48 protein-coding genes and 3 tRNA genes are annotated in these 48,056 nt (G+C 71.5%); 11 read left to right on the top strand and 40 right to left on the bottom strand.

The window, feature by feature from the left end; translation table 11 throughout:
- Positions 1-459: 459 nt before the first annotated feature.
- The 8 genes from QZX64_RS03720 to QZX64_RS03685 all read right to left on the bottom strand — a co-directional run bounded on the left by QZX64_RS03720 (position 460) and on the right by QZX64_RS03685 (position 3,671).
- Positions 460-1,506: a UDP-N-acetylmuramate dehydrogenase gene (locus QZX64_RS03720; protein WP_295657064.1), complete on the bottom strand. Its 1,047-nt coding sequence runs from the start codon at positions 1,504-1,506 to the stop codon at positions 460-462.
- Complete coding sequence (locus QZX64_RS03715; RefSeq protein WP_295657062.1) at positions 1,499-1,879, bottom strand: MaoC/PaaZ C-terminal domain-containing protein; 381 nt, start codon at positions 1,877-1,879, stop codon at positions 1,499-1,501. The genes QZX64_RS03720 and QZX64_RS03715 overlap by 8 nt, the downstream gene beginning before the upstream one ends.
- Positions 1,876-2,277: a MaoC family dehydratase N-terminal domain-containing protein gene (locus tag QZX64_RS03710; protein ID WP_295657060.1), complete on the bottom strand. Its 402-nt coding sequence runs from the start codon at positions 2,275-2,277 to the stop codon at positions 1,876-1,878. The genes QZX64_RS03715 and QZX64_RS03710 overlap by 4 nt, the downstream gene beginning before the upstream one ends.
- A gap of 32 nt (positions 2,278-2,309) precedes the next feature.
- A complete protein-coding gene (locus QZX64_RS03705; protein ID WP_295657058.1) occupies positions 2,310-2,780 on the bottom strand; it encodes a group II truncated hemoglobin in 471 nt (156 codons plus the stop codon).
- 76 nt (positions 2,781-2,856) lie between these two features.
- Positions 2,857-3,027 (bottom strand): 50S ribosomal protein L33, encoded by a 171-nt coding sequence (rpmG, locus tag QZX64_RS03700; protein ID WP_216938500.1) that lies wholly within the window; start codon positions 3,025-3,027, stop codon positions 2,857-2,859.
- Between the two features lie 70 nt (positions 3,028-3,097).
- Positions 3,098-3,171, bottom strand: a tRNA-Met gene (locus QZX64_RS03695).
- 46 nt (positions 3,172-3,217) lie between these two features.
- A tRNA-Thr gene (locus QZX64_RS03690) sits at positions 3,218-3,290 on the bottom strand.
- Between the two features lie 57 nt (positions 3,291-3,347).
- Positions 3,348-3,671, bottom strand: a complete 324-nt coding sequence (locus QZX64_RS03685; protein WP_295657054.1) for an amidase family protein — start codon at positions 3,669-3,671, stop codon at positions 3,348-3,350.
- 93 nt (positions 3,672-3,764) lie between these two features.
- Between QZX64_RS03685 and zwf the strand changes: the two genes are divergently transcribed.
- Complete coding sequence (gene zwf, locus QZX64_RS03680) at positions 3,765-5,210, top strand: glucose-6-phosphate dehydrogenase (protein WP_295657052.1); 1,446 nt, start codon at positions 3,765-3,767, stop codon at positions 5,208-5,210.
- A 9-nt stretch (positions 5,211-5,219) separates the two neighbouring features.
- Here the strand turns inward: zwf and QZX64_RS03675 are convergent, their stop codons facing one another.
- Both QZX64_RS03675 and QZX64_RS03670 read right to left on the bottom strand, forming a co-directional pair.
- Positions 5,220-5,804 carry a DNA-3-methyladenine glycosylase I gene (locus tag QZX64_RS03675; protein ID WP_295657050.1) on the bottom strand — a complete coding sequence of 195 codons (585 nt, stop codon included), beginning with the start codon at positions 5,802-5,804 and terminating at the stop codon, positions 5,220-5,222.
- Positions 5,805-5,813: 9 nt separating this feature from the next.
- Complete coding sequence (locus tag QZX64_RS03670) at positions 5,814-6,782, bottom strand: pirin family protein (protein ID WP_295657049.1); 969 nt, start codon at positions 6,780-6,782, stop codon at positions 5,814-5,816.
- 163 nt (positions 6,783-6,945) lie between these two features.
- Here QZX64_RS03670 and QZX64_RS03665 point away from each other — a divergent pair, with 163 nt between their 5' ends.
- Both QZX64_RS03665 and QZX64_RS03660 read left to right on the top strand, forming a co-directional pair.
- Entirely contained in the window at positions 6,946-8,835 is a 1,890-nt protein-coding gene (locus QZX64_RS03665; protein WP_295657048.1) for an ABC transporter ATP-binding protein, read from the top strand.
- Entirely contained in the window at positions 8,832-10,751 is a 1,920-nt protein-coding gene (locus QZX64_RS03660) for an ABC transporter ATP-binding protein (protein ID WP_295657047.1), read from the top strand. Before QZX64_RS03665 ends, QZX64_RS03660 begins: the two co-directional genes overlap by 4 nt.
- A gap of 67 nt (positions 10,752-10,818) precedes the next feature.
- Here the strand turns inward: QZX64_RS03660 and QZX64_RS03655 are convergent, their stop codons facing one another.
- Positions 10,819-12,000 carry a homogentisate 1,2-dioxygenase gene (locus QZX64_RS03655; RefSeq protein WP_295657045.1) on the bottom strand — a complete coding sequence of 394 codons (1,182 nt, stop codon included), beginning with the start codon at positions 11,998-12,000 and terminating at the stop codon, positions 10,819-10,821.
- Between the two features lie 67 nt (positions 12,001-12,067).
- Here QZX64_RS03655 and QZX64_RS03650 point away from each other — a divergent pair, with 67 nt between their 5' ends.
- The 4 genes from QZX64_RS03650 (at position 12,068) to QZX64_RS03635 (ending at position 15,120) form a co-directional block, all read left to right on the top strand.
- Positions 12,068-12,952 carry a hypothetical protein gene (locus QZX64_RS03650; RefSeq protein WP_295657043.1) on the top strand — a complete coding sequence of 295 codons (885 nt, stop codon included), beginning with the start codon at positions 12,068-12,070 and terminating at the stop codon, positions 12,950-12,952.
- Positions 12,949-14,157: a fumarylacetoacetase gene (gene fahA / locus QZX64_RS03645; protein ID WP_295657042.1), complete on the top strand. Its 1,209-nt coding sequence runs from the start codon at positions 12,949-12,951 to the stop codon at positions 14,155-14,157. The genes QZX64_RS03650 and fahA overlap by 4 nt, the downstream gene beginning before the upstream one ends.
- A gap of 212 nt (positions 14,158-14,369) precedes the next feature.
- A complete protein-coding gene (locus tag QZX64_RS03640; protein ID WP_295657040.1) occupies positions 14,370-14,681 on the top strand; it encodes a hypothetical protein in 312 nt (103 codons plus the stop codon).
- 109 nt (positions 14,682-14,790) lie between these two features.
- Complete coding sequence (locus QZX64_RS03635; protein ID WP_295657039.1) at positions 14,791-15,120, top strand: YciI family protein; 330 nt, start codon at positions 14,791-14,793, stop codon at positions 15,118-15,120.
- 72 nt (positions 15,121-15,192) lie between these two features.
- Here the strand turns inward: QZX64_RS03635 and QZX64_RS03630 are convergent, their stop codons facing one another.
- The 5 genes from QZX64_RS03630 to QZX64_RS03610 form a co-directional block, all read right to left on the bottom strand.
- The gene (locus QZX64_RS03630; RefSeq protein WP_295657037.1) at positions 15,193-15,561 is read right to left on the bottom strand and encodes a PaaI family thioesterase; all 369 of its coding nucleotides are present in this window, start codon (positions 15,559-15,561) and stop codon (positions 15,193-15,195) included.
- Positions 15,562-15,635: 74 nt separating this feature from the next.
- Positions 15,636-15,794 carry a hypothetical protein gene (locus tag QZX64_RS03625; protein WP_295657036.1) on the bottom strand — a complete coding sequence of 53 codons (159 nt, stop codon included), beginning with the start codon at positions 15,792-15,794 and terminating at the stop codon, positions 15,636-15,638.
- A gap of 40 nt (positions 15,795-15,834) precedes the next feature.
- Positions 15,835-17,190 (bottom strand): nitrate/nitrite transporter, encoded by a 1,356-nt coding sequence (locus QZX64_RS03620; protein WP_295657034.1) that lies wholly within the window; start codon positions 17,188-17,190, stop codon positions 15,835-15,837.
- A gap of 23 nt (positions 17,191-17,213) precedes the next feature.
- Complete coding sequence (locus QZX64_RS03615) at positions 17,214-17,780, bottom strand: manganese efflux pump MntP family protein (RefSeq protein ID WP_295657033.1); 567 nt, start codon at positions 17,778-17,780, stop codon at positions 17,214-17,216.
- Positions 17,781-18,097: 317 nt separating this feature from the next.
- Positions 18,098-18,180: transfer RNA gene (locus QZX64_RS03610), tRNA-Tyr, on the bottom strand.
- A gap of 111 nt (positions 18,181-18,291) precedes the next feature.
- On the opposite strand from QZX64_RS03610, the gene QZX64_RS03605 reads away from it, so the two are divergent.
- On the top strand, positions 18,292-18,783 hold the full coding sequence (locus tag QZX64_RS03605; protein WP_295657032.1) for a YajQ family cyclic di-GMP-binding protein: 492 nt from the start codon (positions 18,292-18,294) through the stop codon (positions 18,781-18,783).
- 37 nt (positions 18,784-18,820) lie between these two features.
- On the opposite strand, the gene QZX64_RS03600 is transcribed toward QZX64_RS03605, so the two are convergent.
- Genes QZX64_RS03600 through QZX64_RS03585 form a run of 4 tightly spaced genes read right to left on the bottom strand, consistent with a single transcriptional unit; the run spans position 18,821 to position 22,553 of the window.
- Positions 18,821-19,798, bottom strand: coding sequence for a sulfate/molybdate ABC transporter ATP-binding protein (locus QZX64_RS03600; RefSeq protein ID WP_295657031.1), 978 nt, complete (start codon positions 19,796-19,798; stop codon positions 18,821-18,823).
- Between the two features lie 10 nt (positions 19,799-19,808).
- Positions 19,809-20,618, bottom strand: coding sequence for a sulfate ABC transporter permease (locus QZX64_RS03595; RefSeq protein WP_295657029.1), 810 nt, complete (start codon positions 20,616-20,618; stop codon positions 19,809-19,811).
- The gene (cysT, locus tag QZX64_RS03590; RefSeq protein ID WP_295657027.1) at positions 20,611-21,489 is read right to left on the bottom strand and encodes a sulfate ABC transporter permease subunit CysT; all 879 of its coding nucleotides are present in this window, start codon (positions 21,487-21,489) and stop codon (positions 20,611-20,613) included. Before cysT ends, QZX64_RS03595 begins: the two co-directional genes overlap by 8 nt.
- A gap of 2 nt (positions 21,490-21,491) precedes the next feature.
- The gene (locus tag QZX64_RS03585; protein ID WP_295657025.1) at positions 21,492-22,553 is read right to left on the bottom strand and encodes a sulfate ABC transporter substrate-binding protein; all 1,062 of its coding nucleotides are present in this window, start codon (positions 22,551-22,553) and stop codon (positions 21,492-21,494) included.
- Positions 22,554-22,794: 241 nt separating this feature from the next.
- On the opposite strand from QZX64_RS03585, the gene QZX64_RS03580 reads away from it, so the two are divergent.
- The 3 genes from QZX64_RS03580 (at position 22,795) to rarD (ending at position 26,863) form a co-directional block, all read left to right on the top strand.
- Entirely contained in the window at positions 22,795-24,705 is a 1,911-nt protein-coding gene (locus tag QZX64_RS03580; RefSeq protein WP_295657022.1) for a 2-oxoacid:acceptor oxidoreductase subunit alpha, read from the top strand.
- Positions 24,706-24,752: 47 nt separating this feature from the next.
- On the top strand, positions 24,753-25,823 hold the full coding sequence (locus tag QZX64_RS03575; protein ID WP_295657070.1) for a 2-oxoacid:ferredoxin oxidoreductase subunit beta: 1,071 nt from the start codon (positions 24,753-24,755) through the stop codon (positions 25,821-25,823).
- Between the two features lie 131 nt (positions 25,824-25,954).
- Positions 25,955-26,863 (top strand): EamA family transporter RarD, encoded by a 909-nt coding sequence (gene rarD / locus QZX64_RS03570; RefSeq protein WP_295657021.1) that lies wholly within the window; start codon positions 25,955-25,957, stop codon positions 26,861-26,863.
- Positions 26,864-26,921: 58 nt separating this feature from the next.
- Here rarD and QZX64_RS03565 read toward each other — a convergent pair whose 3' ends face one another.
- The 20 genes from QZX64_RS03565 to QZX64_RS03470 all read right to left on the bottom strand — a co-directional run bounded on the left by QZX64_RS03565 (position 26,922) and on the right by QZX64_RS03470 (position 48,022).
- Entirely contained in the window at positions 26,922-27,575 is a 654-nt protein-coding gene (locus tag QZX64_RS03565) for a hypothetical protein (protein WP_295657020.1), read from the bottom strand.
- Positions 27,568-28,419 (bottom strand): PRC and DUF2382 domain-containing protein, encoded by an 852-nt coding sequence (locus QZX64_RS03560; protein ID WP_295657018.1) that lies wholly within the window; start codon positions 28,417-28,419, stop codon positions 27,568-27,570. Before QZX64_RS03560 ends, QZX64_RS03565 begins: the two co-directional genes overlap by 8 nt.
- Before the next feature lie 73 nt (positions 28,420-28,492).
- Positions 28,493-29,311, bottom strand: coding sequence for a mechanosensitive ion channel family protein (locus QZX64_RS03555; RefSeq protein ID WP_295657016.1), 819 nt, complete (start codon positions 29,309-29,311; stop codon positions 28,493-28,495).
- A 251-nt stretch (positions 29,312-29,562) separates the two neighbouring features.
- Positions 29,563-30,306, bottom strand: a complete 744-nt coding sequence (locus tag QZX64_RS03550; RefSeq protein ID WP_295657014.1) for a TetR/AcrR family transcriptional regulator C-terminal domain-containing protein — start codon at positions 30,304-30,306, stop codon at positions 29,563-29,565.
- Between the two features lie 34 nt (positions 30,307-30,340).
- Entirely contained in the window at positions 30,341-31,360 is a 1,020-nt protein-coding gene (locus tag QZX64_RS03545; RefSeq protein WP_295657012.1) for a polyprenyl synthetase family protein, read from the bottom strand.
- Positions 31,357-32,949, bottom strand: coding sequence for an NADH-quinone oxidoreductase subunit NuoN (gene nuoN, locus QZX64_RS03540; protein ID WP_295657010.1), 1,593 nt, complete (start codon positions 32,947-32,949; stop codon positions 31,357-31,359). The genes QZX64_RS03545 and nuoN overlap by 4 nt, the downstream gene beginning before the upstream one ends.
- Entirely contained in the window at positions 32,946-34,487 is a 1,542-nt protein-coding gene (locus QZX64_RS03535; RefSeq protein WP_295657008.1) for an NADH-quinone oxidoreductase subunit M, read from the bottom strand. The genes nuoN and QZX64_RS03535 overlap by 4 nt, the downstream gene beginning before the upstream one ends.
- Complete coding sequence (gene nuoL, locus QZX64_RS03530; protein ID WP_295657068.1) at positions 34,484-36,433, bottom strand: NADH-quinone oxidoreductase subunit L; 1,950 nt, start codon at positions 36,431-36,433, stop codon at positions 34,484-34,486. The genes QZX64_RS03535 and nuoL overlap by 4 nt, the downstream gene beginning before the upstream one ends.
- Before the next feature lie 13 nt (positions 36,434-36,446).
- Positions 36,447-36,740, bottom strand: a complete 294-nt coding sequence (gene nuoK, locus QZX64_RS03525; protein WP_295657007.1) for an NADH-quinone oxidoreductase subunit NuoK — start codon at positions 36,738-36,740, stop codon at positions 36,447-36,449.
- Entirely contained in the window at positions 36,737-37,552 is an 816-nt protein-coding gene (locus tag QZX64_RS03520) for an NADH-quinone oxidoreductase subunit J (RefSeq protein WP_295657006.1), read from the bottom strand. The genes nuoK and QZX64_RS03520 overlap by 4 nt, the downstream gene beginning before the upstream one ends.
- Positions 37,552-38,133: an NADH-quinone oxidoreductase subunit NuoI gene (gene nuoI, locus QZX64_RS03515; protein ID WP_295657005.1), complete on the bottom strand. Its 582-nt coding sequence runs from the start codon at positions 38,131-38,133 to the stop codon at positions 37,552-37,554. Before nuoI ends, QZX64_RS03520 begins: the two co-directional genes overlap by 1 nt.
- The gene (gene nuoH / locus QZX64_RS03510) at positions 38,133-39,512 is read right to left on the bottom strand and encodes an NADH-quinone oxidoreductase subunit NuoH (RefSeq protein WP_295657004.1); all 1,380 of its coding nucleotides are present in this window, start codon (positions 39,510-39,512) and stop codon (positions 38,133-38,135) included. The genes nuoI and nuoH overlap by 1 nt, the downstream gene beginning before the upstream one ends.
- Positions 39,509-41,935, bottom strand: a complete 2,427-nt coding sequence (locus QZX64_RS03505) for an NADH-quinone oxidoreductase subunit G (protein WP_295657003.1) — start codon at positions 41,933-41,935, stop codon at positions 39,509-39,511. The genes nuoH and QZX64_RS03505 overlap by 4 nt, the downstream gene beginning before the upstream one ends.
- Positions 41,932-43,254, bottom strand: coding sequence for an NADH-quinone oxidoreductase subunit NuoF (gene nuoF, locus QZX64_RS03500; protein WP_295657002.1), 1,323 nt, complete (start codon positions 43,252-43,254; stop codon positions 41,932-41,934). Before nuoF ends, QZX64_RS03505 begins: the two co-directional genes overlap by 4 nt.
- Entirely contained in the window at positions 43,251-43,982 is a 732-nt protein-coding gene (gene nuoE, locus QZX64_RS03495; RefSeq protein WP_295657001.1) for an NADH-quinone oxidoreductase subunit NuoE, read from the bottom strand. Before nuoE ends, nuoF begins: the two co-directional genes overlap by 4 nt.
- An 8-nt stretch (positions 43,983-43,990) precedes the next feature.
- On the bottom strand, positions 43,991-45,331 hold the full coding sequence (locus QZX64_RS03490; RefSeq protein WP_295657000.1) for an NADH-quinone oxidoreductase subunit D: 1,341 nt from the start codon (positions 45,329-45,331) through the stop codon (positions 43,991-43,993).
- A complete protein-coding gene (locus tag QZX64_RS03485; RefSeq protein ID WP_366558504.1) occupies positions 45,331-46,185 on the bottom strand; it encodes an NADH-quinone oxidoreductase subunit C in 855 nt (284 codons plus the stop codon). Before QZX64_RS03485 ends, QZX64_RS03490 begins: the two co-directional genes overlap by 1 nt.
- Positions 46,182-46,736 (bottom strand): NADH-quinone oxidoreductase subunit B family protein, encoded by a 555-nt coding sequence (locus QZX64_RS03480; protein ID WP_295656998.1) that lies wholly within the window; start codon positions 46,734-46,736, stop codon positions 46,182-46,184. Before QZX64_RS03480 ends, QZX64_RS03485 begins: the two co-directional genes overlap by 4 nt.
- A gap of 7 nt (positions 46,737-46,743) precedes the next feature.
- Complete coding sequence (locus QZX64_RS03475) at positions 46,744-47,103, bottom strand: NADH-quinone oxidoreductase subunit A (protein WP_295656997.1); 360 nt, start codon at positions 47,101-47,103, stop codon at positions 46,744-46,746.
- Positions 47,104-47,332: 229 nt separating this feature from the next.
- Positions 47,333-48,022 (bottom strand): demethylmenaquinone methyltransferase, encoded by a 690-nt coding sequence (locus QZX64_RS03470; RefSeq protein ID WP_295656996.1) that lies wholly within the window; start codon positions 48,020-48,022, stop codon positions 47,333-47,335.
- Positions 48,023-48,056: the final 34 nt, after the last annotated feature.

Genomic DNA, 48,056 nt, shown 5'->3' with positions numbered 1-48,056 from the left:
ACCGGCGCACCGACCCCGCGGCGTACACCTGGACCAGCCCGGAGGGCCACACGTACACCCGCGACGCCACCGGCACCGGGCCCGGTTGACCACCACGCCCCGCACCCCGCCGTCGGCGGGGCCCTCGGCGTGCCCCCGGCGTGCCCCGAGACAGTCCCCGGCGGCGACAGCAGCCACCATCGCCTCAAGGCCCACGGCCGGTGGCGCTCCCGGCGCACCGGCCCCGCGGCGTACACCTGGACTGAACCGGCACCGGGCCCGGTTGACCACCGCGCCCCGACACCCCGCCATCCCATGGCGGGGCCATCGGCGCGCCTGTGCGCACGACCATCGAGGACCCGGGGCGCTCTACTGGCGGTGGCGACTGTGGTCCGCCGCTCCCGGCGTGACGATGGAACCGGTGCTGTCGACGACGGCTCAGGAACGAGAGAATCAAAGAACCGGAGGACCGGGGGTCAGTTACAGCTCCAGCCCCACCAGCACCGGCTCGTTGACGAGCCGGACCCCGAACCGCGCCGCCACGCCGTCGCGCACCTCGCGGGCCAGGCCGAGCAGCTCCTCGGCGGACGCGCCGCCCCGGTTGGTCAGTGCCAGGGTGTGCTTGGTGGAGAGGCTCACCCGCCCCTGGCCGTGTCCCCGGCTGAACCCGGCGTGCTCGATCAGCCACGCCGCACTCGTCTTCAGGGTGCCGTCGGGCTGCGGCCACCGGGGGGCGTCGTCGGGCAGCCCCGCCGCCTCCTCGGGCGTGAGGAACGGGTTGGTGAAGAAGGAGCCCGCGCTCCAGGTGTCGGGGTCCTCGTCGTCGAGCACCATGCCCTTGCCGGCCCGCAGCGAGAGCACGGCGGCGCGGACGTCGGCCAGCGGGGCGCGCTGCCCCTGCTCGACGCCGAGGGTCCGTGCCAGCTCGGCGTACCGCACAGGCGTGGACAGGTCGCCCTGCGCGAGCTGGAAGGTCACGTCGAGCACCACGTGCCGGCCCGGGTCGGCCTTGAAGCGGCTGTGCCGGTAGCCGAAGTGGCAGTCCGCGGCCGCAAAGGTCCGCACGCCGCGGAGGGTGCGGTCCCACACCCGGACGCTGGCGATGGTCTGGGAGACGTCCTGCCCGTAGGCGCCGACGTTCTGGATCGGGGTCGCGCCGACGGCTCCGGGGATGCCGGAGAGCGCCTCGATGCCGACCCACCCGCGCTCGACGGCTCGGGCGACGAGGGCGTCCCAGTCCTCGCCGGCAGCGACCGTCACCAGCACGCCGCCGCACGAGACGCCGTCCTCGACGTCGGGGCGCACCCCGGTGGTGGCCACCTCGACCACGGTGCCGGGGAACCCCTCGTCGGAGACGACGAGGTTGGAGCCGCCGCCCAGCACGAGCACCGGCTCCCCGCGGTCGTCGGCGGCGGAGACGGCCTCGACGACCTCGGCCTCCGTCGTGGCGCGCTCCCACCGGGCGGCCGGACCGCCGAGGCGCAACGTCGTGTGGTCCCGCAGCAGGGTCGGGCTCTGCTCAGGCACGCACGACCGCCCGCGGCATGCCGAGCACCTTCTGGCCGCCGCTCGTGACCGTGAGCGCGACGGTGGTGAGCCCGTCCTGGACCGTGGAGACGACGCCGGCCACCTCGAGGTCCACGCCGTGCTCGGCGGGCACCACGACCGGCTGGGTGAACTTGCACCCGAGGCTGACGACCTCGGCGCCGGGGAACCACGAGTCGACCGCGCGGGCGGCCAGGGCCATGGTGTACATGCCGTGCGCGATGACCCCGGGGAGGCCGACGCTGGTCGCCACCGCCTCGTCCTGGTGGATCGGGTTGTGGTCACCGCTGGCCGCGGCGTACCGCACGAGGTCGTCGCGGGTGATGGTGAACGTCTGGGTGGCGAGCTCGCTCATGCGTCGGCCCCCTTGTGGACGAGCGTGGCGCTCGTGGTGCACACGAGCGTGCCGTCGGCGTCGGTGATCGCCGAGGTGGTGCCGATGATGTCGGCGCCGCCGATCTGGCGCAGGCTGCTGACGGTGAGCGTCGCGGTGAGCACGTCGCCGGGCACCACCGGCCGCTCGTAGCCGAAGCGCTGCTCGCCGTGGACGATGCGGTGCAGCTCCACCTGCTCGCTCTGGAGGAACGCGTTCATCGCGTCGAAGGCCAGCACGATCGGGTACGTCGCGGGCGCGGGACCGCCGGCGTACTCGCCACCGGTGGTGGCAACGAACGCCGCAACGCCCTCCTCGGTGACCGCGAAGGCGGGGGTCGGCGGGAAGCTGCGCCCCACGAGGGACTGGTCGACGGGCATGCTCCGAGGTTAGTACGCCGCCCCGCGCCGGCTCATGGCTGCCAGGGCGGTGCGACCCCCCAGCCCCACCGCGGGACCGGAGCCTGCTCGACGACCTGTGCGTCGTCCTGGGAGTTCGCCAGCGCCAGGCGGGTGCCCCACTCGACGTAGCCGACGAAGGCGGCCCGGAACTCCGGGTCGTCGGGCAGGCCGGCGTCGTCGGCGGCCAGGCTCATGGTGGTCGCGAAGCGGAGCCGCTGCTCGGGGGCGATGCCCAGGCGGCGGTGGTGAGCCACCATCCGCCCGTATCCGCCGAGCTCGTCGGTGTAGCGGGCCGCGCCGCCGAAGACCTCGACCCACCAGGTCGTCACGTGCGACCGGTGCTCCTCGGAGACACCGCCGGGGAAGAGCGGGGACAGCAGGTCGTCGTGCTCGACCCGGTCGTAGAAGGCGTCGATGAGCCGGCGGAAGGCGGCGTCGCCTCCGGCCCACTCGTGGAGGCTGGGGCTCTCACTCGTGCTCACCCGCTCAGCGTAGACGCGGCAGGGCGGCCATCCCATCGGGATGGCCGCCCTGCGACGACGTGTGGTGTGACCGGTGTCAGCGGGTCTCGCGGTGCACGGTGTGCCGGCGGTCGCGCGGGCAGAACTTCTTCATCTCCATGCGGTCGGGGTCGTTCCGACGGTTCTTCTTGGTGATGTAGTTGCGCTCCTTGCACTCCACGCATGCGAGCGTGATCTTGGGGCGAACGTCAGAGCTCTTGCTGGCCACGGGGAAGTCCTTCGTCGAATCGGGTGGTGCTGTGCGCCGGGGATCCGGCTGTGTGCTGCGTCAGTTCGAGTAGCGGGGGCGGGACTCGAACCCGCGACACCACGATTATGAGCCGTGTGCTCTAACCACCTGAGCTACCCCGCCACCAGGACAGGCTGATCCGCCAACTGTAGACGGAGTCCCGACCCAGAGCCCCTTTACGGAATCGAACCGTAGACCTTCTCCTTACCATGGAGACGCTCTGCCGACTGAGCTAAAGGGGCAACGACCGAGAAGAATACACAGCCTCCCGGGAGAGGAGAAATCGTCCTGCGGGGTGCTCAGCCCACCCCTGGATGCGGGCGAACGGGCGTGCTTCCTCCACGTCGTAGGCGAGCTCCAGCAGGAGCGCCTCGCGGCCCCAGCCGGCGGTGAGACACCATCCCCTGCGTGGCGCCGGGCCATCCGGCGCCGATCGCGGCGATGGCCGCGGGGAGCCGGTGCAGCCGGCGGCGGATGGGCCTGAGCCCGACGAGGCCGTTGACCGAGGCCGGGATCCGGATGGAGCCGCCCGTCGTGGTCGAGGTGCCAGGGCCCGCGACGAAGGCGTCGGTGCCGTGCTGGGTGGGCGTCCCGGCCACGTCGACGTTGTCCTCGAGGTACATCGGGACGCCGGCGAAGAAGCCGCCCCCACGCTCGCGGGCGTCTCATCGGCCCCGGGGCTTCTCAGCGGGCGGGCGGCGAGGCAGGGTGGAGCCATGTCGACCAAGCCCACGACCGTCGTCCTCTTCGGCGCCAGCGGCGACCTCGCCCGCCGCAAGCTGCTGCCCGGCCTGCTCCACCTCGTGCAGAGCTGCCTGATGCCCGACCTGCGCGTCGTCGGGACCTCCCTCGACGACCACGACCGTGACTCCTTCGTCGAGCTGGCCCACCAGGCGATCGTGGAGTTCGCCGGCACCGACGGCGACATCGAGGGATGGCCGGAGTTCGCCAAGATGCTGCACTGGGCGCCGGCGTCCGAGGGGGCCGCAGGCCTGCGCCGCGTGGTCGAGGAGGCGGAGGCCGAGGCCGGGTGGGACGAGCGGCCGACACGACTGCACTACCTCAGCGTGCCGCCCAAGGCGGCGCTGGCCGTGGTGGCCCAGCTCGACGAGGCCGGCCTGGCCGAGGGCAGCCGGATCGTGATGGAGAAGCCGTTCGGCGTCGACCTGGCCTCGGCGAAGGCGCTCAACCACGAGATCCACCAGGTCTTCGACGAGTCGCAGGTCTTCCGCATCGACCACTTCCTGGGCAAGGAGGCGGCCCAGAACATCCTGGCCTTCCGGTTCGCCAACGGCCTCTTCGAGCCGATCTGGCACCGCAACCACATCGACCACGTGCAGATCGACGTCCCGGAGTCGCTGGGCCTGGAGCAGCGCGCGTCGTTCTACGAGGGCACCGGCGCCTACCGCGACATGGTGGTGACCCACCTGTTCCAGGTGATGGCATTCACCGCCATGGAGCCGCCCACCGCGCTGGAGCCGGCCGCCATCAGCGAGGAGAAGAACAAGGTCTTCCGCTCGATGACGCCGATCGAGCCGCATGACGTCGTGCGCGGCCAGTACGTCGGCTACCGCGACATCGACGGCGTGGCCGCCGACTCCCAGACCGAGACGTTCATCGCGCTCAAGTGCTTCATCGACAACTGGCGGTGGGCCGGCGTGCCGTTCTACCTGCGCACCGGCAAGCGGATGGCGCAGGGGGCGCGGATCATCTCCATCGCCTTCAAGGAGCCGCCCCGGTCCATGTTCCCGCCGGGCTCGGGCGTCGGCGACCACGGTCCCGACCACCTGACCTTCGACCTCGCCGACCAGGCCAAGATGTCGCTGTCGTTCTACGGCAAGCGGCCCGGCCCCGGCATGCGCCTGGACAAGCTGTCGATGCAGTTCGCGATGCACGACACCGGCTGGGCCGGCGCGGTGCTCGAGGCCTACGAGCGGCTCATCTACGACGCCGCCCGCGGCGACCGCACCCTCTTCACCTCCGCCGACGGCATCGAGCGGCTGTGGGAGGTCTCGGCACCGCTGCTCGATAACCCGCCCATCGTGCGGCCCTACGCCACCGGCACCTGGGGGCCGAACCAGATCCACCAGCTCATCGCACCGTTCGCGTGGCGGCTGCCGTTCGAGCGGCAGTGGCGCGACCCCAACGCCGTGGGGGTCTGAGGCGCCGTCTCAGCGCCGCGAGCCGCCCCGGCGGTGGCAGCCGACGAGGTGGTCGTCCACGAGGCCCACCGCCTCCATCAGCGCGTACATCGTGGTCGGCCCGACGAAGACGAACCCCTCCTTCTTCAGCGCCTTCGAGAGCGCCACCGACTCGGGGGACGTCGTCTGCAGCTCCTCGGTGGTCTCGGGTGCGGGCGGGACCTCGGGCGCGAAGGACTCGATGAACGCCGCCAGCCCGCCTCGTTCGCGCAGCGCCACCGTGGCGCGCGCGTTGGTGACGGCCGCCGCGACCTTGAGGCGGTTGCGCACGATGCGGGGGTCGGCCATCAGGCGGGCCTCGTCGTGCTCGTCGTACGCCGCGACGGCGTCGGCGTGGAAGCCGGCGAAGACCTCCCGGAAGGCCTCGCGCTTGCGCAGGATCGTCAGCCAGGACAGGCCCGACTGGAACGCCTCGAGCGTCAGCCGCTCGAGGTAGGCGGCCTCACCGGAGACGGGCAGGCCCCACTCGGTGTCGTGGTAGGCGCGGCTCAGGTCGTCACCGGCCGCCCACGGGCAGCGCGCCAGGCCGTCCTCGCCCACGACCGGTCCGCCCATGGCCGCCACCTAGCGGGACGCGAGCCGCGCGTTGGGCAGGGCCGGTGCCGGGATCGGCGGCAGGTCGCTCACGACGCCGAAGCGGCCGTCGACGACGCCCGACCCGTCGGGGGTGATCTGCGCCTGCCACGCCTCGCGGAACCCGACGATCTCCTCGTGGGTGCGCCCCACGAAGTTCCACCACATGACGATCGACTCGTCGAACGGAGGGCCGCCGAGCAGCACCACGCGGGTGTCCCCGCGCGCGGTCACGCGCAGGACCTCACGTCCGGGTGGGACGTAGGCGAGCTCGGCCGGCTCCACCTCGCGGTCGTCCACCACGACGCCGCCGCTGTCGACCAGGACCCCGTGCTCGAACGTCGCGTCGACGTCGAGCGCGAGGGTGGTGCCGGCGGCCAGCGCGATCTCCGCCCCCAGCAGCGGGGTGTACGTCGGCACCGGCGAGGCGTGACCGAGCAGCGAGCCGAGGAACACCCGGGCGGTCCAGCCGGCGCCGGCGAGCTCGGGCGGCACGTGGTGGGAGAAGCCGGGGGCCACGTCGCGGGACTGCTCGGGCAGCGCGACCCACAGCTGCACCCCGTGCAGCTCGGTGATCCCGGCCGTGGAGATCTCGGAGTGGCTGATGCCGTGGCCGCCGGTCATCAGGTTGACCTCGCCCGGTCGCACCATGGCCCGGTTTCCGGCGCTGTCGCGGTGCTCGATCTCGCCGGTGAACAGCCAGCTCACCGTCTGCAGCCCGGTGTGCGGGTGCGGTGCGACGCTCATCCCGCCGGTCGCGGCGACCGGGTCGGGGCCGTAGTGGTCGGCGAAGCACCAGGCGCCGATCAGGGTGCGCCCCCGCGCGGGCAGGGTGCGGCGTACGTGCATGGCGCGGGGGCCGCCCAGCGGCACCTCGCGGGGCGCGATCACCTCGACGCCGCGGTCGCTGCCACCGGGGCCCATCTCCATCTCGGCCGGGTGGCGCTCGGGGTTGGTCATGGTCGGCGCCTCATGGCTGCATCCTTCCGCGGAACCGGTGAGCGCGCCACGCCCCCCGTCGGGCGTCGCCTCGTCGCTCGCGACGTACCACACGCAGCGGCCCGCTCCCGAGGGGGATATTGCGTCGCAGCCCGTCGGTCCCCCCGCCTAGGCTGAGCGGGACATGCAGGACTTCCCACCTCGGATCGCGACGTTCTTCACCGGCACGGACGACGCCCCCGGCTCCGACCCCGACACCCGGTCGCCTGCGGCGTTCCTGAGGTGGATGCTGCGCCAGCAGTGGAAGGTCGTGGCGCTCTCGTCGCTGGCGTGCCTCCTGTGGCTGCTCCCGCTGACCTTCGGGCCCTACATCTTCGGGCGCGCGGTCGACGAGGGCATCCTCGGCGGCTCGACCCGTGACCTGCTGACCTGGTCGGGCATCATGCTCGCGGTCGTCTCGGTGGGCGGCGTGTTCGGCGTCGTCTTCCACACCCTCATCGTCCGCACCTGGCTGATCAGCCTCTACGGGACCACGAAGATGGTGACCCGCAAGATCGCCCAGATGGGCCACGTCCTGCCCCGGCGCTCGCCCACCGGCGAGGTGCTCAGCGTCGCCTCCAGCGACTCCGACGAGTTCGGTGCGCTCACCGAGATCCTGGCCCGCTCCATCGCGCAGCTGGTCTCCTACCTCGCCGTCGCCGTGATCGTGCTCTCCACGTCCTGGGAGCTCGGGGTGCTGGTGCTGTCTGCGGCCCCGGTGCTGCTCGCGGCCGCCCTGCCGCTGCTGCGCCCGCTGCACCGCCGCCAGCAGGTCGAGCGCAGCCGCAACTCCGAGCTGACCTCGATGGCCACCGACATCGTGGCCGGGCTGCGGATCCTCCGCGGCATCGGTGGCGAGCAGACCTTCGGCCGCAACTACGCCCAGCAGTCCCAGCTCTCCCGCCGCGCCGGCGTCTCCTCGGGCATCTGGCAGGCCGCGGTGGAGGCCGTCGGTGTGCTGTTCTCCGGCGTCTTCCTGGTGAGCCTGGTGTGGCTGGGCACCCGCCAGGTGCAGTCCGGCGACCTCACCGTCGGACAGCTCGTGAGCTTCCTGGGCTACGGCCTGTTCATGATCGGGCCGATCCGCACCTTCTTCGAGCTTGCCCAGAAGGCGACGCGGGCCCTGGTCAGCGCCCGCCGCGCCATCACGATCTTCGAGCAGCGCCCGCCGTGGCGCGAGCCCGCCCGGCCCGTGCCCCTCGACGGCGGCGCCGAGCTCGTCGACGAGATGAGCGGCTTCACCGTCCGCCCCGGCCTGCTGACCGTGGTCGTCGGTGCGGTGCCGGAGCAGACCGCCGCCCTGGCCGACCGGCTCGGCCGCTACCTGCCCCCCGACGTCGACCCCGTCGGCGAGGACGACGGCGCCGGGCTCAAGGGCCGCGCCGCGCGGCAGGCCAGGGCCGAGCGGGAGGCCCGGCGCGCCCGCATCGCCGCCCGCGACGAGGAGGCGGCGACCCGCGAGTGGGGCGTGCGCCTGGGCGGCGTCGACCTGTCGGCGGCCCGCCTCGACGACGTACGCCGCACGGTGCTGGTCAGCGACACCGGCAGCGGCCTGTTCGCCGGCACGCTCCAGGACGCCATCGACCCCCACGGCCGGCTGACCCGCGAGCAGGCGGAGGCAGCGCTGCGGGTGGCCAGCGCCGAGGACGTCTACGACGCCCTGCCCGAGGGCTGGCAGGGCCAGCTCGACGAGCGCGGCCGCGGGCTCTCCGGCGGACAGCGGCAGCGCGTGGTGCTCGCCCGGGCCCTGGCGGCCGACGCACCGATCCTGGTGCTGGTGGACCCGACCTCCGCCGTCGACGCCCACACCGAGGCCCGGATCGCCGAGCGCGTGACCGAGCTGCGCCGGGGCCGCACCACCGTGGTCTGCACGGTGTCGCCGCTATGGCTCCACCACGCCGACCGCGTGGTGCTGGTGCACGACGGCACGGTGGTGGCCGAGGGGGAGCACGCCGACCTGCTCGACCACGACCCGGCCTACCGCCACGTGGTCGCCCGGGCCACCGACGACCTCGACGAGGGGGTGCCGCGATGACCGACCTGCTCGCCACCTCCGCCGACACCTGGCGCGACCGGGCCCTCGACCCCCCGGTCGTCCCCGCGGAGCTGGTGCCGCCGAGCGACGCGTCGGTCCCCGAGCGCAACGCCGCCCTGTGGCGGCGCCACGCGCTGCGCCGTCAGCGCGCCGACGACGTCTACGCCGCCTCCCGCAACCCCGAGCGCGGCTGGCCGGTGTCGGGCAACCGCGCGGTCCTGACGTTCTTCCGCGACCTGGTCCGCACCCGGCGCGGCATCTTCACGGCGCTGGTCGTCCTCAACGCCCTGGCCGCGGCCACCGCCCTGGTCGTCCCGCGCCTGCTCGGCGAGCTCGTCAACACCACGGTCGACGGCGGCGGCGGGCTCCCGCTCGACCAGCTCGCCCTGGTCATCATCGGCGTGGTGGTGGCCCAGGCGGGCCTGACCTTCGTGGCCCAGCGCACCTCCGCGATCTTCGGCCAGGACCTCCTCTCCACCGCACGCGAGTCGGTGGTGCGCACGATCCTGCGGCTGCCGTTGGGCGCCGTCGAGAGCGCCAGCACCGGCGACCTGGTCACCCGCGTGACGCGCGACGTCGGCACCATGAGCCGCTCGGTCCAGTACGGCCTGCCCATGGCGATCATCTCGCTGCTGACCGTGGTGCTTTCGGTCGTCGCGATGCTGCTCAACTCCGTGGTGCTCGCCGTCCCGGCGCTGGTGGTCTTCGCCACGTGCGGGCCGGCCGTGCGCAGCTACCTGCGGCGGGCGCCCAAGGCCTACATCGCCGAGGGGGCGACGTACTCCCGCATCAACACCACGCTCACCGAGACCGTCGAGGGTGCCCGCACCCTCGAGGCACTCGGGCTCTCGGGGCTGCGGGTCGGTGCCGGCGACGACGACATCGAGGTGTCCGCGCAGGCAGAGCGCTACGGCATGACGCTGCGCAACATCCTGTTCATCTGCCTGAACTTCGCCTTCCAGCTGCCCCGGGTCGTCACGCTCCTGGTGGGCGCCTACGCCTACCACCGCGGCTGGGCCGACCTCGGCCAGATCACCACCGCCGTGCTGTACGTCGAGGCGCTGGCCGACCCGCTCGACCGGCTCATCGGCGAGATCGACCGGCTCCAGGTCGGAGCGGCGTCCACCAGCCGCCTCCTCGGCATCGCCGAGGTGCCGCCCGACCGCGAGCCCGGCGACCGCCTGCCCGACGGGGTCGACCTCGTCGCCAGGGACCTCCGCTTCGCCTACCGCCCCGGCCACGACGTGCTCCACGGCGTCGACCTCGAGCTCGCGGTCGGCGAGCGGCTGGCGATCGTGGGCCCCAGCGGCTCGGGCAAGTCCACCCTGGGCCGGCTGCTGTCGGGCATCAACCGGCCACGCACCGGCAGCGCCACGGTGGGCGGGGTGCAGCTGGTCGACCTGCCGCTGGAGGTGCTGCGCACCGAGGTCGCGCTGGTCACCCAGGAGCACCACGTCTTCATCGGCTCGGTGCGCGACAACATCGTGCTGGCCCGCGAGGACTCCGACGACGACGCGGTCCGCCAGGCGCTGGGAGCGGTGGGCTCACTGGCGTGGGTCGAGCGGCTGCCGCAGGGCCTCGACACCGTCATCGGCTCGGGCCGCTACTCGCTCACCCCCGCCCAGGCACAGCAGGTCGCCCTCGCCCGGCTGATCGTCGCCGACCCCCACACGCTGGTGCTCGACGAGGCGACGTCCCTCATCGACCCCCGCACCGCCCGCACGCTCGAGGGGTCGATGAACTCCCTGCTCGAGGGGCGCACGGTCGTGGCCATCGCGCACCGCCTGCACACCGCCCACGACGCCGACCGCATCGCGGTGGTGATGGACGGCCGGATCGTCGAGCTCGGCAGCCACCACGAGCTGGTCGACCTCGACGGGCAGTACGCCGCGCTCTGGCGCGCCTGGACCTCCTGAGCGACGCACGCGGCAAGGCACTCACCTCTCCTGGCCTGCGGAGTGGGTGCGCGACCGGGCCGTGCCCTCAGGTGGTGCCGCCGGCCCAGGTCCAGGCGTAGGCGGGGTCCTCGACGGCGAGGCCGCCCTCGCCGAGCTCGAGCGGGGCGAAGGTGTCGACCATGACGGCCGACTCGTCGAAGCGGTCGGCGCCCAGCGACGCCTCGATCGCCGCGGGCTGCGGCCCGTGCGCGTAGCCGCCCGGGTGCAGCGAGATCGAGCCGAGGTCGATGCCCGAGCCCTTGCGAGCCTCGTAGTCGCCGCCGACGTAGAACATCACCTCGTCGGAGTCGACGTTGGAGTGGTAGTAGGGCACCGGGATCGCCAGCTCGTGGTAGTCGACCTTGCGGGGCAGGAAGTTGCAGATCACGAAGTTCCAGCCCTCGAAGACCTGGTGCACCGTCGGCGGCTGGTGGATCTTGCCGGTGATCGGCATGTAGTCGTCGACGTTGAAGGTGTAGGGGTAGAGGCAGCCGTCCCAGCCGACGACGTCGAACGGGTGCGTCGCATAGGTCATCGTGGTGCCGACGACGGCGCCGCCCGCGCGGTGCTTGACCAGCACCTCGACGTCGGTGCCCTCGACCAGCAGCGGCTCGCCGGGCCCGTGCAGGTCGCGCTCGGAGTACGGCGCGTGCTCGAGGAGCTGGCCGAAGCGGGAGCGGTAGCGCTTGGGCGGGTGGATGTGGCTGTTGGCCTCGATGGGGTAGAGCCGCGACGGCTCGCTGGGCACCCACCGGTGCGTGGTGGCCCGGGGCACGAGGACGTAGTCGCCGGTGCGGTAGGGCACGACGCCGAAGACGGTCTCGACGGTGCCGGCGCCGGACTCGACGTAGACGCACTCGTCCCCGATGGCGTTGCGGTAGAGCGGCGAGGCGTCGGTGCCGGTCACGACGTAGGCGATCCGCACGTCGTTGTTGCCCAGCACCAGCCGGCGACCGGTCACCGCGTCGGCCCCCGCGCCGAAGTCGAGGTCGTGCAGCCTGAGGTGGCGCGCCTTGAGCGGGTGGTTGGGCGTGCGCGACTGGTCGGACAGCTCCCACACGACGCTGTTCGTCAGCGCCGACGGCACGCCCTGGTGGTAGAGCAGCGCGGAGTCGGAGGAGAAGCCCTCCTCCCCCATCAGCTCCTCGCGGTAGAGGCCGCCCTCGGGGTCGCGGTGCTGGATGTGGCGCTTGGGCGGCACGTCGCCGACGGAGCGGTAGTAGACCATGGTGGATCCTTCGGTCGATTATCGGACGTTTGCGTCCGCTATTCGCGTTCCCGCTAGGATATCCGTCGTGTCAACCGAGCCCGCGTCCCTCCCGTCGACGGCAGCGTCGGCCCTCCCCTCGGCATGGTCGGGACTGCTCGACGACGCCGCGACCTTCCCACCCGGCGACGTCCCGCTGGCCGAGGCCGTCGAGACGTACGACGCCCGGCGCTCGCAGTGGTACGCCGGCCTGGTCGGCTCACTGGTGTGCAAGGACACCGATCTCGGCTCGGTCGACCGGCGGCTGCCGCTCTCGGTCGTGGTGTCCGGCGGGGCGGGCGGGGTCGCGGGCGCGCTGCGCCTCGCCGTCCGGCACGACCACCACGTCGCCGGCCTGGAGGTCGCCCTGCGCGACCTCGACGACCTGCCGGGCAACGCCCGGCGCGTGGTGGCCGCGGTGGAGGCCGCCCGGGCCGAGGGCGTGCTCGCCGACGACACCGCGGTGTACGTCGAGCTGCCGCAGGCCGACCCGGGCACGGGATGGCTGGCCGCCGCCGACGAGGTCGCGGCCGCCGAGCTCCGGCTGAAGCTGCGCACCGGCGGCCTCGACGCCGACCTCTTCCCCTCCGCCGCCCGGCTCGCCGCGTGCATCGACGCGGCCCTCGACCGTGAGACGCCGTTCAAGTGCACCGCCGGGCTGCACCACGCGGTCCGCCACCGGGACGAGGCGACCGGGTTCGCCCATCACGGCTTCCTCAACGTGCTGCTGGCCACCCGGGCGCTCTTCGACGGCGCGACCGCCGCCGACGCCGTCGCGCTGCTGGAGTCCACCGACGGCGCCTCCCTCGCGGGCCGCGCCGACGAGTCCGCCGTCACGGGTGCGCGACGGTGGTTCACCTCCTTCGGCTCCTGCTCGGTGCGCGAGCCGCTCGACGACCTGCTCGCCCTCGGACTGCTCCAGGAGACGCCATGACCACCAGCTGGGTCGAGGGGTCCGCCGGCTCCGGGTTCGACGTCGACCACCTGCCGTACGCCGTGTTCCAGCGCGCCGGCGAGGAGCCGCGGGTGGGCGTGCGGATCGGCGACCTCGTCGTCGACCTCGCGCCGGTGGCGGCGGCCGACATGATGGAGGTCGGGCACCTCTTCGAGGCCCGGTCGCTGAACCCGCTGATGGCCGCCGGCCGCCCGGTCGGGGAGTCGGTGCGCCGCTGGCTGACCGGCCTGCTCACCGACGAGGCCGAGCGCGACGTCGTGGAGCCCAACCTCGTGCCGGTCGAGGACGTCACCCTGCGGATGCCGTTCGAGGTCGGCGACTACGTCGACTTCTACGCCTCCCTCGAGCACGCCTCCAACGTCGGGCGCATCTTCCGCCCCGACCAGGAGCCGCTGCTGCCCAACTGGCGCCACCTGCCGGTCGGCTACCACGGCCGCGGCGGCACCGTCGTGCCGTCGGGCACCGAGGTGGTGCGCCCGCACGGGCAGCGGAAGGCGCCGGCGGAGACCGCTCCCTCGTTCGGGCCGTCCACCCGCCTCGACGTCGAGGCCGAGCTCGGCTTCGTCGTCGGCACCGGGTCGGCCCTCGGCAGCCGCATCACCACCGGCGCGTTCGCCGACCACTGCTTCGGCGTGGTCGGGCTCAACGACTGGAGCGCACGCGACATCCAGGCCTGGGAGTACGTCCCGCTCGGTCCGTTCCTCGGCAAGAGCTTCGCCACCTCGATCTCGGCGTGGGTGACGCCGCTGGCCGCCCTGGACGCCGCGTGGGTCGACCTGCCCGGTCAGGACCCCGAGCCGCTGCCCTACCTCGCGGAGGGCTCGCCCCGCGGCCTCGACATCGAGGTGGAGGTGGAGCTGAACGGCGAGGTCGTCTCGCGGCCGCCGTACTCCTCGATGTACTGGGCGCCGGCGCAGATGCTGGCCCACCTCACCGCCAACGGCGCGTCGACCCGGACGGGCGACCTGTGGGGGTCGGGCACGATCAGCGGCACGGCGCCCCACCAGCGCGGCTCGTTCCTGGAGCTGTCGTGGGGCGGCCAGGAGCCGTTCACGGCCGGCGGCCGCGAGCGCGCGTTCCTGGAGGACGGTGACACCGTGGTGCTGCGCTACTCCGCGCCCGGCTCGGGCGGCGGCCGGCTCACCCTCGGTGAGGTCGCCGGGACGGTCACCCCCGCCGCCTGACTGACGAGGCTCGCCGGGTGATCGGGTGCGCCCGAGGTCGGCGGCTTCCCCGCGGACGTCGTCGAGGAGCCGGCGGAGCTGTCCGCCGAGGAGCGCCGCGACCTGCTGAGCCGCCAGGGCTCCGGCTGCTACGCCTCCGCGCATGGAGGATCATCGAGTCGTGCGGCCCGGGTGGTGGTCCCCGGCTTCGTCACCGGCGCACAATGGGCAGGGTGATCCTCCTCGAGCTGGCCCTGATCGCGGGCCTCGTGTGGGCCTTCGTGCACGGCACGCTGTGGTTGCTGGACCGACCTGCGAGGCCGGCCCTGCCCGCACCCGTGCGCTGGCGCGTCACGCACTACGACACTGGCGGGGAGACCCGCGTCGTGCTGCAGAAGTACGGCGATCGCGGTGACCGGGTCCTGGGCCAGCACGTGGTGGGCACGATCCGCCTGGACGACCCCGACTACGAGGTCACCTTCCTGGCCGTCATGGACACCGCCCGCCAGCGCCGGGCGCTGTTCGAGGCGGAGGAGGACCGGTAGGTGCGGGCGGCCCGCGCTGGCGGTGGTGTCGTATCCGCCCGGCACCGTTCGTGGGAGGGGTGAGCGGCCGCCCGCCAGGGGCGCCGTCCGAGCGCAGAGGATGGCCGAGATGCAGTACCTGATCACCGTGATCGACGACACCACCGGTTCCGCCACCACGACGGAGATGGCGGCCATCGACGCCTTCAACGATCGGCTCCAGGCCCACGGTCAGTGGGTCTTCGCGGGCGGCCTCGCCTCGCCCCTCTCAGCCACGGTCATCGACAATCGGGGGAAGGAGCCGTTGCTCACCGACGGGCCGTTCGTGGAGTCCAAGGAGTACGCAGCCGGCTTCTGGATCATCGAGGCGCCCGGCCTCGACGTGGCGCTGGCGCTCGCCGCCGAGGGGTCGAAGCACTGCAACCGGAAGGTCGAGCTGCGCCCGCTCCTGGGTGAGTGAGCGCGTCGATGCCCCCACCGCCCGGCGATCGAGTCCCCGAGCACGGCCGGTCGCGCCGTCATGCGCCCGGGCTCACACCAGCGCGAAGGTGGCCAGCGCGTGCACGAGCGACTTCCCGTCCTGCTCGACGTCGGCCTCGCAGATGGTGAGCCGCTCCCCGCGCTTGCTCACCGTGGCCGTCACCACGAGCCGGCCGGGCTTGCCCGGGTGGAGGTAGGTGAGGCTGAGCTGGCTGGTCGCCGGCGTCTCGTCGTCCACCGTGCTGCGGATCGCGGCGCCCATCGTCGTGTCGACCAGGGTCGCGAGCATGCCGCCGTGGACGGTGCCGGCGGCGTTGAGGTGCCGGTCGTCCAGGTCCACGGTGAGGGTCGCTCGACCGTCGGCGGCGTCCGGGTCCTGGGCGCCGACCAGCGAGATGAAGCCGTGCGGGCTGTCTGTCATGGGGCGCCGGTACCCACTCCCGGGCGAGGCGCACGCGCCGTCGTCGACCGCGTCATGCCTGGACCACGTCTCCCTCAGCGGGTGGAGAACCGCCAGACGGTCTGGGTCCGGTAGACCTCACCCGGTTGCAGCACCGTCGAGGGGAACGTCGGCTGGTTCGGCGAGTCCGGGAAGTGCTGGGTCTCCAGCGCGAGGCCGTCACCGAGCCGGTAGCGGCGTCCGGTCTTGCCCACGCGGCTGCCGGCACCCGGTCGCCCGGCAGCGGGAGGCGGGTCAGACCCCCTCCTGGCCCAGCCCGGGGTGCACCCACGGCCGCCCGGCGCGCATCTGGTCGACCGCCCCGGGGTGGACCCGCTGGAGGTGGGCGATCCCACGGCGGCGGAAGCGGAGGACCTGCGTGATGCCGAGGCCCCAGAACAGGAACTGCACCGCCATCGCGGCCCGGAAGTCGCCCAGGTCGTAGGCGGCCATGCCGCCGCCCTCGCGCAGGTCGAGCACGACGCCGATCAGGGCCATGCACAGCAGCGAGGCCATGAACCCGCCGACGTTGACGATGCCGTTCGCGCGCCCGAGCGCGTGCACGGGGGTGAAGGAGCGGGCGAGGTCGAAGCCGACCATGGACGCCGGCCCACCGGTCGCGGTGGCGAACGCCATCACGACCACGAGCCAGTCGGGCGCCGGGGTCGTGCGCAGGAGGACGGCGGCCCAGGCGGCCATCATGAGCGCCACCACGGTGATGACGATCCACGAGCGGTAGAACGGGTAGCGCGCCACCAGCGCCCCGAGCACGAAGCCGCTGAGGATCACCCAGCCGGTCATCGCCATCAGCAGCGTGCCGGCCGAGGCCTCCGACCAGCCCTGCCCGCGCACCAGGAACGGGAAGCCCCACAGCAGCGCGAAGACGGTCACGCTGAACTGCGAGGTGAAGTGCGACCACATGCCCAGGCGGGTGCCGGGGTTGCCCCACACCGTCCGCACCGACTGCGCGAGCGCGCGGAGCTTGACGCTCACCACGTCGGCCCGGCGGTACGGCGAGTCCTTGGCGACGAGCACGACGACCACCATGAGCACGACCCCGACGCTCGAGGCCACGGCGAAGGCGCGCGTCCAGCCGAGCTCGCGCAGCAGGAACGACAGCGGCGCGGCCGCGATGATGGCGCCGGTCTGCCCGACGACACCGGTGAGCTGGGTGACCATCGGCGCCTGGCGCACCAGGAACCACACGGTGACGAGCCTGATGACGCTGACGAAGACCATCGCGTCGCCGGCCCCGAGCACCGCCCGCGCGACCACGGCGGCCGGGAAGGAGGTGGCGAACGCGAACGCCAGCTGGCCCGCCGTCATCAGCACCAGGCCGCCGAGCAGCAGGCGTCGTGAGCCGTAGCGGTCGAGCAGCACGCCCACGGGCACCTGCAGGCCGGCGTACACCAGGAGCTGGAGGACGGTGAAGAACGAGAGCTGCGTGGCGGTGACGTCGAAGCGCTCGGCGGCGAGCAGCCCGGCCACCCCGAGCGAGCTGCGGTGGAAGACGGCCAGGACGTAGACCGCCAGCGCGACCAGCCAGATCGCCCAGGCCCGGCGGCGGCCGATGTCGTGGACCTGCTCGCGCGCCCCGATCAGCTCCGACACGCTGTCAGTGTCCCACCGAGGACTCACCAGACGCCGAGGTGGTCCAGGAGGATCCGGACACCGATGGCGATGAGCACGAGCCCGCCCACCACCTCGGCCGGACCCCGGAAGCGGACGCCGGCCCGATGCCCCAGGAGGACCCCGGCGAGCGACACCACGAAGGTGACGGCACCGATGGCGACCGCCGCCAGCACGATGTCCACGTCGAGGAACGCCAGGCTGATGCCGACCGCGAGGGCGTCGATGCTGGTGGCCACCCCCAGCACCAGGAGCTCGGCGAGCGGGACGGGACCGTCGCCGGCGGGGTCCTCGTCGTCGGAGTGCCACGCCTCCCACACCATCTTCCCGCCGATGAGGGAGAGCAGGCCGAAGGCGACCCAGTGGTCGACCTCGACGACGTACTCCCGCAACCCGGTGCCGAGCAGCCAGCCCACGACCGGCATGAGGCCCTGGAAGAGGCCGAACGTCGCGGCGACCGCGAGCGCGTCGCGGGCGCGGAGGCGCCGCATCTGCAGCCCCTTGCCCAGTGCCACGGCGAAGGCGTCGGCGGAGACGCCGAGCGAGACGAGCAGGAGGGTCAGGAACGACATGGGGTCCTTCGGTAGCCGGGGCTGCCGAAGCCTGGGGGACGAGACGACTCCGGCACGTGGTGCCGAAGGTCTCGCTCACCCGGTCTCGTCGACCGGGCGGTACGCCGGGTGGTGTGGCCCACCGGTGTGTCGACGTACCTCCGCGCCCCGACGAGCGGGGCGGGTGACGGGAGCTACTCCCCTTCGATGGGTCCCATCATGCCAGAGCGGCGGGGTGCGGCCGCATCGGTCGGCGACCCACGAGCCGACGGCGGGAGACTGCTCGACCATGACGAAGGGCCCCCGGTCCGCAGACCGGGGGCCCTCGTCACCATCAGTGGCAGGTGAAGGATTCGAACCTTCGAAGGCGTGAGCCGACGGATTTACAGTCCGCTCCCATTGGCCGCTCGGGCAACCTGCCATCGTGGTGCCGCGGGGACCTGAGTGGCGCCGCCGCGAGCAGGACGAAACAATAGCGCAGGCAGCATCCCGGAAGTAAAACGCCGTACGAAACCCAGCTGGAGGACACCCCATGGCCGACTCGTCGTTCGACATCGTCAGCAAGCTCGACCGCCAGGAGGTCGACAACGCCCTCGGGCAGGCCGCCCGTGAGGTCGCGACGCGGTTCGACTTCAAGGGCACCGGCGCGAGCATCGAGTGGCAGGGCGAGCAGGCGATCGAGATCACCGCCTCCGCCGACGACCGGGCCACCGCCGTCCTCGACGTCTTCAAGGACAAGCTCGTCAAGCGCCAGCAGAGCCTGAAGATCCTGGACGCCTCCGACCCCCGTGCCTCGGGCCAGCAGTCGAAGATCTCCATCACCCTCAAGGAGGGCATCACCTCCGAGGACGCCAAGAAGATCTCCAAGCTCATCCGCGACGAGGGCCCCAAGGGCGTCAAGGCGCAGGTCCAGGGCGACGAGCTCCGGGTGTCGTCGAAGAAGCGCGACGACCTCCAGGCGGTCCAGGCGCTGGTGAAGGCACAGGACTACGACTTCGCGGTGCAGTTCACCAACTACCGCTGAGCCCCGGCCGGCAGGAGCACGGACCGGCGTGCCGCGATCAGACGACCGCCTTCATGCGGGGCACGACGGCGGCGCCGACGGCCGGCGTCAGCCACACCGTGGATCCCTCCTCGACGCCGATGGCGCGCGCGTGCGCGCGAGTCAGCACGACGGTGACCTCCTCGCCGTCGATGGTGAGCACGTTGGCCCGCACCTCGAAGCCGATGCGCAGCAGCCGGGAGACCTCCCCCTCGACACCGCCGGCGAGCACCGGGGACGTGGAGATCTCGATGTCGTGGGGACGCAGCGAGCTGCCGCCCAGCGAGGTGACGTCACCGAGGAACGACATCACGAAGTCGTTGGCCGGCTCGTCGTAGAGCTGGTCGGGGGTGCCGACCTGCTCGACGCGGCCCTCGTTGATGACCACGATCTCGTCGGCGACCTCCAGGGCCTCCTCCTGGTCGTGGGTCACGAACACGGTGGTCACGTTCACCTCGTCGTGCAGCCGCCGCAGCCACTCGCGCAGCTCCTTGCGGACCTTGGCGTCCAGGGCGCCGAAGGGCTCGTCGAGCAGCAGCACGGACGGCTCGACGGCGAGCGCCCGGGCCAGGGCCATGCGCTGGCGCTGACCGCCCGAGAGCTGGGAGGGCAGCCGGTGCGCGAACTGCGAGAGGTGCACGAGCTTGAGCAGCTCGTCGACCCGGGCCACGACCTCGGCCTTGGGGCGTCGGCGGATCTCGAGGCCGAAGGCGACGTTCTTGGCCACCGTCATGTGCTTGAACACGGCGTAGTGCTGGAACACGAAGCCGACGTTGCGCTTCTGCGCGGGCAGCCGGGTGGCGTCGGTGCCCTCGATCGAGATGGTGCCGCTGTCGGCGGTGTCCAGGCCCGCGATGATCCGCAGCAGCGTCGACTTGCCGCCGCCCGAGGGACCGAGGAGGGCCGTCAGCTGGCCGGTGGGCAGGGACACGGTGACGTCGTCGAGGGCGACGAAGTCACCGAACCTCTTGGTCACGTGGTGGACATCGATGCTCATGGGAGAGACCTCAGGATTCGTGCGAGGGACGGAGGAAGGCGACGACGATCAGGCAGGCGATGCTGATGAACGCGAGGAGGAAGGCCACGGCGTACGCCGTGCCCTGCTCGAAGTTCTGGTACCTCGCCTCGACGATCAGGGTGGCGGTCTGGGTGCGCCCGGTGACGTTGCCGGAGACGATCTTGACCGCCCCGAACTCACCGAGCGAGCGGGCCAGGGAGAGGACGACGCCGTAGATGACCGCCCACTTGATCGAGGGCAGCGTGATGCGCAGGAACGTCTGGCGCGCGCTCGCCCCGAGGCTGCGGGCCGCCTGCTCCTGGTCGTCGCCGATCTCGGTGAGGACCGGGACCACCTCGCGGATGACCAGCGGCAGCGCGACGAAGCAGGTCGCCATGATCATGCCGGGCGAGTCGTAGATGACCTGCCACCCCGCCTCCTCGATCGACGGGCCGATCCAGCCGGTGCGGCCGCTGTAGACGAGCAGCAGGGCGAGGCCGACGACCACGGGCGAGACCGACAACGGGAGGTCGATCAGCGCCGAGAGCACCCGCTTGCCGGGGAACTGGTAGCGCACCAGCAGGATCGAGATCGTCACGCCGAAGACCAGGTTGATGATCACGGCCCACAGGGCGACCATGACGGTCAGCTGGAGCGCCGCGACGGTCTGCTCGTCGCTGAAGATGTGGAGGAACGTCGAGGTGCCGTCCTCGAACGTGCGGACGGCCACCAGCGACACGGGCCAGGCGACGAGGAAGAAGACGTAGCCGATGGCGACGGCGCGCAGCAGCCAGCGGACCGGGGTCGAGACCTCAACCACGGTTCGCCACCCGCCTCTGCACGATGTCGAGCCCGACGATCACGACCAGGGCCACGGCGAGCATCACCGAGGCCAGGGCGGCCGCCGACTGGGTGTTGCCGTTCTCGATGAAGCTGAGCACCCGGACCGAGACCACCTCGGTGCGGAACGGCAGGTTGCCCGAGAGCAGCACGAGCGAGCCGTACTCGCTGATGGCCCGCGCGAACGACAGCGCAGCGCCGGCGGCGATGGCCGGCGCCAGGCTGGGCAGGATGATCCGGCGCACGATGGTGGCACGGGTGGCCCCCAGCGAGGCGGCGGCCTCCTCGACGTCGGCGTCGAGCTCCTCGAGCACCGGCTGCACGGTGCGCACGATGAACGGCAGGGTCACGAACGCCAGGGCCAGCATCACGGCGCGCTCGGTGTTGGCCCACTCCAGGCCCAGCGGGCTCTGCGGGCCGTAGAGCGAGAGCAGCACCAGGCCGGCGACGATGGTCGGCAGGGCGAACGGCACGTCGATGATCACGTTCAGCACCGACTTGCCCCAGAACCGGTCGCGGACCAGCACCCAGGCGATGATCGTGCCGACCACGACGTTGACGGCGGTGACGAGGAGGGACTGGGTCACGGTCAGCTGGACCGCGGCCCAGGTCTGGTCGCTGGCGAGCACGTCGAAGTAGCCGCTCCACCCGCCCTCGCCCGCGGTCACGATGATCGCGACCAGGGGGATGAGGACGAGCAGGCTGAACCAGATCATGGCGATGCCCAGACCGAGTCCGGCACCGGGCGTGAGCGTGTTGCGGGGCCCCTGACGGCGACGCCGCCGGGGAGGACGTCCGGTGGACGCCTCCCCGGCGAAGTCGGCAGCCGGGCCCAGGAGGGCCGAGGTCATCGCTACTCGCCGAGCTTCCCGGTCTCCTGCTGCACCTCGGCGACCAGGCCGAGGGGCTCGCCGTCCTCGCCGTCGGCGAAGAACTTCTCGGCCGCCTCGGGCCACCCACCGAAGTCCTCGCCGACGGTGAACAGCGTGGTGGGCGCGGGGAAGGGGTCGGCCGGGTCGTTGGCGCCCTCCACCTCACCGGTCACGCCCTCGACGACGGGGCGGTAGCCGTACTTCAGGAAGCTGGCTTGTGCCTCGTCGGTGTAGAGGTAGTCGAGGAAGGCCTGCGCCTCCGGCTCGGCGCCCTCGGTGACGGCGGCGGGGGTCTCGATCAGCAGCGTCTCGTCCGGGACGATGTAGTCGAGCTCCTCGCCGTTCTGGCGGGCCAGGATGGCCTCGTTCTCGTAGGAGATGAGGACGTCGCCGACGCCGCTGGTGAAGCTGGTGAGCGCGTCGCGCGCCGAGCCGGGCAGGGCGACGGCGTTGGTGAAGAAGTCCACGAGGTACGAGCGGGCGGCCTCCTCGTCGCCGCCGTTGACCTCGAGCGCGTGGCCGTAGGCCGCGAGGAGGTTCCAGCGCGCGCCACCGGAGGAGCCGGGGTTCGGCGACACGATCTCGACGCCGGGCTCGACGATGTCCTCCCAGCCCTCGATGCCGAGCGGGTTGCCCGGACGCGTCACGATGACCACGACCGAGTCGGCGACGATGCCCTGGTGCTCACCGGCGTTCCAGTCGTCGGCCACCAGGCCGGCGTCGACGAGCCGGGTCATGTCGCTCTCGAGGGAGAAGTTGACGTAGTCGGCCGCCTGGCCGCCCTCCACGGCCCGGCTCTGGTCGCCCGAGGGGCCGTACGACGTGCTGAACTCCACGCCCTCGCCGTCGCCGGTGGCCGAGAACCTCTCGGTGATCTCGTTGTAGGCCGTCTCCGGCGTCGAGTAGGCGATGAGGTCCAGCGTGACGCCGCCCCCCGCGGCGTCGCTCGGGTTGGTGGAGCAGGCGGTGGCGCCGAGCATCCCGACGACGGTGGCGGCGAGGACGAGCCGGCGGCGGCGACCGTTCCTGACGTGGTTCGACATGTGTGTTCCTCTGTTCGTGGGGGCCCGCCGAGTCCGGGCCCGATCCGTTCTATGTCGAGTACCTTAGGTCACTTTACCGACTTCGTAGCCATTGGTCCGGCAAAATGTCTGGACGTGTCGCGTCTCACGGCCGCGCGCCTGTCCGAGTCGGGAGACGGCGTGGTTTGCGCGAGACGCGCCATTACTGTGGAACGTGCAGCCACCGCTGCGTCCCTGCCATGAGGAAAGGCGTGACCACGCTGTGACCAAGCAGGTCAAGCAACTGGACCGGGTCATCATCCGGTTCGCCGGTGACTCCGGCGACGGCATGCAGCTGACCGGCGACCGCTTCACCCAGGAGTCCGCCGCGTTCGGCAACGACCTGTCGACGCTGCCGAACTTCCCGGCCGAGATCCGCGCACCCCAGGGCACGCTGCCGGGCGTGTCCAGCTTCCAGGTGCACTTCGCCGACCACGACATCCTCACCCCGGGCGATGCCCCCGACGTGCTGGTGGCGATGAACCCCGCCGCCCTGCGCGCCAACCTCGGCGACCTGCCCAAGGGCGCCACGGTCATCGTCGACACCCACGACTTCAGCGGCCGCAACCTGAGCAAGGCCGGCTACACCACCTCACCCCTCGACGACGGCTCCCTCGACGAGTACGCCCTCCACCAGGTCGACCTGACCGGCATGACGGTCGCTGCGGTCAAGGAGTTCGGCCTCTCGCGCAAGGACGCCGCGCGCGCGAAGAACATGTTCGCCCTCGGCCTGCTCTCGTGGATGTACGGCCGCCCGACCGAGGCCACGGTCGACTTCCTCACCCGGCGCTTCGCCAAGGTGTCCGAGATCCGCGACGCCAACATCACCGCCTTCCAGAGCGGCTGGAACTTCGGCGAGACCACCGAGGCGTTCGCGGTCAGCTACGAGATCAAGCCGGCGCCGATGTCGCCGGGCACCTACCGCAACATCACCGGGAACCTGGCCCTGTCCTACGGCCTGGTCGCCGGCGGCGTGCAGTCGGGCCTGCCGGTGTTCCTGGGGTCCTACCCCATCACCCCGGCCTCGGACATCCTTCACGAGCTGAGCAAGCACAAGGCCTTCGGCGTCACCACGTTCCAGGCCGAGGACGAGATCGCAGGCGTCGGTGCGGCCATCGGCGCCTCCTTCGCCGGCACGCTGGGCGTCACCACCACCTCGGGCCCCGGACTGGCGTTGAAGTCCGAGGCCATCGGTCTCGCGGTGATGACCGAGCTGCCGCTCGTGGTCATCGACGTCCAGCGCGGCGGCCCGTCGACCGGACTGCCGACCAAGACCGAGCAGGCCGACCTGCTGCAGGCGATGTTCGGCCGCAACGGCGAGTCCCCGGTGCCGATCGTGGCGCCGCAGTCGCCGGGCGACTGCTTCGACGCCGCGCTCGAGGCCATCCGCATCGCGGTGACCTACCGGACGCCGGTGCTGCTGCTCTCCGACGGCATGCTGGCCAACGGCTCCGAGCCCTGGCGGGTGCCCGAGCTCTCCGAGCTGCCGAGCATCGACCCCGCCTTCGCCACCGGACCCAACCACGCCGTCGACGACGGCGACGACGACTTCTGGCCCTACCTCCGCAACGAGGAGACCCTGGCCCGCCCGTGGGCGATCCCGGGCACCGCCGGGCTCGAGCACCGCATCGGCGGTCTCGAGAAGGGTGACGGCCACGGCAACATCTCCTACGACCCCGCCAACCACGACTTCATGGTGCGCACCCGCGCCGCCAAGGTGCAGCGCATCGCCGAGTCCCTGCCGCCGCTCGAGGTCGACGACCCCACGGGCGACGCGAAGGTGCTGGTGCTCGGCTGGGGCTCGACGTACGGCCCGATCGGTGCCGGCGTACGCCGGGTCCGCAAGGCCGGCTACCGCGTCGCGCAGACCCACCTGCGTCACCTCAACCCGTTCCCCAAGGACCTCGGCGAGGTCCTCGCGCGCTACGACAAGGTGCTCGTGCCCGAGATGAACCTCGGCCAGCTCTCGCTGCTGCTCCGCGCGGAATACCTGGTCGACGCGGTCGGCTACAACCACGTCCGCGGACTTCCCCTCAAGGCCGCCGAGCTGGCCGAGGCCATCGGCGAGCTGGTCGCCCAGGCCGAGGGCGTCGACGTCGATCTCACCCCCGCCCCCCAGGAGGCACTGTCGTGACCACGACCGAACTGCCGTTCCCCGGCCTCACCTCCGGCACCGACTCGGTGCCGACGCTGCAGCCGGACGAGGCGGCGCAGACCGGCAAGGACTTCACCTCCGACCAGGAGGTGCGCTGGTGCCCGGGCTGCGGCGACTACGCCGTGCTCAAGGCCGTGCAGGGCTTCCTGCCCGGCCTCGGCCTGCGCCGCGAGAACATCGTCTTCGTCTCCGGCATCGGCTGCTCCTCGCGGTTCCCCTACTACCTCGACACCTACGGCATGCACTCGATCCACGGCCGGGCGCCGTCGATCGCCACCGGCATCGCCACCGCGCGCGAGGACCTCTCGGTGTGGGTCGTCACCGGCGACGGTGACGCGCTGTCGATCGGCGGCAACCACCTGATCCACGCGCTGCGCCGCAACGTCAACATGACGATCCTGCTGTTCAACAACCGCATCTACGGCCTGACCAAGGGTCAGTACTCCCCCACGTCCGAGGCCGGCAAGGTCACCAAGTCGACCCCGATGGGGTCGGTGGACCACCCGTTCAACCCCGTGTCGCTGGCGCTGGGCGCCGAGGGCACGTTCGTGGCCCGCACGATCGACTCCGACCGCAAGCACCTGACCTCGGTGCTCGCCGCGGCGGCCGCCCACCGGGGGACGTCGCTGGTGGAGATCTACCAGAACTGCCCGATCTTCAACGACGGCGCCTTCGACGCCATCAAGAACCCCGACACCAAGGCCGACGCGATCATCCCGCTGGTGCATGGCCAGCCGGTGCGGTTCGGGGCCGTGCTGGAGTCGGGTCTGGGCTCCAAGGGCCTGGTCCGCGACGGTGAGACCGGTGGGGTGAGGGTGGCGCAGGTCGCCGACGTCGGCGAGAGCGCCCTGCTCGTGCACGACGCGCACAGCCCGGACCCCACGATGGCGTTCGCGCTCTCGCGGCTCACCGACTCCGGCTACCTCAACCAGTCGCCGATCGGCATCTTCCGCCAGGTGGAGCGCCCGACGTACGACGACCAGGCGCGCGCACAGATCACCACCGCCACCGGCGGCAACGACAGCGACGACGGCGCGGACGCCGGCGACCGGCTGGCCGCCCTCATCGGCGGCGGCGACACCTGGACCGTCGTCTGATCCGGCGCCCCCTCGAGGTGCAGCAGCAGGGCCCCGCCTGACGGCGGACTCTTCTCGCGTGCCGGGGTCACGACCTTGAACGACCTGTAGCGGATTCATCGTGGGGCCCTGACCCCGCCTATGCTCCTGGAGTGCCGGAAACGCGTCGAGGGCTCGCCTACGGCACCGGCGCCTACGTCCTCTGGGGAGCCTTCCCCCTCTACTGGCCGCTGCTGGAGCCGGCCGGCGCACTGGAGATCCTGGCCCACCGCATCCTGTGGTCGGCGCTCACCATGGGCCTGCTCGTCGTCGTGCTGCGCCGGGGCCGCCACGTCGTCGCGCTGGTGCGCGACCGCCGGAGGCTGGCGCTGCTGGCCCTGGGAGCGGTGGTCATCAGCCTCAACTGGGCGACGTACATCTGGAGCGTGAACAACGGCCGGGTGGTGGAGGGCTCGCTCGGCTACTTCGTCAACCCCTTGGTGACGGTGCTGCTGGGGGTGCTCGTGCTGGGCGAGCGCCTGCGGCGGCTGCAGTGGGCCGCCCTCGGCGTCGCCGCGCTGGCGGTGGTCGTGCTGACCCTCGACTACGGCCGTCCGCCGTGGATCGCGCTCGTGCTCGCGTGCAGCTTCGGCACCTACGGGCTGCTCAAGAAGAAGGCCGACGCCGGCGCGGTGGAGTCGCTCGCCGTCGAGACGGCGGTCTCCGGGCCCTTCGCCGCGGCGTACGTCGCGTTCCTCGTGGTCACGGGCGGCTCAGGCTTCGGCAGCCACGGCGTGGGGCACGCGCTGCTCTTCACGACCACGGGGATCATCACCGCTGTGCCGCTGATCCTGTTCGGCGCGGCGACCACGCGGGTGCCGCTGGTGGCGCTCGGGCTGCTGCAGTACCTCGCACCGGTGCTGCAGTTCGCCCTGGGCGTGCTGTGGTTCCACGAGGAGATGCCCCCGGGCCGGTGGGCCGGCTTCGCGCTCGTGTGGCTGGCGCTGGTCCTGCTCACCGCCGAGATGCTGCGCCACCGCCGACAGCTGCGGCTGGCCGCGGTGGACTGCGCGCCGGTCTAAGACTCAGGTCAGGGATGCGGCGGGCGAGCCATGGGGGAAACCCGCCCGCCGCACCCGGTCAGTGACCCAGCCCGGTCTTGTCGACCGAGCGGTGGAACCGCATCCCGGCCAGGCCGCCGAGCAGGGCACCTCCCAGCGTGGCCACCACGGCGGCCACCAGGGCGATGATGCCCCCGGTGCTCAGGGTTCCCTCGTCCACGGGGAGACGGGGGAAGCTGTTCAGCTGCCCGAGCACGTTGTACTCCGCGCCCGCGATGGCGCCCACGGCCGCGACGACCAGGGCGATCACGATCGCCCACAGCCACACGGCCAGGCCCTGCTTCAGGCCGTCGAAGCGCGCCATCCGGCCGGCGACGTACCCGCCGCAGTAGTAGGCGATGAACAGGATGACCAGCAGCACGATGCCACCGACCAGCCCCACCGTCCCGGCCTGCGCGGTGGCGCTGTCGGCCGCCTGGCCGAGGTCGGTGCCGGAGGCGACACCGAACGCGGTGCCGGCGGCGGCGGCGACGGCGGTCAGGATGACCGCCATCCCCATCGCGGTCAGCCAGCCGAAGAAGGCCGAGCCGATCTTGACGCCACCGTGCTCGTCCTTCTGCCGCCCCACCACGGCCTTGCGGTCGTGCCGGGGCTCGTGTGCAGCCGTGCCGGGCGTGGTGTCACCCGGCTCGAGCCGCCGGGCCCCGCTTGAGGTGGCGTCGTGGTCAGCCACGAGTCCGACCGTCGTCGGTCACGCCGGACTGGTCCAGCTCGACCTCCTCCTTGCGGACGGTCTCGTCGACCCGCTGCTCCTCGGTGACGGTGTCCTTGTCGACCCGTACGCGCTCGACGGGGACCGTCTCCTTGTCGACGACCACGCGCTCCTCGTTGAGGACGACGTCGTGCTCCTCGGTGCTGAGGTCGGGTCCGTCGAGGGCGTCACCGCGGTTGGCCTCGGTGATCGGCTCACGCTCGAGCCGCACCTCCTCGCGGCTCACCGGCACCGTCTTGGTGACGTTCTCGGTGACGATGTACTTGCGGAGCCGGGCCCGACCCGTCGCATGCCGCTCGGTGCCCACGTGCAGCTGCTCCTCGGAGCGGGTCATCGCCGAGTCGGTCTCCGGACCGGAGATGTCGCCCTCCACGTTGGAGGTGCCGGTGGTGCCGAGGTCGGCGGAGCGGTCGGCGGTGCCGGTGCCGACCGTGCCGGTGCCGGTCGTGGCGGCGTACCCGGCGTCGCCGGTCGTGCCGGAGTAGCCCGTGACGCCGTAGTAGGTGTAGAGCCTGTCCTCCTCGGCCTCGTCGAGGTGGCCCTCGGGGTCGGAGATGCGCGGAGCGTCCTTGACCTTCTCCTTGTCGTAGGGCACGCGCAGGTCGTTGCCGCTGACCTCGGCGTCACGCAGCGGGACGAACGACTCGCCCGTGCCGAAGAGGCCGGTCTTGGCGGTCACCCACTCCGGCTGGCCCGACTGGTCGTCGAGGAAGATCTGGCCGATGCCGCCGATCTTGTCGCCCTGGCTGTCCACGACGTTGCCGCCGCCGGTGAGCAGGGTCTGTGCCTGGTCGGTGCTGAGCATGTGCACTCCTTGATGGTTGTTGCGATCGGTGGACACCGGGTCGGTACCCACACTGTGCGCAGTCAGACGACGCTCAGTGGGTGCCGCCGGTCGAACGGGTCGGGGAGGCGTCGCCGATGCTTGTCGAGCCGACGCCGCTGCCACCGTCGTACGACGAGGTCTGGGCCTGGCCGGCGGCCTGGCGGGCCTGGTCGGCCGCGCTGGGCGCGGACGCCGCCTGGGCCTTGATGCGGGGAGCCTCCTCCTCGGCCTTGAGGAGGTACTGCTCCCAGCGGTGCTGCATCGGCTTCACGAGGCCACCGCCCACACCCACCACGATCACGCCGGCGACCGTCGCGAGGATCGCGATCAGCACCGGGGTGGTCACGGTCGTGGCGACGCCGACCTGGTTGAGCGCCGCGACGATCCCCAGGAACAAGATGAACACCGAGGCCGCGTTGGCCAGCGCCTTGCCGTAGGACAGCCCACCCAGCGTGCCCTCGACCAGCACCTTCACCGCCGCCGCGATCGCCGAGGCGACCACGAGGATGATGATCGCGACGATCAGGCTGGGCAGGAACGTGATGACCTGCGACAGCAGGTCGCTGATCGGGTTGGGACCGAAGACCCCGAACGCCAGCTGCAGCACGAACAGCATCAACGTGTAGTAGATGAGCTTGGCGACGATGTCGCTGGCGTCCATGCTGGAGCTCGCCAGCGCCTTCTTCACCCCCCCACGCTCGACGGCGCGGTCGAAGCCCACCTTCTCGAGCAGGGCGTTGAGAGCCTTCGCGATCGCCTTGGCGATCAGCAGGCCCACGACGAGGATGATCAGGAACAGCACCAGCTTCGGCAGGAACTGCGCAATGGTGCTGAAGCCGTCACGGAGCCCGTCTTCGAGATTTCGTCGCATCAATGTCCTTCTTTCCGTATGAGGACCACCGGGCGTCCGGGCGGCGCTCGTCGTCGCACACCCGCACCGGCTCCTCGGCGCCGCGATCGCGGCCCCAGTGCCCACCCATGTCCACGTTGCAGTCGTGGCTTTACGTCGTAAACGCAATCACGGCGTGTCCGAAAGATCAACTGTGTGAAATCGCGTGCACGGGGTACAGAGTCCTCGCTCAGGGGGCAGAGGCCCCGGATTTCCCCACAATTGGGGAAGCATCAGGAGGGGGCCTGCTCACTGCGGAGCAAGGCCAAGCGGTCGAGGAGCTCCTCGAGCGCCTCCTCGAACTCGACGGCCGCATGGTCCTCGGACAGTCCGCTCCGCAAGCGCCGCACGGTGGGGTAGGCCGCCAGGCTGTCGGGCTCGTCGGTGTCGTCCGCGAGCACGTCGAGCGGCCCGACGTCGGCGCCGTGGGTCGACACCTCCAGCAGCAGGTGGCCGAGGAGGAAGCTGCTGAAGGCGCGGTAGCTCGCCACGGCGGCCTCGTCGGTGAAGCCCTCGTCGGTCAGGGCGGAGAGAAACTTCTCCACCCAGTCGAGGCTGCGCAGCGGCGGCCGGAGCCACGGCGCCTCCGGGGGGCGCGAGGCCACCAGCGGGAAGGCCTTGGGGTGACGCAGGGCCACGCGACGCACGCCGTGCGCGAGGCGCATCAGGAAGTCGGTCCACCCGTCGACGGGTCTGTCGGGGACCTCGTCGTCGACCTGCATCGTCGCCACCAGCTGCTCCACGACGGCGTCGAGGAGCTCCTCCTTGCCGGCGACGTAGCGGTAGAGCGCCATCGCCTCGACCCCGAGCATCGAGCCGAGCCGGCGCATCGTCAGGCCGGCGAGCCCGTTGTCGTCGATGTGGTCGATGGCCGTCGCGACGATCCGGTCACGGTCGAGCGGCCGAGACCGGGACGGGGGCGCCTTGCCGTCGACGATCGCCGCGTCGACGTCCTTGACGTCGTCGGTAGATGACATCGGCCCTCCTTGCCTGTCCCCGACCATAGCCCCCTTAGCCGGAGCGCGTGGCCACGACGTCGGCGAAGGCCTCGAGGGCCGCGCGGACGGGCCCGTGCGGCAGGACCCCCAGCAGGGCCTTGGCCTCCTCGGCCCGGGCCACGACGTAGGCGCGTGCCGCGTCCATCGCCGGGTGCCGCCGCAGCAGTGCCAGCGCCTCCGCGTGGAGGGCGTCGTCGCCGAGGTCGGAGTCGAGCAGCTCGAGCAGCCGGGCGTCGGCGGGGTCGGTGGACGCCCTGGCCATCAGCACGGGCAGCGTGGGGACGCCCTGGCGCAGGTCGGTGCCGGGGGTCTTGCCGGAGGCGGTGGAGTCCGAGGCCACGTCGAGGATGTCGTCACCGAGCTGGAAGGCGGCGCCGACGATCTCGCCGTACGTCGTCAGCGCCTCCTCCACCTCGCGGCTGGCACCGCCGAAGTGGGCGCCGTAGCGGGCCGAGGTGGCGATGAGGGCGCCGGTCTTGCCGGCGACGACGTCGAGGTAGTGACCGAGGGGGTCCTCGCCCGGACCTGGCTCGACGGTCTCGAGGATCTGGCCCTCGACCAGCCGGGTGAAGGTGTTGGCCTGGACGAGCACGGCGTCGGCGCCCAGGGCCGCGGTCAGCTCCGAGGACTTCGAGAAGAGGAAGTCGCCGGTCAGGATGGCGATGTGGTTGTCCCAGCGGGCGTTGGCCGAGTCGGCGCCGCGACGCAGCGCGGCCTCGTCCATCACGTCGTCGTGATAGAGCGAGGCGAGGTGGGTCAGCTCCACCACGCAGGCAGCCCGGACCACCTCGTCCGAGTCGGGCGTCTCCCCCGCCTCGGCGGCGAGCAGCACCAGCAGCGGGCGGAAGCGCCTGCCGCCGGCCTCCATCAGGTGGCTGGCCGCCTCGGTGATGAACGGCGCCCGGCTGCGGACGTGCTCAGCCAGCTGCTGCTCGACCTTCACCAGCCGGACCGCCAGCCGGTCGGCCAGGACCGGGTCCGTCACGGGCAGGGCGAGCCCGGCATCGGCCGCCAGGCGCGGGTCGGTGGTCACCGGATGAACTCTCCTGCGCGGGCCGCGAGGTCGAGCAGCGGGCCCGGGAGGACGCCGAGCATCAGGGTGGCAGCAGCACCCACCGCGATGGCGGTCGCGGTCAGCACCGAGGGGCGGACGACCGAGGGTCCCTCGCCGATCGGCTCGTCGAAGTACATCAGCACGATGACCCGGACGTAGAGGTAGACCGCGATGATGCTCGACGCGATGGCGGCGACCACGACGGGCCAGGCGCCGGCGGCGAGGGCGACCGAGAAGACGGCCCACTTGCCGACGAAGCCGGAGGTCAGCGGGATGCCGGCCATGGCGAGGAGGAAGAAGGCGAACACGCCCGCCACGACCGGGGCCTCCTTGCCCAGTCCGGCCCACCGGCTGAGCGTCGTCGCCTCGCCGGCGGAGTCGCGCACCAGCCCGACGACCGCGAAGGCGCCGAGGGTCATCAGGCCGTAGGTGGCCAGGTAGAACAGCACGGCCTGCAGCGAGGAGATCTCGCCGTTGCTGAGGTCGCCGGAGGCCTGCACGCCCAGCACGCCGGTGAGGATGAATCCGGTGTGCGCCACCGAGGAGTAGGCCAGCAGTCGCTTGATGTCGGTCTGGGTGAGCGCCAGGACCGCGCCGAGGACCATGGTGAGGATCGCGATGATCCACAGCATCGGCTGCCACGACCAGCGGTCGGCACCGAAGGCGACGTAGAACAGGCGCAGGATGGCCCCGAACGCCGCCACCTTGGTGCCGGCCGACATGAAGGCGGTGACCGGGGTCGGAGCGCCCTGGTAGACGTCGGGGGTCCAGGCCTGGAACGGGACCGCACCCACCTTGAACAGCAGGCCGACCGCCAGCAGGCCCAGGCCCACCAGCAGCATCACCCGGTTGTCGACGTCGTTGCGCACGGCCTCGCTGATCTGGCTGAACTGCATGGAGCCGGAGAACCCGTAGATCAGCGCCGCGCCGTACAGGAAGAAGCCGGAGGAGAAGGCACCGAGGAGGAAGTACTTCAGGGCCGCCTCCTGGCTGAGCAGGCGACGCCGGCGGGCGAGTCCGGTGAGCAGGTAGAGCGGCAGCGAGAGGATCTCCAGCGCCACGAACATCGTCAGCAGGTCGTTGGACGCCGGGAAGAGCAGCATGCCGAAGACCGCGAACAGCAGCAGCGGGTAGACCTCGGTGTGGTCGAGGCCGCGGGTCGAGGCGGTGCGCTCGGCGTCGGTGCCCGGGAGGGCGGCCGCCTGGCCGGCGAAGGCGGACACGCCGCCGTCGAGGTGGCGCTCGGCGAAGAGGAGCGCCCCCAGGATCGCGAGCACCAGGATGAGGCCCCACAGGAACAGCGTCGGGCCGTCGAGGGCGAGCGTGCCGCTCATCGCCAGGATGCCGCGGGCCTGCCCGTCGGCGTACGACGGCACCTCGCGGGCCACGAGGACCAGCATCACCAGCGCGCCCACGAGTGCACCGACGGTGAGCAGCGTCTGGACGAGGTAGCGGTGCGCCCGTGGGACGAACGCCTCGACCACGACGCCGAGGCAGGCGGCGAAGAAGACGATGAGCAGCGGCGACAGCTCGAAGTAGTCGACTACCGGCTTGACGAACTCGTTCACTGGGCCCCCTCGGCCGCGTCGTTGTCAGCGGCGGGCACGGTCGGTGCGTCGTCGGTGACGCCGACCTGTGTCAGCGTCGTCTCGACGTTCGGGTTGATGATGTCGAGCAGCGGCATCGGGTAGAACCCGAACAGCACGAGCGCCAGCAGCAGCGGCGCCAGGGTGCCCACCTCACGGCGGTCGAGGTCGGTGACGGCCTCGACGTCGGGGCGCACCGGGCCGGTGAAGGCGCGCTGGTACATCCACAGGATGTAGACGGCCGAGAGCACGATCGCGGTGACCGCGACGGCGCCCGCCCACCAGGCGTGGTCGAACGCGGCGATGATCACCAGCATCTCGGAGACGAACGGCGACAGGCCGGGCAGCCCGAGCGACGCGAGGCCGGCGATGAGGAAGAACCCGGCGAGCACCGGCGCCTTCGACTCCACGCCGCCCATCCGGCTGATCAGCGAGGTGCCCCGGCGACGGATGAGGTAGCCGGCCACGATGAACAGCGCCGCGGTGGCGATGCCGTGGTTGACCATGTAGAGGATCGCGCCGCTGCCGCCCTGGGCGGAGAACACGAAGATGCCCAGCACGATGAAGCCGAAGTGCGACAGCGAGGTGAGGCCGATCAGGCGCAGGATGTCGTCCTGGCCGATCGCCACCAGCGCGCCGTACACGATCGAGACGAGTGCCAGCACGACCACGACCGGCGTCGCCCACCGCGAGGCCTCGGGCAGCAGCCCCAGGCAGAACCGCAGCATGCCGAAGGTGCCGATCTTGTCCAGGACGCACACCAGCAGCACCGACGTGCCGGGGGTCGCCTTCTCGGTCGTGTCGGCCAGCCAGGTGTGCACGGGGAACATCGGCGCCTTGATCGCGAAGGCGACGAAGAAGCCCACGAAGAGCCACCGCTGGGTGTCCTCGGCGATGTCGAGGGCCGCGAGGTCGGTGAGGAGGTAGGACGGCGTGCCCTGGTTGGCCGAGACGACGTACAGCCCGATGACCGAGCCCAGCAGCACCAGGCCGCCGGCCAGCTGGTAGATCAGGAACTTGGTGGCCGCCCGGCTGCGACCGGCGCGGCCGAAGCCGCCGATGAGGAAGTACGCCGGGATGAGGGTCGCCTCGAAGACGACGTAGAAGAAGAACACGTCGGTGGCGGTGAAGACCGCGAGGCTCATCGCCTCCAGCGCCAGCGTCCAGGCGAAGAAGGTCTTGGTGTTGCCCTCGTCGGCGTCGCGCCAGGAGGCGAGCATCACGATCGGCACGAGCACCACCGTGAGCAGCACCATCAGCAGGCCGAGGCCGTCGAGGCCCACGGCGTAGTAGGCACCGAAGGCACCGATCCACTCGTGCTGCTCCTCGGACTGGAAGCCGCTGCCGCCCGCGGAGAAGTCCAGGGCCACCACGACCGCCGGCACCAGGGCGAGCAGGGCGAAGCCGAGGCCGACCTGCTTCGCCAGGGGCTCGCGCGGGCCGCTGGGCAGGAACGCCGTGACCACCGCACCCACCAGGGGCACGAGGATCAGGGTCGTCAACCAGGGGAAGTCGGTCATGCGAGGTTCACCGCCATCAGGGCGAGGACGACGAGCAGGACGCCGCCGAGCAGGGAGAGTGCGTAGGACCGGACGTAGCCGTTCTGGACCCGGCGCAGGAGTCCGGACAGCCCGCCCATGGTGGCGGCGCCACCCTCGACGACCCCGTCGATGCCGACGCGGTCGGCGGTGGTCAGGCCGCGGACCAGCTCGGCGGCCGGCCGCACCACGAAGGTGTCGTTGAAGGCGTCCCCGTAGACGTCGGCGCGCGCGGCGCGGGTGACGAAGGAGACGTTGCGCGGGGCCTCGCGGGGCACGTCGCGGCGCCCGACCAGCAGGAACGCCGCGGCCACGCCGACGGCGACGACCGCCACGATGATCGCGGTGATCGCGAGGGCCGGCAGCGGGGGCTCGTGGTGCTCGCCCACGCCGGTCACCGGCAGGAGCCACTCGACGATCCAGTCGCCGAGCACCAGCACGCCGCCGACGACCGACAGGGCGGCCAGCGCGACCAGCGGCACCGTCATCACCGCGGGCGACTCGTGCGGGTGCACGTCCCTCTCCCAGCGCTTCTCGCCGAAGAACGTCATCAGCATCAGCCGTGTCATGTAGAACGCGGTGATGCCCGCGCCGGCCAGGGCGCAGAGGCCGGCGACCAGGTTGTCGGCCAGTGCGGTCTCGATGATCCTGTCCTTGGACCAGAAGCCGGAGAACCCCGGGAACCCGATGATCGCGAGGTAGCCCATGGCGAAGGTCGCGAACGTCACCGGCATCGCGGTGCGCAGCGCGCCGTAGTGGCGCATGTCGACGTCGTCGTTCATGCCGTGCATCACCGAGCCGGCGCCGAGGAACATGTTGGCCTTGAAGAAGCCGTGCGTGAGCAGGTGGAAGATCGCGAACGCGTAGCCCACGGGGCCCAGGCCGGCCGCCAGCATCATGTAGCCGATCTGGCTCATCGTCGAGCCGGCCAGCGCCTTCTTGATGTCGTCCTTGGCGCAGCCGATGACCGCACCCCACAGCAGCGTGACCGCCCCCACGACCACGACCGCGGTCTGCGCGACGGGCGCGAGCTCGAAGATGAAGTTGGCGCGGACCACGAGGTAGACGCCGGCGGTGACCATGGTCGCGGCATGGATGAGCGCCGACACCGGGGTCGGGCCCTCCATGGCGTCCAGGAGCCACGCCTGCAGCGGCACCTGGGCCGACTTGCCGCAGGCACCGAGCAGCAGGAGCAGGCCGATGGCGGTCAGCGTGGCCTCGGAGGCCTCGCCCGCGACCTCGCTGATGCCGGCGAAGTCGGTGGTGCCGAAGGTGGCGAACATCAGCGCGATGGCCAGCGAGAGGCCGATGTCGCCGACGCGGTTGATGACGAAGGCCTTCTTCGACGCGGCGGCCGCGGAGTGCTTGTGCTGCCAGAAGCCGATCAGCAGGTAGGACGCCAGGCCGACGCCCTCCCAGCCGAGGAACAGGCCGAGGAAGTTCGCCGACAGGACCAGCACCAGCATGGCGGCGACGAAGAGGTTGAGGTAGCCGAAGAACCGGCGGCGGCGCACGTCGTGCTCCATGTAGCCGACGGAGTAGAGGTGGATCAGCGACCCGACGCCCGTGATCAGCAGCAGGAACAGCGCCGACAGCGGGTCGTAGAGCAGGTCGAGGCCGACGTCGAGGCCGCCCACCTGGAACCAGGTGTAGAGGTGCTGCCCGATCTGGCGCTCCTCCTCACCACGTCCCAGGAGCGAGACGAACAGGGCGACGCTGAGCCCGAAGGACGCGACGGCGGCGAGGACGCCGAGGTAGTGGCCCCACCGGTCGAGCAGGCGGCCGGGCCGGCCGAGGGCGCCACCGACCAGCAGGACGACCGCGCCGGCCAGCGGCAGCGCGATCACCAGCCACAGCAGGGAGAAGACCCCGTCGGCCGCACTCGGGTCGACCACCGGGACGGTGGCCTCTTCAAAGGCGATGGACATGTGCGCAGACACCTCAGTACTTCAGCAGGCTGGCGTCGTCGACCGAGGCCGAGCGGCGGGTGCGGAAGATGGTCATGATGATCGCGAGCCCGATCACGACCTCGGCGGCAGCCACCACCATCACGAAGAAGGCGGCGATCTGGCCGTCGAGGTTGCCGTGCTGGCGGGCGAACGCCACGAACGCCAGGTTGCAGGCGTTCAGCATCAGCTCCACGCACATGAAGACCACGATGGCGTTGCGCCTCGTCAGCACGCCGACGCAGCCGATGGTGAAGAGGATCGAGGACAGGACGACGTACTCGTTCACCGTGCCTCCTCCTCGGTGTGGGCGGTGGCGCCGGCCTTGCCGCTGGTCTCCGGGGTGGAGGCGGCGTCGACGCCGAGCTGGCGCTGCACCTCGGTGATGTCGTCGACCATCGCGGGCGCCGAGCGGACCGTGCCGCGCGCGGCCAGCACCCGGGAGACCGAGGCCTCCGACGCGGTGCCGTCGGGCAGCAGGGCCGGGGTGTCCACGGCGTTGTGGCGCGCGTAGACGCCGGGCGCGGGCAGCGGGCCGGGGTGCTTGCCCGACGTCGCGTAGTCCTGGAAGCGCCGGGCGGCGAGCGCGGCCTGGCCCTCCTTGGGCTCGAGGCGCTCACGGTGCGCGAGCACCATCGCGCCGATGGCCGCGGTGATGAGCAGCGCGCTGGTGGCCTCGAAGGCGAAGACGTAGCGGCTGAAGAGGACGTTGGCGAGCGCCTCGATGTTGCCGCCGTTGTTGGCCTCGTCGAGGCCCACCACGGTGCCGAGCGAGATCTGGGCGAGACCGATCACCAGCACCGAGCCGAGGACCAGGCCGGCGACGGCCGCCATGGCCCGCTGGCCGCGGATCGTCTCCACCACCGAGTCGGAGGCGTCGACGCCGATCAGCATCAGCACGAAGAGGAACAGCATCAGGATCGCGCCGGTGTAGACGATGATCTGCACCGCGAAGAGGAACGGGGCCTCCAGCACGGCGTACAGCACAGCCAGGCTGATCATCACGACAGCCAGCAGCAGGGCGGCATGCACCGCCTTGCGCACGAACAGCAGGCCCAGCGCGGCGACCACCATCAGCGGGGCGAGGATCCAGAAGGCCATCAGTCCGATCCTCCCGGGGACGACTCCTGCTCGGGGGCGCCCTGGGTGGAGAAGTTCCCGCGGTAGTAGTCGCCCTGGTCCGAGCCCAGCCGCATCGGGTGCGGCGGCTGCTCCATTCCGGGCAGGAGCGGGGCCAGCAGGTCGCTCTTCTCGTAGATGAGGTCGGCGCGGCTGCTGTCGGCGAGCTCGTACTCGTTGGTCATCGTCAGCGCGCGGGTGGGGCACGCCTCGATGCACAGGCCGCACAGGATGCAGCGCAGGTAGTTGATCTGGTAGACGCGGCCGTACCGCTCCCCGGGGCTGTAGCGCTCACCGTCGGCGTCGGAGTTGGAGGCACCCTCGACGTAGATCGCGTCGGCGGGGCACGCCCAGGCGCACAGCTCGCACCCGATGCACTTCTCGAGGCCGTCGGGCCAGCGGTTGAGCTGGTGCCGGCCGTGGAAGCGGGGCGCCGTGGGCTGCTTCTCGAAGGGGTACTGCTCGGTGACCACCTTCTTGAACATGGTCCGGAACGTCACCCCGAAGCCCGCGACGGGGTCCCAGAACTGCTCCTTGAGACTCTTGGAATCAGAGTCGGCCATCAGATCTCCTCGCCATCGGTGGTCACGGAGGACCGCCTCGTGGTCGTGTGGAACGTGAGCGGGGCGGCGGCGCCACGGACGGCGCCGCCCTCGGGCATGGGCGGCACCGGGAAGCCGCCGGCGTAGACGTCGGCGGGCTCCTCGGACCCGGCCAGGGCCTCGGGCTCGGGATCGGGCCGGTCACCGAGGAAGAACATCGCCAGGAACAGCGCCAGCGCCACGCCGATGGCGGCCATCACCCAGGTGCGGTCGAGGCTCTCGGAGCTCGCGGCCAGGCGGATGGTGGCCACGGCCACGATCCAGACCAGCGAGACCGGGATGAGCACCTTCCACCCGAACGCCATGAACTGGTCGTAGCGCAGCCGGGGCAGCGAGCCGCGCAGCCAGATGAAGAAGAAGATGAACACCAGCACCTTGCCGAAGAACCACAGCACCGGCAGGTAGCCCTCGTTGGCGCCGTCCCACATCGAGAGCGGCCAGGGCGCGCGCCAGCCACCGAGGAACAGCGTGGTGGCCAGCGCCGAGACGGTCGCCATGTTGATGTACTCGGCGAGGAAGAACAGCGCGAACTTCAGGCTGGAGTACTCGGTGTGGAAGCCGCCGACCAGCTCGCCCTCGGCCTCGGGGAGGTCGAACGGCGCACGGTTGGTCTCGCCGACCATCGCGATGATGTAGACCACGAACGACGGCAGCAGGATCAGCGCGAACCACCCGGGCACGGGCACCTCGAGGCCCAGCACGTCCAGGGTGTTGGTGCTGGCCTGGGCGTCCACGATCTGCGAGGTCGACATCGACCCGGCGTAGAGGAACACCGCCACCAGCGCCAGGCCCATGGCGACCTCGTAGGAGATCATCTGGGCGCTCGAGCGCAGGCCCCCGAGCAGGGAGTACGTCGATCCGGAGGACCAGCCTCCGAGCACGATGCCGTAGATGCCGATCGAGGCGATCGCCATCACGAACAGCACCGCGACCGGCATGTCGGTCAGCTGAAGCGGGGTGGTGCGGTCGGTGAACGGCAGCCCCACCTCGGGGCCGAACGGGATCACCGCGAACGTCACGAACGCCGGGATCACCGCGATCACCGGCGCGATGACGAAGACCACCTTGTCGGCGGCCTTGGGGATGACGTCCTCCTTCAGCGCCAGCTTCACGCCGTCGGCGAGCGACTGCAGCAGGCCGAAGGGCCCGTGCACGTTGGGGCCGATGCGGTGCTGCATGCGCGCGACGACGCGGCGCTCCCACCAGATGTTGAACAGCGTGAGCAGCACCAGCACGACGAAGATCACCACGGCCTTGATGATGACCAGCCACCACGGGTCCTTGCCGAAGGCCGACAGGTCGTCGACCGCCATCGGCAGCAGCAGGCTCGGGATCGTCATGCGCGGACTCCCTTCACGTCGACCGAGCTCCCCGGGGAGGCGAGGTCGGCCAGCACACCGTTGCCGAACGAGTTGGCGGGCACCCACACGACGCCCGCGGGCAGGTCGGCGACCACGACCGGCAGGGTCACCGCGCCACGGTCACCGGTCACGGTGACCTGCGGGACCGCGCCGGGGTCGAGCGTCCCGAACAGGTCGTCGTACGCCGCCTGGCCCAGGCGGGCGACGGGCCGGCGGGCGGTGGCGCGGAGGTGGTCGACACCGTCCTGCATGGAGCCGAGGTCGACCATCTGCTTCCAGGTGGCGAGCCGGAAGGTCCCGGCGCCTGCTGGCGCGGCCGTCGGCCTGCTCTGCGCGAACACCGGACGGGCGCCGTCCCAGGGGCCGATCGCCATCATCTCGGCGCGGACCTGCTCGACGGTGCGGAAGCCGAGCGGGGCGCCCATCTCCTCGGCGACGCCGGAGAGCACCCGCAGGTCGGGCAGGGACGCGGGGTTGCTGAGCAGGGCCTCGAAGGGACGCGTGCGGGCGTCCCAGGTGACGAACGTGCCCGCCTTGTCGAAGACCGGGGCCACGGGCAGGACGACGTCGGCGGCACGGGTCACGTCGGTCTCGCGCAGCTCCAGGGCCACCACGAAGCGGGCGGCCGCGACGGCGGCACGGGTGGCGGCGGGGTCGCGGGTGTCGTCGGGGTCGACGCCCCCGATCACGAGCCCGCCCACCTCTCCGCCGAGGAGGGCGGCCACGATCGCGTCGGCGTCGCGGCCGACCTGCTCGGGCACGGAGGCGACGCCCCACGCGGCGGCGGCGTCGACCCGGGCCTGCGCGTCGGCGACCGGACGGCCGCCCGGCAGCAGGGTCGGCAGGCAGCCGGCCTCGACCGCACCGCGGTCGCCTGCGCGGCGCGGCACCCAGACGAGCCGGGCACCGGTGGTGGCCGCGAGGTCCAGGGCCGCGGCGTAGGCGCCGGGTGAGGTGGCCAGGCGCTCGCCGACCATGATGATGCCGCCGCTGTCGAGGGCGACCACCCCGTCGTCGGCGAGCGCAGCCAGCGCTGCGGCCTCCTCGCCGGGGACCGTGCGCACGAGCCGGCCGTCCAGCTTGGCCAGCCCGCGGGAGGTGTACGGCGCGACCGACACCACGCGGGTGCGACCGCGGGTGGCCTTGCGCAGGCGCAGGAAGACCGGGCCGGCCTCGTCCTCGGGCTCGAAGCCGGCGAGGACCACGACCGAGGCCTGCTCCAGGTCGGCGTACGTCACGCCCCCGGAGAGGGCGACGTGGGCGCCGAGGAACGATGTCTCCTCAGCCGAGAGCGGCCGCGAGCGGAAGTCGATGTCGTTGGTGCCGAGCGCCACCCGGGCGAACTTGGCGTAGGCGTAGGCGTCCTCGGCGGTGACCCGGCCACCGGTGAGCACGGCGCCGGCCCCGGCGGCGCGGAGCCCGCGAGCGGCCACGGTGAAGGCCTCGGGCCACGACGCCGGGCGCAGCTCACCGCTCTGGTCGTCGCGCACCATCGGGTAGGTGATGCGGTCGGCGGCGCGGGAGTAGCCGAAGGCGAAGCGGTCCTTGTCGGTGATCCACTCCTCGTTGACCTCGGGGTCGTTGCCGGCCAGGCGGCGCATGACCTTGCCGCGACGGTGGTCGACCCGGATCGCGGATCCGCAGGCGTCGTGCTCGGCCACCGACGGGCTGGAGACGAGGTCGAAGGGGCGCGAGCGGAAGCGGTAGTCGGCCGAGGTGAGGGCGCCGACCGGGCAGATCTGGATGGTGTTGCCCGAGAAGTAGGACTCGAAGGGCTCCTTCTCGTAGATGCCGACCTGCTGCAGGGCGCCCCGCTCGATGAGCGCGATGAAGGGGTCGCCGGCGATCTCCTCGGAGAAGCGGGTGCACCGCGCGCACAGCACGCAGCGCTCGCGGTCGAGGAGGACCTGCGCGGAGATGTTGATCGGCTTGGGGAAGGTGCGCTTGACACCGTCGAAGCGGGACTCGCCGCGACCGTTGGACATCGCCTGGTTCTGCAGCGGGCACTCGCCGCCCTTGTCGCAGACCGGGCAGTCGAGGGGATGGTTGACCAGCAGGAACTCCATGATCCCCTGCTGCGCCTTGTCGGCACCAGCGGAGGAGATCTGCGTCTTCACCTCCATGCCCTCGGTGGCGACCAGGGTGCACGAGGCCTGCGGCTTCATGCGCCCGGGCGGGCCCTGCATCTGGCGCATCGAGCCGTCGGGCCCGGGCATGGCGACCTCGACGAGGCACTGGCGGCACGCGCCGACCGGGGCGAGCAGCGGGTGGTCGCAGAAGCGCGGGATCTGCACGCCGACCTGCTCGGCGGCGCGGATCACCAGCGTGCCGGGCGGCACGCTGACCGAGACGCCGTCGATCGTCAGCGTGACGAGGTCGGTCTTCGAGGGGGTGGTCGTCATGAAGCGGATGCTCCTGCCGGTGCGAAGAGGGTCGAGGCCGCCGGGTCGAAGGGGCAGCCGCCGGAGGTGAAGTGCTCGACGAACTCGTCGCGGAAGTACTGGATGGAGGACTGGATGGGGCTGACCGCACCGTCGGCGAGGGCGCAGAAGGAGCGGCCGAGGATGTTGTCGCACTGGTCGAGCAGCAGGTCGAGGTCGGCCTCGCTGCCCTGCCCCTTCTCGAGACGGGCCAGGGTCTGCACCAGCCACCAGGTGCCCTCGCGGCACGGGGTGCACTTGCCGCAGGACTCGTGCTTGTAGAACTCGGTCCAGCGCAGCGTGGCGCGCACCGCGCACACCGTCTCGTCGAAGAGCTGGAGGGCGCGGGTGCCGAGCATCGAGCCGGCAGCGCCGACACCCTCGAAGTCCAGCGGCACGTCGAGGTGCTCGGCGGTCAGCATCGGCGTCGAGGAGCCGCCCGGGGTCCAGAACTTCAGCTGCCGCCCACCGCGCATGCCGCCGGCGAGGTCGATCAGCGTGCGCAGGGTGATGCCCAGCGGGGCCTCGTACTGTCCCGGGTTGGTCACGTGGCCGGACAGGCTGAAGATGCCGAAGCCCTTGGACCGCTCGGTGCCCATGGAGGAGAACCAGGCGGCACCGTTGTCGATGATGCTCGGCACCGAGGCGATCGACTCGACGTTGTTGATCACCGTCGGGCTGGCGTAGAGGCCGGCCACCGCCGGGAACGGCGGGCGGAGCCGCGGTTGGCCGCGCCGGCCCTCGAGACCCTCGAGCAGGGCGGTCTCCTCGCCGCAGATGTAGGCGCCCGCACCGGCGTGCACCACGACGTCGAGGTCGTAGCCCGAGCCGTGGATGTTCTTGCCGAGGTGGCCGGCGAGGTAGGCCTCCTGCACGGCGCGCTGCACGCGACGGATCACGTGGAGCACCTCGCCGCGGATGTAGATGAACGCCTGGTTGGCCCGGATGGCGAAGGAGCTGATGATCACGCCCTCCACCAGGGTGTGCGGGCTGGCCATCATCAGCGGGATGTCCTTGCAGGTGCCCGGCTCCGACTCGTCGGCGTTGACCACGAGGTACTTCGGCTTGGGGTTGTCCTGCGGGATGAAGCCCCACTTCATGCCGGTCGGGAAGCCGGCACCGCCGCGGCCGCGCAGGCCTGAGTCCTTGACGGCCGAGACGACGGCGTCGGGCCCGCCGAACTCGGGGGCCAGCGCCTTCTTCAGGCCGGCGTAGCCGCCCTGGGCCTCGTAGGAGGCGAGGGTCCAGCTGCGGTCGGCGTCCCAGTTGCGGGTGAGGACCGGGGTCAGGGTGTCAGTCACTTCGAGTCGCCTTCCTGGGGCTGGGCCGGGACGGACGCCGGGTCGGGCGCCGTCCAGCCGCGGTCACGGGCGATGCCGAGTCCGTGCATCGTGGGGGCGCCGCCGGCCGGGCCCTCGTCGGCCTGGCCGTCGTTGAACCCGGCGAGCACCCGCTCGGCCTGGCGCCACGAGCAGATCCTCGGGCCCCGGGTGGAGCGGACGCCGGCGCCGGTGCGCAGGTCGTCGACCAGCTGCGTCGCGGACTCCGGGGTCTGGTTGTCCATGAACTCCCAGTTGACCATCACCACCGGCGCGTAGTCGCACGCCGCGTTGCACTCGATGTGCTCGAGGGAGACGGTCGCGGCGTCCTGGGGTCGTCGCTCGGCGGTCTCGTCGTTGCCGACGTCGAGGTGCTCCTTGAGCCGGTCGAAGATCGCGTCGCCGCCCATCACCGCGCAGAGCGTGTTGGTGCAGACGCCGACGAGGTAGTCGCCGACCGGCTTGCGCTTGAACATCGTGTAGAAGGTCGCCACCCCGCTGACCTCGGCCGCGCTGAGCCCGAGGACCTCGGCACACGCCTCGATGCCCTCCGGCGTCACCCGGCCGTGCACCGACTGCACGAGGTGCAGCATCGGCAGCAGGCCCGACCGCGCCTGGGGGTAGCGGGCGGCGATCTCGCGGAGCTCGGCGTAGGTGGTGTCGTCGATGACCGTCGGGGTGGTCACCGGGACGCTGATCGGGGTGCTCATCGGGGTGCTCATCGGTCAACGCCTCCCATGACGGGGTCGATCGAGGCGATCGCGACGATCACGTCGGCGACCATGCCGCCCTCGCTCATCACGCTCGTCGCCTGCAGGTTGGTGAAGGACGGGTCGCGGAAGTGGGCCCGGAACGGGCGCGTGCCGCCGTCGGAGACGACGTGCGCACCGAGCTCGCCGCGCGGCGACTCGACCGGCACGTAGGCCTGGCCCGGCGGGACGCGGAAGCCCTCGGTCACCAGCTTGAAGTGGTGGATCAGCGCCTCCATGGACTCGCCCATGATGTGCTTGATGTGGTCCAGGCTGTTGCCCATGCCGTCGCTGCCGATGGCGAGCTGGCTGGGCCAGGCGATCTTCTTGTCGCCGACCATGACCGGCGCCCCCTCCAGGCCGGCGAGGCGCTCGACGCACTGCTCGACGATCCGCAGCGACTCGTCCATCTCGGCCAGGCGGACGCGGAAGCGGCCGTAGGCGTCGGCGGTGTCCCACGTGTGCACGTCGAAGTCGTAGGTCTCGTAGCCGGAGTACGGCTGGGTCTTGCGGAGGTCCCAGGCGTAGCCGGTGGCGCGCAGCGGCGGCCCGGTCAGGCCCAGCGCGATGCAGCCCGCCAGGTCGAGGTGGCCCACGCCCTCCAGGCGGGCCTTGAAGATCGGGTTGGCGTTGCACAGGGCGGCGTACTCGGGCAGGCGCTTCCTCATCAGCACGACGAAGTCGCGGATCTCGTCGAGGGCACCGGGCGGGACGTCCTGGGCCACGCCACCGGGGCGGATGAACGCGTGGTTCATGCGCAGGCCGGTGATCAGCTCGAACAGGTCGAGGACCAGCTCGCGCTCGCGGAAGCCGACGGTCATGACCGTCAGCGCGCCGATCTCCATGCCACCGGTCGCCACGGCGACGAGGTGGGAGGAGATGCGGTTGAGCTCCATGAGCAGGACCCGCATGACCTGGGCCTTCTCGGGGATGTCGTCCTCGATGTCGAGGAGCCGCTCGACGCCCAGGGAGTACGTCGCCTCGTTGTAGAACGGGGAGAGGTAGTCCATCCGCGTGCAGAACGTGACGCCCTGCACCCAGGAGCGGTACTCCATGTTCTTCTCGATGCCGGTGTGGAGGTAGCCGATGCCGCAGCGGGCCTCGGTGACCGTCTCGCCCTCCAGCTCGAGGATGAGCCGCAGCACGCCGTGGGTCGAGGGGTGCTGGGGCCCCATGTTGACGACGACGCGCTCCTCGGCGGAGTCGCCGAGGCCCTGGGTGATGGAGTCCCAGTCCTGGCCGGTGACGGTGAACACCTTGCCCTGGCTGGTGTCGGAGGGCTGTGCGTAGAGATCTTCGGTGGTCGACATCAGTTGTAGGTCCTCCGCTGATCGGGCGGCGGGATGCTGCCGCCCTTGTACTCCACGGGAATGCCGCCCAAGGGGTAGTCCTTGCGCTGCGGGTGGCCCGGCCAGTCGTCGGGCATGAGGATGCGCGTGAGCGCGGGGTGGCCGTCGAACTGCAGGCCGAACATGTCGTAGGTCTCGCGCTCGTGCCAGTCGATGGTCGGGTAGATGCTGACCAGCGACGGGATGTGGGGGTCGGCGTCGGGCGCGGTGACCTCGAGCCGGATCCGGCGGTTGTGGGTCATCGAGAGCAGGTGGTAGACCGCGTGCAGCTCGCTCCCGGTGTCGTCGGGGTAGTGCACGCCGCTCACGCCCGAGCAGAGCTCGAAGCGCAGCGTCTCGTCGTCGCGCAGCATCTGGGCGACGAACGGGAGGTCGTGGCGCCGCACGTGGAACGTGATCTCGCCGCGGAAGATGACGACCCGGTGGATCGCCGCCTCGAGGTCGGTCTGGCGCAGCCGCGCCTCGAGCGCGTCGGCGACCTCGTCGAACCAGCCGCCGTACGGGCGCGAGGCGGTGCCGGGGTAGACGATCGGGGCCACCAGGCCGCCGTAGCCGCTGGTGTCGCCGGTGCCGCGGGCGCCGAACATGCCGTGGCGCACGCCGACGGCCTGCTCGACGGTGGTGCGGTCGGGCACCAGGCCGGCGGCGCGGACCTTGTCCTCGCGGGTCTCGCTGCGCTCGGCACCGTCCTGCCGGACGTGGGGGCTGGCGTCGGTGGGCGCCACCGACACCGGCTGCTCACCGCGGACGCGCTCGTCCTCGGCGCCCTTCGGACGGTTGTCGGAGCTGCGGCCCGAGCGGTTGTCGCCGCTCATCGCAGCAGGCCCCTCATCTGCGAGGTGGGCACGGCGGTGAGGGCCGCGGTCTCCAGCTCCTCGACCTCCTTGCTGCGGTTGACGCCCAGCTTGGTGGCCTGCACCTGGTCATGGAGCTTGAGGATCGCGTCGATCAGCATCTCGGGGCGGGGCGGGCAGCCGGGGAGGTACATGTCGACGGGCACGATGTGGTCGACGCCCTGCACGATCGAGTAGTTGTTGAACATGCCACCGGAGCTGGCGCAGACGCCCATGGCCAGGACGTACTTCGGCTCCGCCATCTGGTCGTAGATCTGGCGCAGCACGGGAGCCATCTTCTGGCTCACCCGGCCGGCGACGATCATCAGGTCGGCCTGGCGCGGGCTGGCCCGGAAGACCTCCATGCCGAAGCGGGCGAGGTCGTACTTCGGGCCGCCGGAGGTCATCATCTCGATGGCACAGCAGGCCAGCCCGAAGGTCGCGGGCCAGAACGACGCCTTGCGCATGTAGCCGGCGACCCCCTCGACGGTCGTCAGCAGGACGCCGCTGGGCAGCTTCTCTTCGAGTCCCATGATTACCTCAGTCCCATTCCAGGCCGCCGCGACGCCAGACGTAGGCGTAGGCGACGAACACGGTGGCGATGAACAGCACCATCTCGATCAACCCGAACCACGCCATGGCGTCGAAGTGCACGGCCCACGGGTAGAGGAAGATGATCTCGATGTCGAAGATGATGAAGAGCATCGCGGTGATGTAGTACTTCACCGGGAACCGGCCGCCGCCCACGGGCTGCGGTGTCGGCTCGATGCCGCACTCGTAGGAGTCGAGCTTGGCCCGGTTGTAGCGCTTGGGCCCGGTCAGCGTGCTGACGCCCACCGAGAAGATCGCGAAGCCCGCCGCGAGGAGGGCCAACGCCAGGACTGGCGTGTAGAGCTCCATTGCCGTGCGTTCCCTTCCGTCGAGCCGCCCCCGCGGGACCTCTGTCCATGACCGCGTCATGTGACCTTGTGAATCACTTCACGAGTGGCGCAGCCCCCAGTCTAGGCGGCGCCCGTACATCCGTCATCTCGGGGTGGGGCCCCGCCGTCACCGCCGTTGACCTGCGCATTTAACGCACGAACCGCTTCTCAAAATCAGCACGCCCGGCACAGGCCCCGGTGGAGACGTCTCAGGCGGTCGCGCGGTGCAGCGCGACCACCCCGCCGGTCAGGTCGCGCCACTCCGGACGCCGCCAGCCCGCCTCGGCGACCAGGGCGGCCAGACCCGCCTGGTCGGGCCAGGCACGGATCGACTCGGCGAGGTAGACGTAGGCGTCGGGGCTGGAGGAGACGGCGCGGGCGACGGTGGGCAGCGCCTTCATCAGGTACTCGAGGTAGACGGTGCGAAACGGCGTCCAGGTCGGGTGGCTGAACTCGCACACCACCAGCCGGCCGCCCGGCCGCGTCACGCGCAGCATCTCGCGCAGCCCGGCCATCGGGTCGACGATGTTGCGCAGCCCGAAGGAGATCGTCACGGCGTCGAAGGTGTCGTCGGCGAAGGGCAGCCGGGTGCCGTCGCCGGCGGTGAAGGGCAGCGCCGGCCGTGCGCGCTTGCCGACCCGCAGCATGCCGAGGGAGAAGTCGCAGGGCACGACGACCGCCCCGGCGTCGGCGAAGGGCTGGCTCGACGTGCCGGTGCCGGCCGCGAGGTCGAGCACCCACTCCCCCGCGCCGGGGTCGACGGCGTCGACGACGTCGCGGCGCCAGCGCCGGTCCTGGCCGAGTGAGAGCACGTCGTTGGTCACGTCGTACCGCCGGGCCACGGCGTCGAACATGCGTCGTACGTCGGTCGGCTGCTTGTCGAGGTCTGCGCGGGCCACGGGCCGGAGCCTACGGTCCCTCCTCCGAGCGCCC

Source organism: uncultured Nocardioides sp. (assembly GCF_902805925.1).
In the GTDB taxonomy this organism is placed as follows: Bacteria; Actinomycetota; Actinomycetes; order Propionibacteriales; family Nocardioidaceae; genus Nocardioides.
This window is presented reverse-complemented; position numbering and strand designations above follow the sequence as displayed.

Bases quoted from the DNA above. Each gene is read 5' to 3' on its own strand.
- QZX64_RS03715 (WP_295657062.1), bottom strand. From the start codon at position 1,879: ATGAGCGAGCTCGCCACCCAGACGTTCACCATCACCCGCGACGACCTC.
- QZX64_RS03710 (WP_295657060.1), bottom strand. From the start codon at position 2,277: ATGCCCGTCGACCAGTCCCTCGTGGGGCGCAGCTTCCCGCCGACCCCC.
- QZX64_RS03685 (WP_295657054.1), bottom strand. From the start codon at position 3,671: ATGTACCTCGAGGACAACGTCGACGTGGCCGGGACGCCCACCCAGCAC.
- zwf (WP_295657052.1), top strand. From the start codon at position 3,765: ATGTCGACCAAGCCCACGACCGTCGTCCTCTTCGGCGCCAGCGGCGAC.
- QZX64_RS03675 (WP_295657050.1), bottom strand. From the start codon at position 5,804: ATGGGCGGACCGGTCGTGGGCGAGGACGGCCTGGCGCGCTGCCCGTGG.
- QZX64_RS03670 (WP_295657049.1), bottom strand. From the start codon at position 6,782: ATGACCAACCCCGAGCGCCACCCGGCCGAGATGGAGATGGGCCCCGGT.
- QZX64_RS03665 (WP_295657048.1), top strand. From the start codon at position 6,946: ATGCAGGACTTCCCACCTCGGATCGCGACGTTCTTCACCGGCACGGAC.
- QZX64_RS03660 (WP_295657047.1), top strand. From the start codon at position 8,832: ATGACCGACCTGCTCGCCACCTCCGCCGACACCTGGCGCGACCGGGCC.
- QZX64_RS03655 (WP_295657045.1), bottom strand. From the start codon at position 12,000: ATGGTCTACTACCGCTCCGTCGGCGACGTGCCGCCCAAGCGCCACATC.
- fahA (WP_295657042.1), top strand. From the start codon at position 12,949: ATGACCACCAGCTGGGTCGAGGGGTCCGCCGGCTCCGGGTTCGACGTC.
- QZX64_RS03635 (WP_295657039.1), top strand. From the start codon at position 14,791: ATGCAGTACCTGATCACCGTGATCGACGACACCACCGGTTCCGCCACC.
- QZX64_RS03630 (WP_295657037.1), bottom strand. From the start codon at position 15,561: ATGACAGACAGCCCGCACGGCTTCATCTCGCTGGTCGGCGCCCAGGAC.
- QZX64_RS03615 (WP_295657033.1), bottom strand. From the start codon at position 17,780: ATGTCGTTCCTGACCCTCCTGCTCGTCTCGCTCGGCGTCTCCGCCGAC.
- QZX64_RS03605 (WP_295657032.1), top strand. From the start codon at position 18,292: ATGGCCGACTCGTCGTTCGACATCGTCAGCAAGCTCGACCGCCAGGAG.
- QZX64_RS03600 (WP_295657031.1), bottom strand. From the start codon at position 19,798: ATGAGCATCGATGTCCACCACGTGACCAAGAGGTTCGGTGACTTCGTC.
- cysT (WP_295657027.1), bottom strand. From the start codon at position 21,489: ATGACCTCGGCCCTCCTGGGCCCGGCTGCCGACTTCGCCGGGGAGGCG.
- QZX64_RS03585 (WP_295657025.1), bottom strand. From the start codon at position 22,553: ATGTCGAACCACGTCAGGAACGGTCGCCGCCGCCGGCTCGTCCTCGCC.
- QZX64_RS03560 (WP_295657018.1), bottom strand. From the start codon at position 28,419: ATGCTCAGCACCGACCAGGCACAGACCCTGCTCACCGGCGGCGGCAAC.
- QZX64_RS03555 (WP_295657016.1), bottom strand. From the start codon at position 29,311: ATGCGACGAAATCTCGAAGACGGGCTCCGTGACGGCTTCAGCACCATT.
- QZX64_RS03550 (WP_295657014.1), bottom strand. From the start codon at position 30,306: ATGTCATCTACCGACGACGTCAAGGACGTCGACGCGGCGATCGTCGAC.
- QZX64_RS03535 (WP_295657008.1), bottom strand. From the start codon at position 34,487: ATGACCGACTTCCCCTGGTTGACGACCCTGATCCTCGTGCCCCTGGTG.
- nuoL (WP_295657068.1), bottom strand. From the start codon at position 36,433: ATGTCCATCGCCTTTGAAGAGGCCACCGTCCCGGTGGTCGACCCGAGT.
- QZX64_RS03520 (WP_295657006.1), bottom strand. From the start codon at position 37,552: ATGGCCTTCTGGATCCTCGCCCCGCTGATGGTGGTCGCCGCGCTGGGC.
- nuoI (WP_295657005.1), bottom strand. From the start codon at position 38,133: ATGGCCGACTCTGATTCCAAGAGTCTCAAGGAGCAGTTCTGGGACCCC.
- nuoH (WP_295657004.1), bottom strand. From the start codon at position 39,512: ATGACGATCCCGAGCCTGCTGCTGCCGATGGCGGTCGACGACCTGTCG.
- QZX64_RS03505 (WP_295657003.1), bottom strand. From the start codon at position 41,935: ATGACGACCACCCCCTCGAAGACCGACCTCGTCACGCTGACGATCGAC.
- nuoE (WP_295657001.1), bottom strand. From the start codon at position 43,982: ATGAGCACCCCGATCAGCGTCCCGGTGACCACCCCGACGGTCATCGAC.
- QZX64_RS03490 (WP_295657000.1), bottom strand. From the start codon at position 45,331: ATGTCGACCACCGAAGATCTCTACGCACAGCCCTCCGACACCAGCCAG.
- QZX64_RS03485 (WP_366558504.1), bottom strand. From the start codon at position 46,185: ATGAGCGGCGACAACCGCTCGGGCCGCAGCTCCGACAACCGTCCGAAG.
- QZX64_RS03480 (WP_295656998.1), bottom strand. From the start codon at position 46,736: ATGGGACTCGAAGAGAAGCTGCCCAGCGGCGTCCTGCTGACGACCGTC.
- QZX64_RS03475 (WP_295656997.1), bottom strand. From the start codon at position 47,103: ATGGAGCTCTACACGCCAGTCCTGGCGTTGGCCCTCCTCGCGGCGGGC.